At 59.2% G+C, this 57,671-nt stretch carries 43 protein-coding genes and 1 pseudogene (1 of these 44 only partly in view); 16 read left to right on the top strand and 28 right to left on the bottom strand.

What is annotated here, in order from left to right; genetic code table 11:
* The 3 genes in view from GRH90_RS17225 to pilM are tightly spaced (each overlapping or abutting the next) and all read right to left on the bottom strand, a layout consistent with a single transcriptional unit that may run on beyond the window.
* A protein-coding gene (locus tag GRH90_RS17225) for a hypothetical protein (RefSeq protein ID WP_162367191.1) crosses the window boundary here: on the bottom strand, window positions 1–676 show its 5' portion. Its footprint begins 203 nt before the window's first position; the window shows 676 of its 879 coding nt (coding positions 1–676); it begins with the start codon at window positions 674–676; its stop codon lies off the left edge, out of view.
* On the bottom strand, window positions 663–1,217 hold the full coding sequence (locus GRH90_RS17220) for a PilN domain-containing protein (protein ID WP_162367190.1): 555 nt from the start codon (window positions 1,215–1,217) through the stop codon (window positions 663–665). Before GRH90_RS17220 ends, GRH90_RS17225 begins: the two co-directional genes overlap by 14 nt.
* Window positions 1,217–2,086: a pilus assembly protein PilM gene (gene pilM / locus GRH90_RS17215; protein WP_162367189.1), complete on the bottom strand. Its 870-nt coding sequence runs from the start codon at window positions 2,084–2,086 to the stop codon at window positions 1,217–1,219. The genes GRH90_RS17220 and pilM overlap by 1 nt, the downstream gene beginning before the upstream one ends.
* A 108-nt stretch (window positions 2,087–2,194) precedes the next feature.
* On the opposite strand from pilM, the gene mrcA reads away from it, so the two are divergent.
* Window positions 2,195–4,753 carry a peptidoglycan glycosyltransferase/peptidoglycan DD-transpeptidase MrcA gene (gene mrcA / locus GRH90_RS17210; RefSeq protein WP_162367188.1) on the top strand — a complete coding sequence of 853 codons (2,559 nt, stop codon included), beginning with the start codon at window positions 2,195–2,197 and terminating at the stop codon, window positions 4,751–4,753.
* Window positions 4,754–4,895: 142 nt separating this feature from the next.
* On the opposite strand, the gene nudE is transcribed toward mrcA, so the two are convergent.
* Window positions 4,896–5,447 (bottom strand): ADP compounds hydrolase NudE, encoded by a 552-nt coding sequence (gene nudE, locus GRH90_RS17205; RefSeq protein ID WP_162367187.1) that lies wholly within the window; start codon window positions 5,445–5,447, stop codon window positions 4,896–4,898.
* Window positions 5,448–5,919: 472 nt separating this feature from the next.
* On the opposite strand from nudE, the gene GRH90_RS17200 reads away from it, so the two are divergent.
* The 4 genes from GRH90_RS17200 to pckA all read left to right on the top strand — a co-directional run bounded on the left by GRH90_RS17200 (window position 5,920) and on the right by pckA (window position 11,374).
* Complete coding sequence (locus GRH90_RS17200) at window positions 5,920–8,055, top strand: IgaA/UmoB family intracellular growth attenuator (protein WP_162367186.1); 2,136 nt, start codon at window positions 5,920–5,922, stop codon at window positions 8,053–8,055.
* A 176-nt stretch (window positions 8,056–8,231) separates the two neighbouring features.
* Window positions 8,232–8,654, top strand: coding sequence for a ribosome-associated heat shock protein Hsp15 (hslR, locus tag GRH90_RS17195; protein WP_162367185.1), 423 nt, complete (start codon window positions 8,232–8,234; stop codon window positions 8,652–8,654).
* Window positions 8,655–8,683: 29 nt separating this feature from the next.
* Window positions 8,684–9,562, top strand: a complete 879-nt coding sequence (gene hslO / locus GRH90_RS17190; RefSeq protein ID WP_162367232.1) for an Hsp33 family molecular chaperone HslO — start codon at window positions 8,684–8,686, stop codon at window positions 9,560–9,562.
* Window positions 9,563–9,754: 192 nt separating this feature from the next.
* Complete coding sequence (gene pckA / locus GRH90_RS17185) at window positions 9,755–11,374, top strand: phosphoenolpyruvate carboxykinase (ATP) (protein ID WP_162367184.1); 1,620 nt, start codon at window positions 9,755–9,757, stop codon at window positions 11,372–11,374.
* A gap of 187 nt (window positions 11,375–11,561) precedes the next feature.
* On the opposite strand, the gene envZ is transcribed toward pckA, so the two are convergent.
* The 3 genes from envZ to greB form a co-directional block, all read right to left on the bottom strand.
* Window positions 11,562–12,935, bottom strand: a complete 1,374-nt coding sequence (gene envZ, locus GRH90_RS17180) for a two-component system sensor histidine kinase EnvZ (protein ID WP_162367183.1) — start codon at window positions 12,933–12,935, stop codon at window positions 11,562–11,564.
* A complete protein-coding gene (gene ompR, locus GRH90_RS17175) occupies window positions 12,932–13,651 on the bottom strand; it encodes an osmolarity response regulator transcription factor OmpR (protein ID WP_003853014.1) in 720 nt (239 codons plus the stop codon). Before ompR ends, envZ begins: the two co-directional genes overlap by 4 nt.
* Window positions 13,652–13,944: 293 nt before the next feature.
* Complete coding sequence (gene greB, locus GRH90_RS17165) at window positions 13,945–14,430, bottom strand: transcription elongation factor GreB (protein ID WP_162367182.1); 486 nt, start codon at window positions 14,428–14,430, stop codon at window positions 13,945–13,947.
* 237 nt (window positions 14,431–14,667) lie between these two features.
* On the opposite strand from greB, the gene GRH90_RS17160 reads away from it, so the two are divergent.
* The 5 genes from GRH90_RS17160 to GRH90_RS17140 all read left to right on the top strand — a co-directional run bounded on the left by GRH90_RS17160 (window position 14,668) and on the right by GRH90_RS17140 (window position 23,116).
* On the top strand, window positions 14,668–16,992 hold the full coding sequence (locus GRH90_RS17160; RefSeq protein ID WP_178113197.1) for a Tex family protein: 2,325 nt from the start codon (window positions 14,668–14,670) through the stop codon (window positions 16,990–16,992).
* Window positions 16,993–17,389: 397 nt separating this feature from the next.
* Window positions 17,390–17,614, top strand: coding sequence for a ferrous iron transporter A (gene feoA / locus GRH90_RS17155; protein ID WP_162367180.1), 225 nt, complete (start codon window positions 17,390–17,392; stop codon window positions 17,612–17,614).
* A gap of 69 nt (window positions 17,615–17,683) precedes the next feature.
* Complete coding sequence (gene feoB, locus GRH90_RS17150) at window positions 17,684–20,041, top strand: Fe(2+) transporter permease subunit FeoB (protein ID WP_162367179.1); 2,358 nt, start codon at window positions 17,684–17,686, stop codon at window positions 20,039–20,041.
* 336 nt (window positions 20,042–20,377) lie between these two features.
* Window positions 20,378–22,063, top strand: a complete 1,686-nt coding sequence (locus GRH90_RS17145; protein ID WP_162367230.1) for an alpha-amylase family glycosyl hydrolase — start codon at window positions 20,378–20,380, stop codon at window positions 22,061–22,063.
* Between the two features lie 72 nt (window positions 22,064–22,135).
* The gene (locus GRH90_RS17140) at window positions 22,136–23,116 is read left to right on the top strand and encodes a LysR family transcriptional regulator (RefSeq protein WP_162367178.1); all 981 of its coding nucleotides are present in this window, start codon (window positions 22,136–22,138) and stop codon (window positions 23,114–23,116) included.
* Here the strand turns inward: GRH90_RS17140 and mdcH are convergent.
* The 10 genes and pseudogenes from mdcH to bioH form a co-directional block, all read right to left on the bottom strand.
* Window positions 23,082–24,011 (bottom strand): malonate decarboxylase subunit epsilon, encoded by a 930-nt coding sequence (mdcH, locus tag GRH90_RS17135; RefSeq protein WP_162367177.1) that lies wholly within the window; start codon window positions 24,009–24,011, stop codon window positions 23,082–23,084. The two genes, GRH90_RS17140 and mdcH, sit on opposite strands and share 35 nt — an antisense overlap.
* A 140-nt stretch (window positions 24,012–24,151) precedes the next feature.
* Complete coding sequence (locus GRH90_RS17130) at window positions 24,152–24,874, bottom strand: malonate decarboxylase holo-ACP synthase (RefSeq protein ID WP_162367176.1); 723 nt, start codon at window positions 24,872–24,874, stop codon at window positions 24,152–24,154.
* Window positions 24,875–24,893: 19 nt separating this feature from the next.
* A pseudogene (locus tag GRH90_RS17125) lies at window positions 24,894–25,858 on the bottom strand (AEC family transporter).
* Between the two features lie 170 nt (window positions 25,859–26,028).
* The gene (gene mdcE / locus GRH90_RS17120; RefSeq protein ID WP_162367175.1) at window positions 26,029–26,835 is read right to left on the bottom strand and encodes a biotin-independent malonate decarboxylase subunit gamma; all 807 of its coding nucleotides are present in this window, start codon (window positions 26,833–26,835) and stop codon (window positions 26,029–26,031) included.
* Window positions 26,832–27,668: a biotin-independent malonate decarboxylase subunit beta gene (locus GRH90_RS17115; protein ID WP_162367174.1), complete on the bottom strand. Its 837-nt coding sequence runs from the start codon at window positions 27,666–27,668 to the stop codon at window positions 26,832–26,834. The genes mdcE and GRH90_RS17115 overlap by 4 nt, the downstream gene beginning before the upstream one ends.
* Window positions 27,661–27,960: a malonate decarboxylase acyl carrier protein gene (mdcC, locus tag GRH90_RS17110; RefSeq protein WP_162367173.1), complete on the bottom strand. Its 300-nt coding sequence runs from the start codon at window positions 27,958–27,960 to the stop codon at window positions 27,661–27,663. The genes GRH90_RS17115 and mdcC overlap by 8 nt, the downstream gene beginning before the upstream one ends.
* The gene (locus GRH90_RS17105) at window positions 27,947–28,837 is read right to left on the bottom strand and encodes a triphosphoribosyl-dephospho-CoA synthase (RefSeq protein ID WP_162367172.1); all 891 of its coding nucleotides are present in this window, start codon (window positions 28,835–28,837) and stop codon (window positions 27,947–27,949) included. The genes mdcC and GRH90_RS17105 overlap by 14 nt, the downstream gene beginning before the upstream one ends.
* Window positions 28,837–30,498, bottom strand: coding sequence for a malonate decarboxylase subunit alpha (mdcA, locus tag GRH90_RS17100; protein WP_162367171.1), 1,662 nt, complete (start codon window positions 30,496–30,498; stop codon window positions 28,837–28,839). Before mdcA ends, GRH90_RS17105 begins: the two co-directional genes overlap by 1 nt.
* A gap of 259 nt (window positions 30,499–30,757) precedes the next feature.
* A complete protein-coding gene (locus GRH90_RS17095) occupies window positions 30,758–31,027 on the bottom strand; it encodes a YdgH/BhsA/McbA family protein (protein WP_162367170.1) in 270 nt (89 codons plus the stop codon).
* A gap of 135 nt (window positions 31,028–31,162) precedes the next feature.
* Entirely contained in the window at window positions 31,163–31,948 is a 786-nt protein-coding gene (bioH, locus tag GRH90_RS17090; RefSeq protein WP_162367169.1) for a pimeloyl-ACP methyl ester esterase BioH, read from the bottom strand.
* A 39-nt stretch (window positions 31,949–31,987) separates the two neighbouring features.
* On the opposite strand from bioH, the gene gntX reads away from it, so the two are divergent.
* Both gntX and nfuA read left to right on the top strand, forming a co-directional pair.
* Complete coding sequence (gntX, locus tag GRH90_RS17085) at window positions 31,988–32,674, top strand: DNA utilization protein GntX (protein ID WP_162367168.1); 687 nt, start codon at window positions 31,988–31,990, stop codon at window positions 32,672–32,674.
* 59 nt (window positions 32,675–32,733) lie between these two features.
* On the top strand, window positions 32,734–33,309 hold the full coding sequence (gene nfuA / locus GRH90_RS17080) for a Fe-S biogenesis protein NfuA (RefSeq protein ID WP_162367167.1): 576 nt from the start codon (window positions 32,734–32,736) through the stop codon (window positions 33,307–33,309).
* Window positions 33,310–33,449: 140 nt separating this feature from the next.
* On the opposite strand, the gene malQ is transcribed toward nfuA, so the two are convergent.
* The 4 genes from malQ to glpG form a co-directional block, all read right to left on the bottom strand.
* Window positions 33,450–35,555, bottom strand: a complete 2,106-nt coding sequence (gene malQ, locus GRH90_RS17075; RefSeq protein ID WP_162367166.1) for a 4-alpha-glucanotransferase — start codon at window positions 35,553–35,555, stop codon at window positions 33,450–33,452.
* A 9-nt stretch (window positions 35,556–35,564) separates the two neighbouring features.
* A complete protein-coding gene (gene malP / locus GRH90_RS17070) occupies window positions 35,565–37,970 on the bottom strand; it encodes a maltodextrin phosphorylase (protein ID WP_162367165.1) in 2,406 nt (801 codons plus the stop codon).
* Window positions 37,971–38,394: 424 nt separating this feature from the next.
* Window positions 38,395–39,153 (bottom strand): DeoR/GlpR family transcriptional regulator, encoded by a 759-nt coding sequence (locus tag GRH90_RS17065; protein ID WP_162367164.1) that lies wholly within the window; start codon window positions 39,151–39,153, stop codon window positions 38,395–38,397.
* Window positions 39,154–39,178: 25 nt separating this feature from the next.
* Complete coding sequence (gene glpG / locus GRH90_RS17060; protein WP_162367163.1) at window positions 39,179–40,024, bottom strand: rhomboid family intramembrane serine protease GlpG; 846 nt, start codon at window positions 40,022–40,024, stop codon at window positions 39,179–39,181.
* 350 nt (window positions 40,025–40,374) lie between these two features.
* Here glpG and GRH90_RS17055 point away from each other — a divergent pair, with 350 nt between their 5' ends.
* The 3 genes from GRH90_RS17055 to GRH90_RS17045 all read left to right on the top strand — a co-directional run bounded on the left by GRH90_RS17055 (window position 40,375) and on the right by GRH90_RS17045 (window position 44,041).
* A complete protein-coding gene (locus tag GRH90_RS17055) occupies window positions 40,375–41,586 on the top strand; it encodes a putative transcription factor/ribokinase fusion protein RikA (RefSeq protein ID WP_162367162.1) in 1,212 nt (403 codons plus the stop codon).
* Between the two features lie 89 nt (window positions 41,587–41,675).
* The gene (locus GRH90_RS17050; protein ID WP_162367161.1) at window positions 41,676–42,599 is read left to right on the top strand and encodes a Dap2 family DHDPS-related protein; all 924 of its coding nucleotides are present in this window, start codon (window positions 41,676–41,678) and stop codon (window positions 42,597–42,599) included.
* A 146-nt stretch (window positions 42,600–42,745) separates the two neighbouring features.
* The gene (locus GRH90_RS17045; protein WP_162367160.1) at window positions 42,746–44,041 is read left to right on the top strand and encodes an MFS transporter; all 1,296 of its coding nucleotides are present in this window, start codon (window positions 42,746–42,748) and stop codon (window positions 44,039–44,041) included.
* A gap of 124 nt (window positions 44,042–44,165) precedes the next feature.
* Here the strand turns inward: GRH90_RS17045 and glpE are convergent, their stop codons facing one another.
* Window positions 44,166–44,498 carry a thiosulfate sulfurtransferase GlpE gene (glpE, locus tag GRH90_RS17040; RefSeq protein ID WP_162367159.1) on the bottom strand — a complete coding sequence of 111 codons (333 nt, stop codon included), beginning with the start codon at window positions 44,496–44,498 and terminating at the stop codon, window positions 44,166–44,168.
* Window positions 44,499–44,677: 179 nt separating this feature from the next.
* Here glpE and glpD point away from each other — a divergent pair, with 179 nt between their 5' ends.
* Entirely contained in the window at window positions 44,678–46,189 is a 1,512-nt protein-coding gene (gene glpD / locus GRH90_RS17035; protein WP_162367158.1) for a glycerol-3-phosphate dehydrogenase, read from the top strand.
* Between the two features lie 152 nt (window positions 46,190–46,341).
* Here glpD and GRH90_RS17030 read toward each other — a convergent pair whose 3' ends face one another.
* The 6 genes from GRH90_RS17030 to glgB form a co-directional block, all read right to left on the bottom strand.
* Window positions 46,342–47,706, bottom strand: coding sequence for an ankyrin repeat domain-containing protein (locus GRH90_RS17030; RefSeq protein ID WP_162367157.1), 1,365 nt, complete (start codon window positions 47,704–47,706; stop codon window positions 46,342–46,344).
* 432 nt (window positions 47,707–48,138) lie between these two features.
* Window positions 48,139–50,586, bottom strand: coding sequence for a glycogen phosphorylase (gene glgP, locus GRH90_RS17025; RefSeq protein ID WP_162367156.1), 2,448 nt, complete (start codon window positions 50,584–50,586; stop codon window positions 48,139–48,141).
* Window positions 50,587–50,612: 26 nt separating this feature from the next.
* Complete coding sequence (gene glgA, locus GRH90_RS17020) at window positions 50,613–52,043, bottom strand: glycogen synthase GlgA (protein ID WP_162367155.1); 1,431 nt, start codon at window positions 52,041–52,043, stop codon at window positions 50,613–50,615.
* Between the two features lie 51 nt (window positions 52,044–52,094).
* Window positions 52,095–53,381: a glucose-1-phosphate adenylyltransferase gene (gene glgC / locus GRH90_RS17015; RefSeq protein WP_162367154.1), complete on the bottom strand. Its 1,287-nt coding sequence runs from the start codon at window positions 53,379–53,381 to the stop codon at window positions 52,095–52,097.
* 10 nt (window positions 53,382–53,391) lie between these two features.
* A complete protein-coding gene (glgX, locus tag GRH90_RS17010) occupies window positions 53,392–55,380 on the bottom strand; it encodes a glycogen debranching protein GlgX (protein WP_162367153.1) in 1,989 nt (662 codons plus the stop codon).
* Entirely contained in the window at window positions 55,380–57,563 is a 2,184-nt protein-coding gene (gene glgB, locus GRH90_RS17005) for a 1,4-alpha-glucan branching enzyme (RefSeq protein ID WP_162367152.1), read from the bottom strand. Before glgB ends, glgX begins: the two co-directional genes overlap by 1 nt.
* Window positions 57,564–57,671 lie beyond the last annotated feature (108 nt).

Genomic DNA, 57,671 nt, shown 5'->3' with positions numbered 1-57,671 from the left:
GCGCCGGCTGAAAAGGATCGCGTTCCGGCGCCGTCTTCGCCCTGTCGTCGCCGGCGTCGCGCGCATCGTCCGCCGCATTCCTGAGATCCCCCGCCGTGATGTCCAAATTAGCCGCGTTATCCTTCGCACCCTCTTCTGTCAAGGCGGGCACCGACAGCATCAGCTCAACCTCAAGGCGCGTGTCACGGCGGCTGACGGATAACGCGTCCAACGTTCGGGCACCGTCCTGGGAGGCCAGGTTTCGCAGTATGCGCCGCAGCCCCGCATAGTCCGTGGTGACCGCCAGCGACCAGAGATCCGAAGCATGCCCGGGGTCGCCGGGAGCGCCAAACGCCTGCCAGGCGATTTTTTCAGCCCGGCCGGGATGGATGGCGGCGATAAACGCGGCCGGATCCCGGCGCAGTTTTTCACCCGCCGCGATGCGCCGGCTTAAGCGCCCGATAGCCTCGTCCAGCCGCTCCGGGGAGAGCAAGCCGTCCTGCGCCTGCCCGTGCGACGCGTTTTCGCTCTCACAGCGCTCGATATCCTGGCGCAGCTGCGCCACCAGATCCTGTTCAGGCCGCAGCACCAGCAAGACGCCGAGGGCGATGTAGCCGCCGACCGCGACCTGTGCCAGGGCCAGCGTGCGCCAGGGACGTTCCATCCAACGCCAGAACCAGGGTTCAGCGCGCGGCATCGTCCGTCACCCCGCCAGGCCACGCCGTTTGCCAGTCAAAACTGAAACGACCCTGTTCCCGCTGGCTAATCTCCCGCCATCGTCCGGGGGCGCTCCAGGCATGCCGCGAGAGCTGGCTGTTTACCGTGCCGATGTCATCATAGCGTTCGCTGCAGCCGCTTACGCTTAACCGCCCGTCCCGCTGCCGCAGCGCGGTTAACCACAGGCCCGGCGGCAACAGGCCCGGCAATTCATCGAACAACCGCTGGTAACGCTGGTTGTGGGCTTTAGCCTGGCGCTGGAGCCGCAGCGTTCGCTCCAGCCGTTGATGCCATTCGATGCGTTGCGTCAGCCGCAGCCGCAGCTCATGCGCCCGCGTTTCCCGCTGTTGCCACTGCGCCAGCCGGACGCCAAGCCCGGGCTGTTCTTTGCGCCAGCGCAGCGCCTGCAGGCCCATCAGGCCCGAGGCCAGCAGCAGCTCCGCCGCCAGCACCAGCATCAATACCCTTGCGCGCCGCCGCCGGCGTTGCCGCCGCCACGGCAGCAGGTTGACCTGGCACATTATGCATCCCCGGGGCGCACGGCCAGCCCGCCCGCGATGGTAAACGCCGCCGGCCACGCCGGCATGGGGGGATGCGCCTGCCACAGGGCGCTAAAAGGCGACCATGGCAGGGCGTCCGCCTGCGGCGCGCGCAGGATGTCGCTGCTTAAATAGACCGGTTCGCCCGCGCCATGGCCGCGACGGTAGCGCTGGTCAATCAAACTGCGGGCCGCCGGCAGGGACGGGGCCTCGCAGACGGTGATAAAACCGAACTCCAGGGGGTGCGCCAGCGGCGAGGCCCATTGCCACCCCGCCCGCGAAGCGTGGACCAGCAGCCGGTCCGGCGCCAGCCCCGCGGCGCCGGCCATGCAGCGCAGGGCGCAGGGAGCAATATCCAGCACGTCGGGAACCAGCCCGGCGCGTTCCAGGCAGTTTAGCCATTGCTCCACGGCCGCCTGCCGGGCGGCGGTCACCAGCAGGGTATCGGGCGCCTGCGGATCGCGCCGATAATCGAGCAGCAGTTTTTCATGGCCGATGGGGAAATGACGACGGGCGTGCGCGGCGATATACCACTCGCGTTCCGGCTCGCTCAGCCGGTTGTCCGGCGCCGCCATGCGCCGGTGCATCAACTCCGCCGCCGGCAGACAAACTCGTAACGAAATGCGTCCGGGCAGTTGCCTGCGCCACGCCGACAATTGCCGCTCCAGCCCGGCCGGAGGCGAACCCCCGACGCCGTCCCGCGCCGCTTCCGGCAGGTTTTGCTGCCACCACTGGCGAAGCTGCCAGCCCTGCCGCCGACGCTGCACCGCCAGTGCGCGCGCGGTACCGTTTTCAAACGCCAAACCGACCTGCCAGGTGCAAAATCCCATGGTTGCCGAGCTCCCTCTCATCCGTTATCGTCCGTCATTAAAAGTACGTATCCAACGCGCTGGCTTACCTTTATACTAGCGCGCGGTTGTTTATAAACTGCCCAAATGACATGAAATGGGAAATCTCAGGTGAAGTTCGTAAAATATTTTCTAATCTTTGCAGTGTGTTGCATCCTGTTGGGAGCCGCCTCGATATTTGGCATGTACAAATACATCGAGCCGCAGTTGCCTGACGTCGCCACCCTGAAAGACATACGGCTACAGACCCCGATGCAGGTCTATAGCGCGGACGGCGAGCTGATAGCGCAATTCGGGGAAAAACGCCGTATTCCCCTGAAGCTTGATCAAATACCGCCGGAGCTGGTCCACGCCTTCGTGGCCACGGAAGACAGCCGGTTCTATGAGCACCATGGGGTTGACCCGGTGGGCATCATGCGCGCGGCCTCCATTGCGCTGATGTCCGGCCATGCGTCCCAGGGCGCCAGCACCATTACGCAGCAGTTGGCGCGCAACTTCTTCCTCAGCCCGGAACGCACATTGATCCGCAAAATCAAAGAGGCCTTCCTGGCGATCCGCATCGAACAGATGCTGACCAAAGATGAAATTATCGAGCTGTATCTCAACAAGATTTATCTCGGTTACCGCGCCTATGGCGTCGGCGCGGCCGCGCAGGTCTACTTCGGTAAAAACGTCGATCGGCTGACCCTGAGCGAAATGGCGGTGATTGCCGGCCTGCCGAAAGCCCCCTCGACGTTTAACCCGCTCTATTCCCACGAGCGGGCGCTGGCGCGGCGTAATTTTGTCCTGTCGCGCATGCTGGATGAGAATTTCATCACCCGCGAACAGTTCGAACAGGCCCGCGACACTGAACTGGTGGCCAACTACCACGCGCCGCAAATCGCCTTCTCGGCGCCTTATGTCTCTGAAATGGTGCGTCAGGACATGATGAAACGCTATGGGGAAAACGCCTACACCGACGGTTACAAGGTCTATACCACCATCACTAAAAAGCTCCAGCTGGCGGCGCAGGACGCCGTGCGCAACAACGTGATCGACTACGATATCCGCCATGGCTATCGCGGCCCGAGCAACGTGTTGTGGAAGGTGGGTGAAATGGCCTGGGACCAGAAACATATCGTCGATACCCTGAAAACGCTGCCGGTCTACGGCCCGTTGTTCCCGGCGGTAGCGACGCAGTCCGACGCCGAACAGGCAACCGCCGTAATGGCGGACGGCAGCACTATCGCCCTGCCGATGGCCGGCGTGCGCTGGGCGCGGTTATTTAAAACCGATACGCTGCAAGGCCCATTGCCGCGCAAGGTCTCCGACGTCGTCCAGCCCGGCCAGCAAATCTGGGTGCGCAAGGTCGGCGATATCTGGTGGCTGGCGCAGGTGCCCGACGTCAATTCAGCGCTGGTGTCGATCAATCCGCAGGACGGATCGGTCAAGGCGCTGGTGGGCGGGTTCGATTTTAATCAAAGCAAATTCAACCGCGTGACCCAATCGTTGCGCCAGGTCGGGTCGAATATCAAGCCCTTCCTGTATACCGCCGCCATGGATAAAGGGCTGACGCTGGCTACCATCCTCAACGACGTACCGATTTCCCGCTGGGATGCCGGCGCCGGTTCCGACTGGCGGCCGAAGAACTCGCCGCCGACCTATGACGGCCCGATTCGCCTGCGCCAGGGGCTGGGACAATCGAAAAACGTGATGATGGTGCGCGCCATGCGCGCCATGGGCGTCGATTACGCCGCCGAATACCTGCTGCGCTTTGGTTTCCCGGCGCAGAATATCGTGCATACCGAATCCCTGGCGCTGGGCTCGGCGGCGTTTACGCCGCTGCAGATGGTGCGGGGCTACTCGGTGTTGTCCAATGGCGGTTACCTGGTCGATCCGTACCTGATTACCAAAATCCAGGACGAAACGGGCCATACCCTGTTTGAAGCCAAGCCGAAGGTGGTCTGCGATACCTGCGACCTGCCGGTAATTTACGGCGACACCAATAAATCCGCCGTCTTGTCCGACGACAGCATGGAAAACGTCGCCGTCTCGCGCCAGCCCGATAATGCCCCGGCCGTGCCGATGCCGCGCCTGGAAACCGTTTCTCCGGCCCAGGCGGCGGCGGACGGCAGCCAACTGTATGCGCCGCACGTTATCAGCACGCCGCTGGCGTTCCTGATCCACGATGCGCTCAACAGCAATATCTTTGGCGAACCGGGCTGGATGGGCACCGGCTGGCGTGCCGGCAAGGATTTGAAGCGTCATGACATCGGCGGCAAGACCGGTACCACCAACGATTCCAAGGACGCCTGGTTCTCTGGTTACGGCCCGCAAACCGTTACCACGGTATGGATTGGCTTTGACGATCATCGCCGCAACCTGGGCCGCGCCACGGCGTCCGGCGCCATCAGCGATCAGATTTCCGGCGGCGAAGGCGGCGCCAAAAGCGCCCAGCCGGCCTGGGATGACTATATGAAGGTGGCGCTGGAAGGGATACCGGAGGAAAAAATCGCGCCTCCGCCGGGCATCGTTACCGTCAGCATCGACAAGAGCAGCGGCAAGCTCTCCGACGGCGGCGGCAACAGCCGAGAGGAATTTTTTATTGATGGCACACAGCCGAAAGACCGGGTCGTGCATGAAGTGGGCACTACCATGATGGATAACGGCGAATCTCACGAACTCTTCTGATTAGCGACCCATGGCACGCCGGGCCCCCTAACTCCGGGCTCACCCAGACATGTGATGGGAGAGCGTGCCAATAGGGTCGAAGCGGGCATGGATTTACCGCCCGACCGGACGCCGCAAGGCCCGCCAACGCCGGTGTTGTATTTTACTTGCGCACCAGCCACGCATGCGCCAAAAACAGCGCGCTGACGTTGCGCGCCTCGCGAAAATCAGGCTCGTTAAGCAAATCCATCATGCGGTCGATCGGCCAGCGCACCTGCGGCAACGGCTCGGGCTCGTCGCCCTCGCGCCGCTGCGCATACAAATCCCGCGCCACCACGATATTCATTTTGCTGGAGAAATACGACGGCGCCATGGTCAGCTTGGTTAAAATATCCATCCGCCGCGCGCCAAAACCCACCTCTTCCATCAGTTCCCGATTCGCCGCCTCCAGCACCTCTTCACCGGGGTCGATCAACCCTTTGGGGAACCCCAGCTCATAATCCTCGATACCTACCGCATACTCCCGGATCAACACCAGATGATCGTCGATGATCGGCACTATCATCACCGCCTCCCGATCCGAAGGCTGCATTCTTTCATAAATCCGCCGCGCCCCATTGCTAAATTCCAGGTCGACGGATTCAACGTTAAACAATCGGGAGCGCGCGACGGTTTCAACTTTATGTATTTTTGGTTTTTGCAGATGCTTATCCATAATGGTCCCGGGCTGACAAAATGCATATAACAGCATAACCGCCTATGCGCACAAACAACAGGATCAGGGCGCCCATGTTGATTCGCATCCCCCCGCAACGCCGTCGGTGCGTGCAGCCGGCGTCACTTTCGGGCTTGCTTACCGGGTGTATAAATGCGAATCTGCCAGCGCGCCATACGGTGTTGACTGAAGGCCGGGTTGAATGATTGGCCGGACTGAACGGATGCAAATAGTTATAGCATGGCAAGTAAAAGAAAAGAATTCGGATTAAAATAGGAAAATACCGATATGTTGATAAAGGATGCATTGCTACCCTGTCTTTAGCATTGATAGTTGTCTCGTTTTTTTTCGCGCGGCCTATCAGCCAAACAATCGAATGCTTCGTTTCTCTATGACGAGCGCCGCGCCGCTTGCCGGGTGCGTATCATATTCTCGATGTGTCGTAACTTTTTCGTGTATCGATGGGGATGGCATGAGCACAATAGTAATTGTATTGGCCTTACTGTTGACCTGTGCGATCGCGTTTTACGGTTACCGGGCCTACCGCCGGCGCTCTATCCCGGCGTCGATTAAACGCCTGCCGTTGCTGCAGCCGCTGCCGCGCAAGCTATCCCCCAGCGAGCGCGAGGCCATCGAGCACTATTTCCAGCTTAATAAACACCTGCAATACAGCTCGCCGTTGGCGTCTCCGCCTTCGCCGTTCTCAGATTCGCTGGCTTTAACCCCCCAGAGCGAGAATATCTACGCGGTAACCCACGCCATCACCCGTTACGGACTGGCCACCGACGCACCGCATAAATGGCGCTATTTCCTCGACAGCACCGAAGTGCACCTGCCCCCGCTCTGGGAGCAATATATTGCCGAAGACAATCATGTCGAGCTGATTAAGACCGCCGGCATCCCCCTGGTCATCTCGCTCAACGGGCATTCACTGCTGGATTACATGTCCGCCGCCCCGTCCACCGCCGGTCCACCGCCGGTGGTGCCGAATTCGTCCATGCGCGAGCAGGAAACCGAGCAGGTCGAATTGCTTAATATCCGCAAGGAAACCCCCGAGGAATATGCGCTCAACCGACCGACGGGTATCTATGAGGCGGCGCTGTTAAGCGTGGCGTTATTATTGCTGTTCGTCAGCCTGCTGGCGCCGGTATTGACCGTGCCCTGGCTGATCGCGGTCGCCGGGGCGCTTATCGGCTGGGGCGGCTGGCGGTTGTTCCGCCGGCCGTCCGAAGGCGCGCGACGGGACGTGCACTGCCTGCGCGGCACGCCCAAGCGCTGGGGCCTGTTCGGGGAATCGGACCAAAACCGCATCAGCGCCATTTCGCTCGGCATTATCGACCTGAGCTATCCGCCCCATTGGTTGCCCTTTATCGGCCACGATATGGGCAAAAAGACCGATGTCGATATCTACGTCAACCGCCAGGTGGTGCGACAAGGAAGATACCTGTCCCTCCATGATGAAATGCGGCATTTCCCGGTCCAGCGCTTTGGCAAGAATTTGGTGCTGCTGTGCGGCTCGGCCCTGGTCCTTTGCCTGCTGCTGGTCTATGTGCCCCTGAGCCTGCCGCTAACGCTGAGCACGGCGTGGCTCAAAGGGGCGCAGGATATCCAGGCGGTGGATGTCAATATGCTGGCGGGCGCCCAGCTGCGCATCGGCGATACGCTGCGCGCCCAGGGATCGGGCATGTGTTATGTCAATACCGCCATGGCCCCGGACGCCCGGGATCCCTTTATTCCCTTCGATTGTTCCAGCATCTATTGGAACAATGCCGAGCCACTGCCCCTGCCGGAGTCCGACACGGTGGACAAAGCGGTGGCGCTGCTCAATTCCGTCAATGCCCAACTGCACCCTGAGCTGAATAACGACCCAAAAATCAATCCCGGCCTGGCGACCGCCATCCAGAAATCAGGCATGATACTGCTGGATGACTTTGCCGATATCGTGTTGAAAACCCAGGATTTGTGCCATGACGACAGCGCCTGTACGCGGTTAAAGACCGCGCTGATCAACCTGGCCAACGCCAAGGACTGGCCGTCGCTGGTTAAGCGCGCGCGCAGCGGCGCCTTGAAAGGCGTCAATGTCCTGCTGCGCCCGGTCAGCGCGGAAACGCTGCAAAACCTGGTGGCCACCGCCACCTCGTCGTTTTTCACCAGCGAGACCCGCGAGGCCACTAATGCGCTCAACAGTCCTTCGCCGGGCGGATTCCTGATCCAGAGCGATGAGGGTAAATTGCTGGTGGACCACCCGTTACCGGTCAGCTCCTTGTATGATTATACCGGGCTGGCGCAATGGAACGAGCTGCAGCGCCTCTCCGCCATGCTGTTGCATACCCCTTTCCGGGCTCAGGGGGTGATTACCAGCCTTAGCGTCGACGCCAACGGCACCCGCCATATCTCCCTGCACAGCGAACCCGATGCAATCACCGTCTGGCGCTACCTGGGCACCAGCGTGCTGCTGTTCCTGGTGATTATCATCGCGGCGGCCAACGCCGTCCTGCTGGTCCGGCGCCTGGGCAAAAACCGTCACCGCGCCCAGGATATCCAGCGTTATTATGAAAGCTGTTTCAACCCCAACCTGCCCACCGTCTCGTTAAAATCACTGAGTTAACCCACCGCGTCCCGGTATTCCCGACGCGGTCCGCGCACGGAATTTGCCTGTCATCCGCGAACGACTGGTATAATACCAAGACGTATCCTGATACCGGCGGCACAGTATCGCGGCATCTGCAGGGCAAACCCGCTGATAAACGGGTAAACCGTCCCTGCCAGCACACAGGAGGCACCATGAAACACCAGGATAAGGACCAGGACGGGCGGGATGAGGCCATCCGACTCGATAAATGGCTCTGGGCGGCCCGGTTCTACAAAACCCGCGCCATTGCCCGGGAAATGGTGGAAGGCGGCAAGGTCCACTACAATGGGCAGCGCACCAAACCCGGCAAGGTCATGGAGAGCGGCGCGGAGATTACGCTGCGCCAGGGCGATGACGAACGCACCGTGGTGGCGCTGACGCTAACGGCACAGCGCCGGCCCGCCGGCGAAGCGCAACAGCTTTACCAGGAAACGGCGCAAAGCGTGGCCAAACGCGAAAAGCTGGCCGCCGCGCGTAAAATAAACGCACAGAACATGACCCATCCGGACCGGCGACCGGACAAAAAAGAACGCCGCAACCTGATTAAATTTAAATATGGTGAACCGGGAGAGTAAGCCCGCCGCCACCGGCAAGAGAGATGATGATGGCAATTCATGACCAGCTGCACCGTTATTTATTTGAAAACTATGCCGTACGCGGTGAACTGGTTTCATTGCATGATACCTACCGGCAGGTCCTGGGCCGGCACGATTACCCGCCGAGCGTAAAAAACCTGCTCGGCGAAATGCTGGTGGCCACCAGCCTGCTGACTGCCACGCTGAAATTCAGCGGCGAGATCACCGTCCAGCTGCAGGGCGACGGACCGCTGCGCCTGGCGGTGATTAACGGCGACCACCAGCAGAACATGCGCGGCGTGGCGCGCATAGACGGCGCCATCGCCGAAAACAGCACGCTCAGGCAAATGGTCGGCAACGGCTACCTGGTCATTACGCTGACTCCGGACGAAGGCGAACGTTACCAGGGCGTGGTGGGATTGGAAGGCGAGCATCTCACCGACTGCCTGGAAAACTACTTCCTGCAGTCGGAGCAGTTGCTGACCCGGCTGTTTATCCGCACCGGGGAAGCTGACGGCAAGGTCGCCGCCGCCGGCATGCTGATCCAGGTATTGCCCGCGCGCGACGCCAGCACCGACGATTTTGACCACCTGGCGCAGCTGACCGCCACTGTCAAGGCGGAAGAGCTGTTTACCCTGCCGGCCGATGAGGTGTTATATCGCCTGTACCATCAGGACGAAGTGACGATTTATCCCCCGCAGGATGTGCAGTTTCTCTGCACCTGCTCGCGGCAGCGCTGTGCTGACGCGTTGCTGACGCTGCCGGGGCATGAGCTTGACGAGATGCTCGTTCAGGATGAAATCATCGATATGCATTGTGATTTCTGCGGCAGTCATTATGTGTTCACGGCCACGGACGTGGCGGGGATAAAGGCGGGCCGCGCGGGCCCGGAGACGCTATTGCACTGATATAACCGCCGGCAGGCACTCGACAGATATACTTGCCGATAGTAGCCTATGCTGAAGCTTTATTTATGCGTCAGCTCCCATATTGGTGTAAAACTTGCTGACGTAGGTTATTTCATGACCCACCTCTCGGTGAACCCATGGGTAAACCTTACAATCGCTACAGGTAATAATTTAAAGCTAAGGAGTCGTCTTATGGCAAGTCATGGTATCAACACGCAAGACCTGGTCGGCTATGGCATTACTAACTGTAGCGAAGTTGTTTACAACCCGGACTTTGCATTATTGTTCGAGGAAGAGACCGCGGATTCACTGCAAGGATTCGAGCGCGGCACGGTCACCAGTTCCGGGGCCGTGGCCGTGGATACCGGTATCTTTACGGGCCGCTCGCCGAAGGACAAATATCTGGTGCGCGACGGCGTGACGCGCGATACCGTCTGGTGGTCCGATCAGGGTAAAGGTAACAACGACAATCATCCGCTCAGCCAGGAAACCTGGAGCCAGCTTAAGCAATTAGTCGGTAACCAGCTTTCGGGAAAACGTCTGTTTATCGTTGATGCTTTTTGCGGCGCCAATGAAAACAGCCGGTTAAAAGTTCGCTTTATTACCGAAGTGGCTTGGCAAGCGCACTTCGTCAAGAACATGTTTATCCGCCCTTCCGACGAAGAACTGCAGGGCTTCAAACCCGATTTTGTGGTGATGAACGGCGCCAAGTGCACCAATCCGGACTGGCAAAAACAGGGGCTGCACTCGGAAAACTTTATCGCCTTTAACCTGACGGAGCGGGTGCAGCTGATCGGCGGCACCTGGTACGGCGGCGAAATGAAAAAAGGCATGTTCTCGATCATGAACTACCTGTTGCCGTTGAAGGGCATCGCCTCGATGCACTGTTCGGCCAACGTCGGCGCCGACGACGATGTGGCCGTATTCTTCGGTCTCTCGGGCACCGGGAAAACCACGCTCTCCACCGATCCGCAGCGCCGGCTTATCGGCGACGATGAACACGGTTGGGACGACGACGGGGTGTTTAACTTCGAGGGTGGCTGCTATGCCAAGACCATCCATCTGTCCGAGGAAGCCGAGCCGGAAATCTACCACGCCATCCGCCGCGACGCCCTGCTGGAAAACGTGGTGGTCAGGGCCGACGGCAGCGTCGACTTTGACGACGGCAGCAAAACCGAAAATACCCGGGTATCCTACCCGATCTATCATATCGACAATATTGTCAAACCGGTATCGAAAGCGGGCCATGCGTCCAGGGTGATATTCCTGACCGCCGACGCGTTCGGGGTACTGCCGCCGGTAGCGCGCCTGACCGTTGAACAGGCGCAGTATCACTTCCTGTCCGGGTTTACCGCCAAGCTCGCCGGCACCGAACGCGGCATCACCGCGCCGACGCCGACCTTTTCTGCCTGCTTTGGCGCGGCGTTTCTGTCGCTGCACCCGACCCAGTATGCCGAGGTGCTGGCTAAACGAATGAACGCCGCCGGCGCCAAGGCCTATCTGGTTAACACCGGCTGGAACGGCACCGGCAAACGCATTTCCATCAAGAATACCCGCGCCATTATCAACGCCATCCTGAGCGGCGATATCGACGACGCGGAAACCATCACGCTGCCGGTATTCAACCTGGCGGTGCCGATGACGCTGGCCGGCGTCGACAGCCATATCCTCGACCCGCGCAAGACCTATGCCGAACCCAGGCTGTGGCAGGAAAAGGCCGACGACCTGGCCAAGCGCTTTATCACCAACTTTGATAAATATACCGACACGCCGGCAGGCCAGGCGCTGGTTAAAGCGGGACCGAAACTGTAAGCGCGCCTACGCCGGAGTTACACCCGGCGTGTTAAAGGGAGAGCGTGCCGATGTGGGGTTGAAGCGGCCTTCTCAGGCCGCAGGAGTGCCCCATGGCGCGGTAGGCCCGCTAGCGCCAGCCCCAATCAATGCCCCCGCGCAACGGGGGCGTCTTTTTGGCTGCAGCGCGGGCGTTAGCAGGGTGCGGCTACGCGGTTTTACGTACCGAGACCGAGGCCCCCGCCGCGCCGTCATAAGGGGTGGCGGGCAACGGCAGGTAAGCACGGATGCGCAGGCCGCCGCGCTCGCTGCTGCCGATATCCAGGGTGCCGTCATGGGCATCCACGATACGCTGCACGATAGCCAGCCCCAGGCCGGTGCCGCTGGTGCTGCGCGCGCTGTCGCCGCGCACGAACGGCTGGAACAGATATTTCAATTGGGAAGGCTCGATACCCGGCCCGTCGTCTTCCACCTCAAACCATACCCGATGCTCATCCCGGCCGCTGTTAACCCGGATCCAGCCGTTGCCGTAGCGGGCGGCGTTAACCACCATATTTACCGCCGCCCGTTTAATCGACAGCGGATTAACGTTAACCGTCAGCTCATCGTGGAACAGCGCGGTTTCGATAATACGCTCGTAACCGCTTTCCGCCGCCACCACTTCCGCCAGGATGCCGTTGAGATCGGCCAGTTCGGTCTGCATCTCCTGGCCGGTGCGCAGGTAATCGATAAACTGCTCGATGATAGCGTTACACTCTTCGATATCTTTATTGATCGACTCGGCGAGATAACCGTCCTCGGCGTTCATCATCTCGGTCGCCAGGCGGATGCGCGTCAGCGGCGTGCGCAGATCGTGGCTGACGCCCGCCATCAGCAGGGTACGATCGTCGGCCAGCATCTTGACGCCGGAGGTCATCTGGTTAAAGGCCCGCGTCACCGATCGCACCTCGGAGGCGCCGTACTCGCGCAGCGGCGGCGGAATAATGCCTTTGCCCACCTGCAGCGCGGCGTGCTCCAGATCCACCAGCGGCCGGTTTTGCATGCGGATAAACAGCCACGCGCCGCCTATCGCCAGCAACATGATGGCCAGGGTATAACGGAATAAAGGGGAAAAATCACCCTGATGGATTTCAGTTAGCGGAATGCGCACCCAGATATCCGGCGACAGCCAGGTCTTCAGCCAAACCACCGGGGAATTCTTGGTGACTTCCACCCGCACATCGGTAGGGCCGCCGAGCTGCTGGGCCATCTGCTGGCTCAGGAACTCATAATGCTGCGCCCAGCGCAGGCCGCTGTCCTCGGCCGCCGCATTGGTATACAGGGAAATGCCCAGCTCACGGTAAATCTCGCGCCGGAACGCCGGCGGGACCTCCAGCAAGGTGCCGTCCTCAAGCTGCAAACGGTCGGTCATCAGCATGCGCACTTCGTACGCCAGCACTTTATTGAACTGCTGCAGGCTGGGTAATATCGCGAAATTCAGCACCACAAGGTAGGTCGTCACCAGGCTGACGAACAGCAGGGTAACGATTAACAACAAACTCCGTGCAAAAGAACTGCGCGGAGAGAAGCGCCATCGCCTCATGCTTTACTGCCGTCCGGCACAAATACGTAACCCAAACCCCAAACGGTCTGGATATAGCGTGGGTGGGCGGGATCTTCCTCGACCATGCGGCGCAGGCGGGAAATCTGCACGTCGATCGAACGCTCCATGGCGCTGTATTCACGGCCGCGGGCCAGGTTCATCAACTTATCGCGCGATAACGGCTCGCGGGGATGGCTGACCAGCGCCTTAAGCACCGCAAATTCACCGCTGGTCAGCGGCATGGGCTCGTCCTCGCGGAACATCTCGCGGGTGCCGAGATTCAGCTTAAACTTACCGAAGGCGATAATCGCCTCTTCCTGGGAAGGCGCGCCGGGCAGCTCATTGGCCTGGCGCCTGAGCACCGCGCGGATGCGCGCCAGCAGTTCGCGCGGATTGAAGGGCTTGGGAATATAGTCGTCAGCGCCGATTTCCAGCCCGACGATGCGATCCACTTCCTCGCCTTTGGCGGTGACCATGATAATGGGCATCGGATTGCTCTGGCTGCGCAGCCGGCGGCAAATCGACAGTCCGTCCTCGCCCGGCAACATCAGGTCCAGCACCATCAGGTGAAATGACTCGCGCGTCAGCAAACGGTCCATCTGCTCGGCGTTGGCGACGCTGCGCACCTGGAACCCCTGCTCGGTTAAATAACGCTCCAGCAGTGCCCTTAAACGCATGTCATCGTCCACGACCAGGATCTTGTAATTCTCTTGCATTGTTCTCTCTCCCAAAGGCGATACGCCCGTAAGCGTATTGTTCAGAAACCTGTAAGGCACCGACAGCGGTTTCAGGTGTATATTCTAAGCAAAATTGTTACAAAGCATATGGAAATACGTAGTTATCCACACTTTAGGCAAAAAAACGCGCTTTATGACGATTATCGCCAGCCTTAACCGGTATTTATCCACAATTGCCGGGGTGACGATAATGGAACCATCCGGGTAGGATGATTGTTCCCCTTACCCCCGCTAAAGTAAACCACAGCGGGCTGATATTTCGCCTATTTCAGCTATTCGTCCAACGGCGCCTGATAGGAAATTTTATTGACGTACCAGGTTTTCAGGCCGGTGGGCGTAGTCACCGCCGCCTCGTCGTCCACCGCTTTTTTTAGCAAGGCGCGCGCCATCGGCGAATCAATGGAAATATAGGTTTTATGCTTAAAAATCTCATCCGGCCCGACAATACGAAAACACAGCCGTTCGCCCTGTTCGTTTTCCACCTCCACCCAGGCGCCGAAAAATACCCGGCCTTCCTGCTGCGGCGAATAATCCACCACCCGCGCTTCCTTCAACACCCGGCGCAGATAGCGTACCCGGCGATCGATTTCACGCAGGATCTTTTTGTTGTAGTGATAATCGGCGTTTTCGCTGCGATCGCCGAGGCTTGCCGCCCAGGAGACCTTTTCCGTGATCTCGGGACGATAGCGCTTCCAGAGATGATCTAACTCTTCCTGGAGCTCCTGGTAGCCCTGACGGGTAATTATGTTGGTTTTCATCGTGACCGTTTAGCAAATGAAAGAAGCCGTACCGGTGAAATATACCATAGACCGCCGGCTCGCGGCGCGGCGGTAACGCCCATAACCCTACTCCGGCCGCGGGACCTTGAACAATGCCGCAACTTTAACCGTTAACACCCCCCGCGACGGTCAGATAACTGGCATTTTGACGGCGCAATACGTATAACTGTCCACTGCATAAGTAACCCATAACGTGATGACGACCATAACAGAATGATGAATGAACCTTTGAATCGCCTTATTGCCGCAGAGCTGAAAGCCCGTCCCGAGCAGGTTGACGCCGCCATTCGCCTGCTGGACGAAGGGAATACCGTTCCTTTTATCTCGCGCTATCGTAAAGAGGTCACCGGCGGCCTGGACGATACCCAACTGCGCCAGCTGGAAACCCGTCTCGGCTACCTGCGCGAGCTTGAGGAACGGCGCCAGGCTATCCTGAAAGCCATCGGCGATCAGGGCAAGCTGACCGAGCAGCTGGCGGGCGCCATCAACGGCACGCTGAGCAAAACCGAGCTCGAAGATCTTTACCTGCCCTATAAACTGAAACGCCGCACGCGCGGGCAAATCGCCCTGGAAGCCGGCCTCGAACCGCTGGCCGAGGCCTTATGGCGGGATGCCAGCCGGCAGCCGGAAGAGGTGGCGGCGGCTTACGTCGACGCCGACAAAGGCGTGGCCGACGTCAAGGCGGCGCTGGACGGCGCGCGTTATATCCTGATGGAACGTTTTGCCGAGGACGCCGCGCTGCTGGCAAAAATCCGCCATTACCTTTGGAAAAACGCCCATCTGGTGGCCAGCGTCATCGCCGGTAAAGAAGACGAAGGCGCAAAGTTCCGCGATTATTTTGCCCATCATGAGCCGCTGGCGCAGGTGCCCTCCCACCGCGCCCTGGCCATGTTCCGCGGCCGCAACGAGGGTATTTTGCAAATCTCGCTGAATGCCGATCCGCATACCGACGAGCCGCCGCGCGAAAGCCACTGCGAACAGATGATCATCGATCACCTGCAGGTGCGCCTCAACCAGGCGCCGGGCGATGCCTGGCGCCGGGCGGTGATTAACTGGACCTGGCGCATCAAGATCCTGCTGCACCTGGAAACCGAACTGATGGGCAGCATCCGGGAAAAGGCCGAGGAAGAGGCCATCCAGGTATTTGCCCGCAATATGCACGACCTGATGATGGCCGCGCCGGCGGGCCTGCGTCCGACCATGGGACTGGACCCGGGGCTGCGCACCGGCGTCAAGGTGGCGGTAGTGGACGCCACCGGCAAGCTGGTGGCCACCGATACCATCTATCCCCATACCGGCCAGACGGCAAAAGCGGTGGCGGCGGTGGCGGCCCTGTGCCTGAAGCATCAGGTGGAGCTGGTGGCCATCGGCAACGGCACCGCATCACGGGAAACCGAACGCTTTTTTGCCCTGGTAAAAGAGCAGTTCCCCAAGGTGACCGCCCAGAAGGTGATCGTCAGCGAGGCCGGCGCGTCGGTTTACTCCGCCTCGGAGCTGGCGGCGCTGGAATTCCCCGACCTGGACGTTTCGCTGCGCGGCGCGGTGTCCATTGCCCGCCGCTTACAGGATCCGCTGGCGGAGCTGGTCAAGATCGACCCCAAATCCATCGGTGTCGGCCAGTATCAGCACGACGTCAGCCAAAGCCTGCTGGCGAAAAAGCTCGATACCGTGGTGGAGGACTGCGTTAACGCCGTCGGCGTTGATTTGAATACCGCGTCGGTGCCGCTGCTGACCCGGGTAGCGGGACTGACCCGCATGATGGCGCAGAATATCGTCAGCTGGCGCGACGAAAACGGCCGGTTCCGCGATCGCAATCAATTGCTGAAAGTGGGCCGGCTCGGGCCCAAAGCCTTTGAACAGTGCGCCGGGTTCCTGCGCATCAATCATGGCGACAACCCGCTGGACGCTTCCACAGTGCATCCGGAAAGCTATCCGGTGGTCGAGCGCATTCTCAAGGCCACCGAGCTGTCGCTGGACGTCCTGCTGGGCAACGCCGGCGCGCTACGCGCCATTGACCCGGTCCGTTTTACCGACGATCGCGTCGGTTTGCCCACCGTGACCGACATTATCCGTGAACTGGAAAAACCGGGGCGCGACCCGCGGCCGGAATTCAAGACCGCCACCTTTGCCGACGGCGTGGAAACCCTGCAAGATTTAACCCTGGGCATGATACTGGAAGGCACCGTGACCAACGTGACCAACTTCGGCGCGTTCGTGGATATCGGCGTCCACCAGGACGGCCTGGTGCATATCTCCTCCCTGTCGGCGAGTTTTGTCGAGGATCCGCATAAAGTGGTCAAGGCCGGGGATATCGTCAAGGTGAAGGTGATGGACGTCGATTTGCCGCGCAAGCGTATCGCCCTGACCATGCGCCTGGATGAACAGCCGGGCGAAACCCTGAGCCGTCGCGACGGCGGCGGCGAGAAACGGCGCGACGCGCCGGCCCGCCCGGCGGCCAAATCACGGCCCGGCAGCCAGTCCGGCGCCGGCAACAGCGTATTGGGCGATGCCTTGGCCGCCGCGCTCGGTAAAAAACGCTGATGTGATATCACCCTTGGCCCGGGCGGCAAATCTTTCGTCCGGGACCAAGGGTGATTTATTTAACCGCCTTATTCATTACGCCAATATTTATTATCTTTCTCATTCTTGATCGCAGTCTAATTTATTCATTAATTATTTAACTAAAATATTATATTAATATTAGTTTAAAATAATAGTTGCCATTAATTTTCATTCAGGCCGCCGAGGTAAATCTATTTACGAATAAGTTTCATTTGCCAATGAGAGCTATTGATGTTAAAACAGGGCTATAACATATATAGCACCACAAACACGACAAATCGTCCCGTAAACGCGTGCCTGTCATTAAACGCATTAACTATTATTCAAGCTCAGGACTTATTCAGTAAGTAGCGCGAGAATTATTAAAGAAGGTTATATGCATTTTGTACCGCATCACCATTATAAAATTATCGGTTACGCCGAAAAGATAAACCCGGCATACCGGCAAAAATTATTGTCGTTAGGCATGCTGCCCGGCTCCTCATTCCAGGTCATCCGCGTGGCGCCGCTGGGCGATCCGATCCAAATAGAAACACGCCGGGCGCAGTTGGCATTACGCAAAAAGGATTTATCACAGCTGATGCTGACCAGCCAGGGCTGACCCGACGCCCCAGCGTTGACGCAAACCCCGGCTCGCCCGCGGTCACTTATATATGGATATTCGCAGGTTATGAAAGAGCTCACCATTGGTTTAATCGGCAACCCGAATGCCGGCAAAACCACCTTATTTAACCGGTTAACCGGCGCGCGCCAGCGGGTCGGCAATTGGGCCGGCGTCACGGTTGAACGTAAAGAAGGCTTTTTTACCGCCGGGAACCATCAGGTTACGGTGATTGATTTACCGGGCACTTACTCTTTGACCACCCTGTCACGGCAAACCTCACTGGATGAGCAGATCGCCTGCCGCTTTATATTCAGCCGGGAAGCCGATGTGCTGGTAAACGTCATCGACGCCGCCAACCTGGAACGCAATCTTTACCTGACCATGCAACTCATGGAGTCCGGTATCCCCTGTATCGTGGCGCTTAATATGCTCGATATCGCCGCACGCCAGCGGGTGGTGATCGATATCCCCGCCCTATCCCGGCGGCTCGGTTGCCCGGTGGTGCCGTTGGTCTCCACCCGCGGCAGGGGAATCGGCACGTTAAAACGGGTGATAACCCAAGCGGCGGCGACAACGCCCATCCCACTGCCCTATCCGGCGGATATCCTGCAAGCCGCGCGCCGGTTAATCCCCCTGCTGCCGTCCGGCCTGCCCGAGGTCCAGCGCCGCGGGCTGGCGCTGCAGCTGCTGGAAGGGGATATCTACGGCCGGTCCAATTTCACCGCCGCCGCCGAAGAGTTAAGCCGGGCCACTGCCGCCCTCGGTGATGATCCGGCGCTGATGATTGCCGATGCCCGCTATCGCGTGATTACCGAGGTGTGCCAAGCGGTCAGCAACGGTCACCTGACGCTGGCCAATGCCATGACCGGCAGGCTTGACGCGCTGGTGCTCAATCGCTGGCTGGGCGTGCCTATCTTCTTTTTTGTCATGTACCTTATGTTCTTGCTGGCCATCAACGTCGGAGGGGCGCTGCAGCCCCTGTTTGATATCGGATCCACGGCCCTGTTTATCGACGGAATCCGGTGGCTCGGGCATACGCTGGATTTCCCGCGCTGGCTGACGGTGTTCCTGGCCCAGGGGGTTGGCGGAGGCATCAACACGGTGCTGCCGTTGATTCCGCAAATCGGCATGATGTACCTGTTTCTCTCGTTTCTGGAAGATTCGGGGTATATGGCGCGCGCGGCGTTTGTCATGGACCGGATGATGCAGGCGCTCGGGCTGCCGGGCAAATCCTTTGTGCCGCTGATTGTCGGCTTCGGCTGCAACGTGCCCTCGGTAATGGGGGCGCGCACGCTGGATGCCCATCGCGAACGCCTGATCACCATCATGATGGCGCCCTTTATGTCCTGCGGCGCCCGGCTGGCGATTTTTGCGGTGTTTGCCGCGGCCTTTTTCGGCCAGCGGGGAGCGTCGGCGGTATTTTCGCTTTATCTGCTCGGCATCATCGTCGCGGTGCTGACCGGGCTGATGCTCAAACACACCATTATGCGCGGCGAGGCGGCGCCGTTTATCCTGGAACTGCCGGTTTATCACGTGCCGCGTCTTAATAACCTGCTGCTGCAAGCCTGGCAAAAGTTAACAGGGTTTGTACTGCGCGCGGGCAAGGTGATCATCGTCGCCAGTATGTTTATCGGCGCGCTCAACAGCTTTTCGCTGCGCGGCGCGGCGGTGGATGATATCAACGATTCGGCGCTGGCGTCGGTCAGCAAACGGTTGACGCCGCTGCTGGCGCCGATGGGCGTCCACGCCGACAACTGGCAGGCGACGGTCGGCCTGGTGACCGGCGCCATGGCCAAGGAAGTGGTGGTCGGCACCTTGAATACCCTGTACACCGCCGAACATATCGCCGCCACGCCCTTCGACGCGGAGGGTTTTAACCTGGCGGGTGCGCTTGGCGGCGCGATCGGCGAAACCTGGCGGAGCCTGAAGGACACCTTCAGCCTGGGCGTACTGGCCAACCCGGTTGAGGCCAGCAAAGGCGACGGCGATATGAACGGCCGCTCCATGGGCGTCATGGCCGGCAAATTCGGCACCGCCGTTGCCGCCTACAGCTACCTGATCTTTGTGCTGCTGTATGTGCCCTGCGTGTCGGTGATGGGCGCCATTGCCCGGGAAAGCAGCCGGGGCTGGATGGCCCTGTCCATCGTCTGGGGCGTCGACGTCGCCTACTCCCTGGCAACCCTGTTTTACCAAGGCGCGACCTTTGCCGCCCATCCGGCCGACAGCGCTATCTGCATCGCGCTGGTCCTGCTGTTCAACATACTGTTTGTGCTGGCGCTTTACCTGATGCGCCATCGTTTTGACGTTTCGCCGCCGCCGGACAGGGAGCGCGCCGGCTGCGGCGCCGCGGCCGGCGCCAGTCTTCCCGCCGGATGCCGGCACTGCCCACGGGCGGCGCTGGTCAAGCCCCCGTTTATCGGCTGACGACGCTGCCGGCCGCGCACGCTGATTAGCACAGGCTCAGCAGGCCGCGCGCGCCGTTAGCCGTGGCACGCCAGCGCAGTGTGGCCCAGTCGCGGCCTATCGGACTGCTCCGCAAATTACATTTCCCCTCACGCGGCCCTCACGGGCCGCCTGGCCGTTAACCCGCTGTTAATTTAACCTTTTATCGGCCGGGCGTTGCCACATCGCCCGCCACAGGCATCTGCCGGATAAGTAAGAAGGTTTGCGATTTCCTTGCTAATGGCTACATTGACAACATGGCGTCAACGCCGCGGTCATGCAGTTTCAGGACGTCGTCACTCCTAACAAGGTGCAATGATGGAAGCCATTACCCATTTACTTGAAGAGATTTACACCTCATCACTTACCCAGGCGCAGCTGGACACCATCAAAAGTAAAATCAGCTTTGCCAAATCGACGCAACAGCAACCGCGCAAATTACACTGGGATGAGCAGGACATCGTACTGATAACCTATGCCGATCAGTTTATGGCCGCCGAACAGCCCACCCTCGCCACCCTGACCACCTTTTTTGAACAACGGCTCCAGGCCACCTTCAACCTGGTCCACCTACTGCCGTTTTATCCCTATTCGTCGGACGATGGCTTTTCGGTCATCGATTATCATCAGGTGAACCCCATCGTCGGCAGTTGGCAACATATCAGCCGGCTCAACCAATCCACCCGGCTGATGTTCGATTTCGTCTGTAATCACATTTCCGCGCACAGCAAATGGCTGGCGGGCTACCAGGAACAGCAAACGGGCTTCGAGAACTTTTTTATCAATGTCCCCCCCGCCACCGACCTGAGCACCGTGACCCGCCCACGCACCTCGCCGCTGTTGACGCCCTTCACCATGAAAAATGGTGAAACCCGTTATTTATGGACCACCTTCAGCGCCGATCAGGTTGATCTTAATTTTGCCGATCCCCACGTGCTGATAAGTATTATTGGGGTATTGCTGCATTACCTGACGCAGGGCGCGGATTATATCCGCCTCGACGCGGTGGGGTATTTATGGAAAGAGATAGGCACGCGCTGCATCCACCTGCCCAAGACCCATCTGCTGGTTAAACTGATGCGCGCCATCGTTGATGAAGTTGCTCCCGGCACGGTGATCATCACCGAAACCAACGTGCCGCATAAGGACAACATCAGCTACTTCGGCAACGGCCGGGACGAAGCGCAGATGGTGTACCAGTTCCCCCTGCCGCCCCTGGTGCTGCACGCCATCCATAACGGCAGCAGCCGCGCCTTGCGCCAGTGGGCGGCAACGCTGGACACCGGCAACCATAACATTACGTATTTTAATTTTCTCGCCTCCCACGACGGCGTCGGCATGAACCCGCTGCGCGGCATCCTGCCGGAGGTGGAGATCAACAGCCTGGTGCGCGACCTGGAGTCCGAGGGCGCGCTGGTGTCGTATAAACAAAATACCGACGGCACCACCAGCCCTTATGAAATCAACGTCACCTTTCTCGACGCCCTTAACCGCCGCCGGGACACCGACGATACGCGCCTGGGGCGTTTTATGCTGGCGCACGCTATCCTGCTGGCGTTTCCCGGCGTGCCGGCGGTCTATATCCAAAGCATCCTCGGATCGCGCAATGACTATGAAGGGGTAAAGGCCGCCGGGTACAACCGCGCGGTCAACCGGGAAAAATATCCGCTGAAGGCCATCGAGGCGGCCCTGCAGGATGAAACCTCGCTGCGCGCGCGGGTGTTCCATCACTTAAGCGATCTCATACAACGGCGACGCGGGCAGCCGGCCTTTCATCCGGATGCCGCCATGGAAGTGCTGGAATGGGATAATGCGCTGTTTGCCTTTCACCGGCGCTCCCCCCGGCAAAACATATTGTGCGTTTTTAATTTAAGCGCCAAAACCATGGCCTGTACTTTACCTGCGGGACGCTACCGGGACGTGGTAAGTTATCGGCAATGGGCGGGCGGCACGCCGCTGAACCTTGAGCCGTATCAATTCTTCTGGCTGGAAACCGTGGCCTGATTAACGCGGTGGGTTATCCGGACCGGGCCGCACGCGCGATACTTATTTACCCGCCGGGATGGAATCCGTTCTATGATCGATAACGACATCACCTTCCGTAAGCTGGAGATTTTCCTGGCATTTATGGATAAGCGCAATATCAGCCGCACCGCAGAACTGTTGGGATTAAGCACGGTCAGCGTCCATCGCGCCCTGCATACCCTGGAGGAGGGCGTGCGCTGCCCGCTGTTTATCCATCAGGGGCGTAATCTTTCGCCGCTGCCCGCCGCCGAGACCCTGGCCGAGTATGCCCGCGAGGTGTCGGACCTGATGCGGCGGGGTATCGAGGAAACCCGTAAGTGCGGCGGCATCGGCCAGGGCCGGCTCAAACTGGGCACCATGTACTCGCTGACCCTCGATACCGTCCCGCGGCTGATTATGGGCTTAAAACTGCGGCGACCGGATCTGGAGCTGGAACTGCTGATGGGGTCCAACCAGGACCTGCTGGTTAAGCTTGAGGACCAGCAGTTGGACGCTATCCTGATTTCGGTCAGCGACACCCAGATCGACCCGGCCCGTTTTGAGACCCTGCCGCTGTTCAAGGATGACATCTACCTGGCCGCGCCGGCGTCGTCCCCACTTTATGTCACCGGACCGGCGGATCTGCGCGATTTCAAGGACGAAAAATTTGTCTCGCTGACCGAAGGGTTCGCCACCTATCACGGTTTCCAGGAGGCGTTCCACGTCGCCGGGTTTGAGCCGCATATCGTCACCCGGGTCAATGATATTTTTTCGATGATCAACCTGGTGCAGGCGGGGGTCGGTTATACCCTGCTGCCGGGCCGCATGAAGCGCATCTACGAGCATTCGGTGCGGCTGATGACGCTGGCCGCCCCGTACCAGATGCGCCAGACCATCGCCCTGGTGTTCGCCCGTAACCGCGAGCATGACCCCGATATGCTGGCGCTGGTGGCGGAAGGCCGGATGTACGCACTTGAACACCGGGATATCGGCACCGCCCCCTCCGACGGCGGGACGCTTAACGCCGCGTCAACCGCCCGGCCAGCGTCGTAATCAACGACAGAGGGTTTTGGCTGAAGGCGATGGCCTCCCCCTGCTCCATTACCCGTTTGGTCAGGCCGGTGAGCACCGCGCCCGGCGGCATCTCGATCGCCAGGCGCACGTCGCGCTCATAGGCGCTGACCATGGCGTCGCGCCAGTGTACCGGGCGCGCCATATTCAGCGCCAGATCCTCGGCAATGCCTTCAGGCCGCCATAATACGCGCCCGGTGCTGCCGCTCAGATATGCAATATCCGGGCGCCTGAGCGTAACCCCGGCCATGGCGTCGGCCAGTTTTCGCGCCGGCTCGCTGAGCAGTTCGCAATGCGACGGCACGCTGACCGCCAGGCGCTGGGTACGCGCCGCGCCCTGCTCCCGGCACAGCGCGCAGGTTTGTTCCATGGCCGCCTCGCTGCCGGCGATAACGAACCGATCCTCGGCGTTAAGATTGGCCAGGTAGACCGGATTATCCGGGCGATGCACCTGGGCAATAATGCGCTCAAGCCGCGGCTGCAGCAGGCCGCTGATGGCCGACAGGCCGTAGCCGTGGGGATAAGCCCGCTCCATCAGCTCGCCGCGCAGGGCCACCAGCCGTAGTCCCGCCCCGAATTCCAGCGCCCCGGCGCTGACCGCCGCCGGAAAGGCGCCGATGGACAGCCCGCTGGTAAAATCCACCTGCACGCCGGCGCGCAGGATCTGCCGGGCATAAACCACGCCCGCGATAAACAGGCATATCTGTACGGCGCGCGTGGCTTGCAGCGCGTCGGCGCTGTCGAGATTAAGCACCGGCTCGCCCAGGATGGCCGAAGCCTGATCCAACAGGCGGCGGGAATCGTCATCGCCGGGGAGGTGATGCAGCATGCCGGGGACCTGCGGCCCCTGGCCGGGAAATGTCAGTAAAATTTTCATAGGACGTTATTTTCCAGTACGGCGCGGATGGCCGGCGCTCCGGCAGAATTGCGCCTTGATTGCATACCCATGGTTGTGTATCCGTAGCCGTGGTTGCGTGTCCGTTGCAAAGTTATACGGCCCAATGGATCTCTATGGCTTTATCCGGCGTCCGGGCCGACATCCCAAGGGTTATCCGTCAGTTCGGGACCGTGGGCGGTCTTGACCAGCACCTTGCCGCCGCGCAGCCACTCCAGCAGCGCGCAGCCTCCGCGCGGGGTTTCCAGCTGAATATCCACCCGGCAGGGTAACGCCGGCAAGACCGCCAGCAACGCGTCGAAGTCCCCGGGCGCCACCGGACGCGGGCAACGAATCAACAGGTCCAGATCGCTGTCCGGACGGCTGGCGGGTAAACCGGTGGCCAGCATATAACCGCAACTGCCGGTAACGCCCCACGGCCAGGGCCAGTCCGTTGCCGCCAGCCGGCGCAGCGCCCGCATCACCGGCAGTGCCTCCGCGCCGCAGATCAGGCCGGGGGATTGATGAGGCGCCAGTCCGTAAGGCTGCAGGCCATCGGGCGCGCCGGATGATAACCGGCTTTCCTCCCGGCCGTTAAGGGCACCGGAAGATAAGCGCGCGATCGGCTCCTCTGGCGTAACGATGCGGGTGATGGCCCCTGCCGGCGCCCAGGCCGCGGCGCGCTGTGAACGCAGCGTCCCGCGCAGGCCGACCGGGACCAGCCCGGACGGATCGCTGTCGCGGCGCACCACCAGCGGCAGCGCCGCCGACCATTGCGTTGCCGCCCAGTCGGGCATCGCCTGGCGCCAGATAAGCCGTTGCGGGTTATCCAGCCATAACAGGTCGTGCGGTCGGGGCATCGGCATGGTTATCCGCTCCTGCCGGCTACAGGCCGGCGGTCAATGAGATAAACAGCGGCAGGGTCAGGATGCAGAGGATGGAGCTGATCAATAGCGTCGCCTCGGCGTCCGGCGACTGCACGCCAAAACGGTTACCGAATACGATACCAAAGAAGCCCGCCGACAGCGCCACCATCAGCACCGCGGTAATCGCCACCGTGCCGGTAATGCCGAACAGGTACAGCAATCCCAAGGTAATAAACGGCTGTATCAGGTTCTTGGTCACGCACGAGAGCAGTACCGGCGCGTTAATCTTTAATTGGCGCGCGGACAGGATGACGCCGGTCAGGAACAGCGCCGAGGCGGTGGCGGCCAGGCCCAGGGGCTTGATCGACGCCAGCACGATATCCGGCATTTTTAGCCCGACGGCCGAGACGAGAACAACACGCCCAGCAGCGGTCCCCAGACGATAGGTTTGGTCACCGAGCGCCACATCAGCACCGGCAACAGCATTAGCGTGGATCCCTGGGTTTCACCGCTGGCCCGCGCCTTTTCGCGCTCCAGGATCAACAGGCAGAACGGCGTCATCAATACCGAGCCGCAGGCGATGGAGACCGCCACCGACAGCGAGGTCCCGGGGGTTTCACCCAGCACGCTGCCTAAAATCGGCAGGCCCAGCGCGGCGTAGTTCGGCAGGGCCACCGTCAGGGTTAATACCGCGGCATCCTGCGGCGATTTCTTAAAGCCCAGCGTGCAGATAAAATACAGCGCGGCATAGGCAATCCACATGGACAGCACCAGCAGCAGGATCAACGGCGACTGCGAAATAATGCCATGCCAGGACGTTTGCACCGTGGCGCTAAACAGCGCGGCGGGTAAAGCAAAGTCCATGACAAACACGTTAAGCAATGAAACGTTGGAATTGACCACCATTTTTGCCTTGCCGGCATAATAACCCAACAGCATAATCACAAAGATCGGCGCCAGGGCATGTATAATAATATATGTCATATAACATCCTGAAATTAAATTATAAATTTTTTATAAGCACCGGCGCGATGTGGTTTTTATTGTACGTTCCCCGCAGGCGGCCCGAGACCGGCCTGGCCATCGCCGGGGCGATAGCCGGAGGGTTCAGGCCATAACGGGGAACGGCAGGTGTTACCGGTGCCGGATACCGACTACCACTCCTGACGCATGCGTTCCCTGACAAGCGCAGAGCTGTGCCGGTTCTGGGCGCCCAACCGGTTGGCCAGGCCCGTGCCCTGCCCCTGCGCCTTGGCGATGGCGTCGGAGAGCGCGGTACGCACCCGGGCAAGATCGTCGTCGCCGGCCCGATCGGGATTAGGGATATCCATCAGTTGCGCCAGCAGGCCGAGAGTAGCGTAGTTCTCAATGTCATAGGCCATCGGCGGAATGGTCTTGGCCAGTTTTTCCAGCGCCTCCACCGAGCGCAGGGTGATGCGGGCGGCGGACTCCTTGCCCATGGCATGGACCATCACCGCCGGATCGTTAAAGGCGATCAGTTCATTGGCCTGGTAACCATGGGCCAGGAAGGCCCCTGACATGGCTTTGCCGACGATCAGCGCAATCACCGGGTGACCGGCCAGCCGGGCTTTCGCGTAGGCCGCGGCGGCCCCCGCCAGCGCCTGGTGGATGCCAAAGGCTTCCTCACGGCGGCCGTAGGCCTGGCTCGGCACATCCACCACCGCCACGATAGCGCGCTTAACGGCGTTATCCTTATCCTGCCCGATGGCCTCTTCAACCACTTCACCCAGCGTCCAGCCTTCCAGTAATCCGACTTCACCGCGCGCGGCGCGCGGGAAATGATTGCCGGCATCGGGCACCACGGCAACGTAGCGCACCGGCCGATCGTTAAGCAGGCCGTCGGCCGCCTTGATCGAGGCGCATTGCCCCTGACGCTGCCGCGCGCCGTCGGTCAGCAGGGAGAACCAATAATCTCCCCGGCTTAGGTAAGTACTGTTCATACCAGATCCTCCCGGGTAAACAGCGCCAATACCTGCTGTTTATCCACTTGTTTACGGGTATCGAATCGATTGAGCCGATCCAGGTAGGCGCGGTATTCATCGGTACGCAGCCGCGCGGGAACGCCCTGGCGCAGGAAATCCAGCGTGGCCTGTTTTACATCGGCCAGCGAATCCGCCACCAGCGCGTCGACAAAACCGGCCTGGTAGCGCACTTCGCCGCCGGTAAGGCTCCAGATAAACGGACGATCGCGCGAGTCGTATTCCCCGATGCCCGCTTCCTGCTCAATCACCTGCGGGCCGTTCAGCCCCAGGCGGGCTTCCCGGGTCACAATCAGCCGGCTGCACAGCGCGGCGGCAATCGACATGCCGCCGAAGCAGCCCACGGTGCCCGCCACGATGCCGATAACCGGCGTGTAGCGGCGCAAATCCACGATGGCGGCATGAATATCGGCGATAGCGGCCAGGCCAAGGTTGGCCTCCTGCAGGCGCACCCCGCCGGTTTCCAGCATCAATACCGCCTGGGTGGGGATACCCTTGCGCTGATCCTGCGCCGCCAGCTCAAGCGCCGCGGCCATTTTGGCGCCGGATACCTCTCCCATGCTGCCGCCCTGGAAAGCGCCCTCGATAGCCACCACCACGGTGGGCTTGCCTTCGATGGTCCCCTTGGCCACCACCATGCCGTCGTCCGCCTGCGGGACAATGCCCTGCGGCTCAAGCCACGGCGAGGTGAGGTGTTCATAGGGCCCCAGCAGCTCGCGAAAGCTGCCCTCATCCAGCATGGCGCGAGCACGCTGCCGGGCGCCCAGCTCGATAAAACTAATGCGTTCAGACATGACTTGCCTCCTCGAAAACCTGTTCGATCCTAAGCCGGGCCACGCCCGGCGTGGCGCCGAAATCATTGATATCCAGTCGTCCGGCCGGCAGGTCGCGCGCGCTGTTGACCCGCTCGAACAGGTGCTGCCAGCGTTGCCCGCCGCCGTCCACCGACGAGGTAATAATCACGTGTAGGGACCGGTCCGGGGCCGGCTGGTATATCGCCTCCAGATCGCCTGAGCCCACCACGCCGGCCAGTGCCTTAGCGGGTAAGGCGTCGCCGGCTGGAAAATGCAGTTCAATTCGTTCCATAACATCCTCTTGATGATGTAGACGGTCGGGCGCTAGCCCAATCGAGGAAAAAGGTGGCCGCCAGTAAATCGGCCGCGCCGCCCGGCGAGGCGTTATCCGCCAGCATGCGCAGCTCAAGGGCGGCCAGCGCCGCGCGTCCGGCCGGGCAGCCGGTGCCGCCCGCCGTCAATACCGCCGCCGCGCCGTGATGCATGGCGGTAAGCGCCGCCATGCCGCCCCGGTTCAGCACGCAGGTATCGGTCAGGGTGGCCATGATGGCCATCAACGCATCCAGCCTGGCCTCGGATTCGCCGGCGCCCGCCAGCCGGCTGCGCCGCAGCTGCGGCAACGCCCGTAAGGTCACATGGGGAAACCCGCCGATGGCTTCCTCCCGCGCGCCGGGCACCTGATAGCGCTGGGTGGCCCGTTGGCCTTTGCTGAAGATTTTCGGCTGCGACGGATCGGGCAGGACGGCCAGCCGCGCCGCGTGGGCGGCAATGGCCGCCACCGTGCCCCTGCCGCCCAACATGGCGCTGGCGCTGGCCAATAACCCCAGCGCCCAGATAGCGCCGCGGTGGGTATTGACGCCGCCGGTGGCGTTCATCATGTGCTGTTCGCCCTGCCGCCCCAGCCTGCCGATCTCCTGGCGCAACGCCATATCGGGCGGACGTTGCCAGCTGTGCAGCGCCAGACGATAAAACGTCGGCCGCAGGCTGCGCGCCGATCGTTCCATCAGCGCCAGGCTCAAGTCCTGATGCGCCCCGGGACCACGGCTGTCCACCAGGCCCGGCTTAGGGCTGAGCCGGGCTTCCTCGATGAGCGACGATACGGCGAGCGTCGAGAGGTTGTCCGCCCATGCTTCGGCGTCGTTCGGCAGGGTTAAGGACTGGGCTTTCATTACCAGCTCCGGAATTTAGCCGGGGGTTGATATAAGCCGCCGGACCACTCGACCAGATCGGCAATGTTGCCGGCGGCCAATAAGGAACGGCTGGCGTCGGAACGCCGGATGCCCATATCTTCCGGATAAACCACCAGTTCGCGACGGCGCAGATCGGCTACCCGTTTGGCGTCGACCCCCAGGCCGATATCGGTAATACCGGCCACCGCCGCCACCATGGCGCGGCGTTCCTCCATCGAGCGCGCCCGGTAGAGATAGGCAATGCCTTCCTCGGTCAGCACATGGGTTACGTCCTGGCCGTAAATCATCACCGGCGCCAGCGGCATGCCCGCGCCTTTGCCGACGTCCACCGCCTCGAGTTTTTCCACAAAGGACGGTTTGGCGCCGGCCTGGTAGGTTTCCACCATCTGCACCACCAGCTTGCGTCCGGGCAGCATCGGATCCGGTTCTTCAATCATATCCAGCCAGGCCGGGGTGGCATGGCGGCGGCCGTGGGGATCGTGCCCCATATTCGGCGCGCCGCCGAAGCCGGACAGCCGCCCACGGGTGACGGTGGAGGAGTTGGCCAGGCCGTCGATTTGCAGGGTGGAGCCGATAAACATATCCACCGCGTATTGACCGGCCAGTTGGCAGAAAGCACGGTTGGAACGCATCGAACCATCGGCGCCGGTGAAAAAGATGTCCGGACGGGCGCGAATATATTCTTCCATGCCCAGTTCACCGCCAAAGCAGTGCACCGTTTCCACCCAGCCGCTTTCAATGGCCGGGATCAGGGTCGGGTGGGGATTCAGGGTCCAGTGCCGGCAGATTTTGCCCTTCAGGCCCAGCCGCTCGCCGTAGGTCGGCAACAGCAGCTCAATGGCCGCGGTATTAAAACCGATGCCGTGGTTAAGCGATTGCACCTGGTGTTTGGCATAGATGCCTTTAATCGCCATCATCGCCATCAGCACGTGCACCGGCTTGATTAAGCGGGGATCGCGGGTAAACAGCGGTTCGATAAAGAACGGCCGGTCCGCCACCACCACAAAATCAACCCAGGAGCCGGGGATATCGACGCGCGGCAAATCGGTTTCGTCATCCACCAGTTCATTGACCTGGGCGATAACGATGCCGTCCTTAAACGCCGTCGCTTCCACCAGCGCCGGCGTATCCTCGGTGCTGGCGCCGGTATAAAGGTTGCCTTTGCGGTCGGCCTTGAAACCGGCGATCAACGCGACATTCGGCACTAAATCGACGAACAGGCGGGCATATAGCTCGATATAGGTATGAATAGCGCCAATTTCCAGTTGCCCGTCTTCCAGCAGCTGGGAAATGCGCAGGCTTTGCGAGCCGGAAAAAGCGAAATCCAGTTTGCGCGCAATGCCCTGCTCAAACAGATCCAAATGCTCAGGCAGGCTGACGCTGGGCATGATCATATGCAAATCGTGTATTTTTTGCGGGCTGACCTTCGCCAGCATGCGGGACAGAAAATCCGCCTGCTTCTGGTTATTGCCTTCCAGTACCACCCGGTCGCCGGGCAGGATCAGCGCTTCCAGGATGGCGGTAATCTTGTCGGTGGGCAGAACCTTGCCGTCCGCCACGGCGCGGACCTGCTCGAGCCGGCGTTTTTTTTCAGTGCGGCGCGTATCCCAGACTCTGGTGGACGCTTGATGAAGCGGCATTATAGACCTCCTAGGTTCATAGACTGTCGCGACATGGGACAGTCGTAATAAACGGTGCAGGGAGTGTAAGACGGGGGGGGAGGAGGCATCAATTAACCCCGCCGGCCAACCGTTAGCTTAAAGGTAATGAATACCTCGAGCTGGCCCGGCCTGTGCGACGAGGGCGTCGATGCCATAAAAAAATCCGGTATAAGCATGAAAACTTATATCGGATTGATGAGGGATGTATTTCGTCGGGCCAGGTTTTAGGATATTACCTTTATCGATATACATCGGCGGTAGCGCTGAACCTGCCATGCTGTCGACCGGCAATGATCACATAATATTTACCGCCTTTTTTATCCGCCCTTTCGGACAGAATGGCCTTGGCGTCCATCGGCGAGGTGGTCTTGGCGGTGGTATGCACGGTGCCTATTTTTTCATAGCCCTTGTCCTTGGCTTCCTGGGGCGTAATTTCTTCCGCCGCCATGGCGTTCAGGGTAAATATCACCCCAGCCAATGTCGTTGCCATAAAAGTAACGTGCTTCATAGGTATTCCTTAATCAATTTATTTACGGTTGGACGTGCCAGTAACTATAGGGGGGTTTTGTTGATTTTCCGTTTACCCTCGGGCAGGAACTGTTTTACCGCCGGGGCGCGGCGGTAGTTGAACAAGCGATGATAGTCAGACTGTTATGGGGTTGGGCGCGCCGGCAAAATCGATTATATATTGGCAAAACAGGTCGGGATGGGAAATAAAGGGTGCGTGGGCGGCCTTCGGCATGACGACGCCGCGGCTCCGGGGCCAGCGCGCGTCCAGCAGCGCGGCCGCCTTGCGCGGCACCAGCCCGTCCAGGTAACCGTACAGGCGCAATAGCGGCCGGTCGAATGCGTCGAGCGGCTCACGCAAATCCGCGGTGCGCAGGATATCCAGCCCGCCGGTTAACACCGCCACCGGCGGCAGCGGCTGTTCCAGCACCACCTGTTTTAACCGGCGGGCATCCTGGCGGGCGGTCTCGGTGCCCAGGGTCTGCAGGGCCAGGAAACGCTCCACCGTACGATGAAAATCCTGGCTCAACTGCTGGCCGAACCCGGCCAGCGCCTCGGGCTTGATGCCCGGCCAGTCGCCGCCGGCGCTGAACCTGGGCGAAGAGGCGACGGTAATCAGGCCGTCGACCCGCGCAGGCCGCGCCAGCGCCGCCTGCGCCGCCACCAGCCCGCCCAGCGACCAACCCAGCCACCACGCATGCTCCGGCGCCCTGGCGGCCACTTCTTCCGCCATCTGCGGCAGCGACAACACCCCGTAGCCCCGGCTGCGGCCATAGCCCGGCAAATCCACCAGATGCAGGCGAAAATGCGGCGACAGCCGCGCCTCGATGCAAGACCAGACGCCGGCGTTCAGTCCCCAGCCGTGCAGCAGCACAAGATCGTTAGAACCGCTGCCGATGGTGCGCCAATAGAGTGATGTCATCAGTTATAGTTCCCGCTACCCAGGTTATGGAAAACGCCCATGCTAACAATCAACGCCCTCTGTTGGCTATGCCAACAGCCATTATGGTTCAGCCGCCAGGGGATCTGCCGGTGCTGCGCCGATTACCTGCTTAACCGGCGCGAGACCTGCTGCCCGCGCTGCGGCCTGCCTGCGGGCAGCCGTAGGTTATGCTGCGGACGCTGCCTGTTGAAGACGCCACCATGGGAATCATTGCTCTATGTCACCGATTACCGGCCGCCGCTGAGCGGGCTGGTAAAAAAACTTAAATACCAGGGCGGCACCGGGCTGGCGCGCGTGCTGGCCCGCCTGCTGCTGCTGCGCTGGCTGGAAGAGCGCCACCTGCACCGATGCGATAAGCCCGATCTTGTACTAAACGTGCCTTTGCATACTTACCGGCACTGGCGCAGGGGCTATAATCAAACGGATCTGCTTGCCCGCCCCCTGGCGCGCTGGCTGGGCGTGGAATACCTCAGCCTTGGACTGGAGCGCATCCGCGCCGTGGTGCCGCAGCAAACGCTGCATGCCGGCGACCGCCGGCGCAACCTGCACGGCGCCTTTGCCTGCCATGCCGATGTCGCGGGCAAGACCGTGGCGCTGGTGGATGATGTCATCACCACCGGCAGCACCATGGACGAAATTACCCATATCCTGTTGGCCCAACGGGCCAGGGCGGTGCAGGTTTGGTCTGTTTGCCGAACCTTGTAGTGCCCGGGTTATTGGGGGTATTATAACCGACTAGATTAGTCAACTATTGAGTGAATGATATGATCCGGATTACCGATGCTGCCCAGGAACACTTTGCTAAATTACTGGCCAATCAGGAAGCTGGCACCCAGATTCGTGTATTTGTCATTAATCCCGGCACGCCGAATGCGGAATGCGGCGTGTCATATTGTCCTCCCGATGCGGTGGAAGCGACCGATACCGAGCTGAAGTTCGACAAAATCAACGCCTATGTCGATGAGCTCAGCTCACCTTACCTGGTAGATGCCGAAATCGATTTTGTTACCGACAAACTGGGTTCGCAACTGACGCTGAAAGCGCCGAACGCCAAGATGCGCAAAGTCTCCGACGATGCGCCGCTGGTAGAGCGCGTGGAATATGTGCTGCAATCGCAAATCAACCCTCAGCTGGCAGGCCACGGCGGTCAGGTTTCCCTGATGGAGATTACCGATGATAACCTGGCGATCCTGCAGTTCGGCGGCGGCTGCAACGGCTGTTCCATGGTCGATTACACCCTGAAGGAAGGCATTGAAAAAGAGCTGCTGGAGAAATTCCCCGAGCTGAAAGGCGTGCGCGATCTGACCGAGCACCAGCGCGGCGAGCATTCTTTCTATTAACAGCGGCGCGGCCGTCGGCCTTGCCGTGAATTACCGGCCAGCGCCGACGGGCCGGCGGATCCTTGTCCAGGCCCCCTTCACCACCAGCGTCCCGGCGCCTGGCCCCTGCGCGCCCCCGTATTACCGCCCTTTGCCCGCGCTTACCGCACCGGTGTTTTTCCCGTATGGCTAATGGCCGATTTACGCAGGCGATCCACCTCCTTTAGCAGGCGCATCACCGCGGGATCGTCAAACATCTCCGCCACCTCGCGCGTCACCTTGCGCCGCCAGTTCGGGTATTGATCGGTGGTGCCCGGCACGTTGACCGGCAGCGCCATATCCAGCCAGTCCTCCGGCTGCAGCCCCAACAGGGCGGAACTGCTGCGCGCCACATAGCGATGCAGGCCCCGGTTCAATAACGGCGACATCATCACCCTATCCGCGTTGGCGCTCATTTTCGCCGGTACGCATTTCCAGGCGTGCAGGGCTGCCAGCAGCGCCTGGCGCGCCTGGCGCCGATCGTCCAGCAGGTGCCGGTACACCTCCTGCGACGGATAGATTTTAAGCTCCCGGCCCAGCCGCAGATCTTCCTGCTGCCAGAATCCGCGCAGGGTGGCCAGGTCATGGGTGGTCAGGGTGGCCATCGCCTGCGCCATGTACTCATCCGGCGGGCGGAAATGACCGCCGTCGGTGCGCTCGAACAGCAGCACCTTGTAGGAGTACACGCCGGCGGCCTGCAGTTTACCGGTAATCTCGCGGGGCACGGTCCCCAGATCCTCGCCGATAATCATGCACTGCTGCCGGTGGCTCTCCAGCGCCAGCACCGCCAGCAAATCGTCCACCGGATAATTCACGTACGCGCCATCCCGCGCGGTATGTTCGCGCGGTATCCACCACAGCCGCAGCAGCGACATCACGTGATCGATACGCAACGCGCCGCAGTGGCGCATATTGGCGCGCAGCATCTCGATAAACGGCTCGTAGGCGCGCGCAGTCAGCACGTTTGGATCCTGCGGCGGCAGGCACCAGTTCTGGCCCTGCGGCCCCAGCTTGTCCGGCGGCGCGCCGACCGAGGCCGCCAGACAGTAAAGCGTGCGATCGCTCCAGGTCTCCATTCCCCCTTCGCTCACCCCGACCGCCAGATCGCGATACAGGCCGATGGGCATATCCAGGCGCCTGCTCAGGCGGAAACACGCGTCAAACTGGCGCGCGGCCTGCCATTGCAGGTAGCTGAAAAACAGGATTTCATTGTCGTGCCGTTGGCAAAACTCACGCACCGCGGCGCTATCGGCCCGCTGATACTCCGGCGGCCACTGTCGCCAGCCCGCCGAGGGATGCCCCTCGCGGGTCAGGTAGCGATGCAGCGCATCGAAGGTGGCCTGGTGGCGCAGGCTTTCGCCGCCATAGCTGATAAAGTCGGCAAACTCCCGCCGCTCCGGCTCGTCGGCGCCACGGGTACAAAATTGGTCATACGCATAGGTCAGGGCGGCCAGCTTGCACTCCGCCACCTGGGGATAATCCACCAGTGCATCGTCGCGCAAGGCGGCCAGCTTCTGCTGCGTCTGCGGTGATGCCCACCATTCCTGGGCCGCCCGGCTTTGCCGGAAATCCTCCAGCGCGCCGACGTCAATATAAAGAATGTTGAGCCAGCGCCGGGAAGAGGGGCTGTAGGGGCTGGCCCAGCCGGGGGCGGAGGGATAGAGCGCATGAATCGGATTGAGGCCGACAAACGCGCCGCCATGGCGCGCGGTGCCCTCGATCATCAGGGCTAAATCGCCAAAATCGCCGATGCCCCAGTTATGCCGCGAACGCAGGGTATAAAGCTGTACGCAGGCGCCCCACAGCCTATCCCCCGCCAGCAGCGCCGGCGGTTCATAACAGCGCGGCGGCGCCACGATGACCTGGCAGGACCAGTGCCGCTCCCCCGCATGCAGGGTGAGCCGGTGATAGCCGGGCGGCAGCGCCGCGGGCAGCGTCACGGCGTGATTGACCGTTTTTCCCTGGTGACGCAAGCCCGATTCCTCGGTGAGCGTCCAATCCCCCGGCGCCGCCAGCGTCACCGGCAGCGGCGCCGCCTGCCCGGTCCTGACCACCCATACCGGCGGCACCGGCGCCGCCTGGTCGGGATCGTCGATTAACCCCGCCATGGCGGCCATCAGCTGACGTTTGGTCTCCCGACTGATGATTTTGCGCTGTCCCCAGGCATCAATATATTCCGGAATAATTCCCGCCCGCTCGGCGGCCCGATCCAGTACCTTGGGATCCATCAGGACTCCTTAACGTTTTGCTTGCCAGATGCGTTGCTGGTAATCCCGAACCGAGCGATCCGAGCTGAAAAAACCCACCCGGGCGGTATTCAGCACCGCGCTGCGCGTCCAGTCGTCCGGACGACGGAACAGGGCATCCACCCGCCGCTGCGCCTCGCAGTACGCGGCAAAATCCGCCAGCACCAGATAGGGATCGCCGCCCGCCTGCAGGCTGTGCAGCAACGGCTCGAACGCATGCTTATGTTTATTGCTGTAGGCACCGCCGCCTAGTTCGGTCAACAGGCCTTTCAGCGCTTTATCTTGTTTCAGGATCCGGGCCGGCTTGTAGCCTTCGGCCAGCAGGGCCTTGACCTCCGGATCGGTCAGGCCGAAGATAAAGATATGCTCTTCGCCGACCTGTTCGGCAATTTCCACATTGGCGCCGTCCAGGGTGCCGATGGTCAGCGCGCCGTTGAGCGCCAGCTTCATATTGCCGGTGCCGGACGCCTCTTTGCCGGCGGTGGAAATCTGCTCCGACAAATCCGCCGCCGGGATCATCCACTCGGCCACCGATACGCGGTAATCGGGCAAGAAGATCACCTTAAGCCTGTCGTTAATCTTACGATCGTTATTGATCTTCTCCGCCAGTTGATTGATGGCATAGATAATATTTTTTGCCAACGCATATCCCGGAGCCGCCTTGGCGCCAAACAGGAACACGCGCGGCACGATATCCAGAGACGGATTATCCCGCAGCTGGCGATAAAGCGACATGATATGCAGCAGGTTCAGGTGCTGGCGTTTATATTCGTGCAGCCGCTTGATTTGTACGTCGAACAGCGCTTCCGGATTCACGGTGACATTGGTCAACTGCTTGATTTTTGACGCCAGCTGTTGTTTATTGTCGCGCTTGATTTGCTGGAATCGCTGGCGGAAATCCGCCTGGCCGGCATAAGGCTCCAGCTCTTTGAGCTTTTCCAGCCGGGTAACCCAGCCTTTGCCGATGGTGTCGTCAATCAGCTTCGCCAGGGCGGGGTTGCACTCCTTCAGCCAGCGGCGCGGCGTAATGCCGTTGGTGACGTTATGGAATTTTTCCGGCCACAGTTCATAATATTCGGGGAACAGATCGGTTTTCACCAGATCGGAATGCAGGGCGGCAACGCCGTTGACCGCAAAACCACACACCACGCACAGGTTGGCCATGCGCACCTGTTTGTCATGGCGCACCGCCACCTTCGCCCACACCTCATCGTTATCCGGCCAGCGCCGTTGCACCACTTTCTTAAATTCACGATCTATGCGCCTGATAATGTCAAAGTGGCGCGGCAGCAGGGTGCGCACCAGTTTTTCGTCCCAGCGCTCCAGCGCCTCCGGCATCAGGGTGTGATTGGTATAGGCAAAGGTACGCGAGGCGATCGCCCAGGCGTCCTGCCAGGCAAGCTGGTGCTCGTCAAGCAGCACCCGCAGCATTTCCGGGATGGCGATGGTCGGATGGGTATCGTTGAGCTGGATCACTTCGTAATCCGGCAGGCTGTGGATCGACCGGCCCGCCAGGTGATGGCGGCGCAGGATATCCGCCACTGAACAGGCGCACTGGAAATATTGCTGCATCAGGCGCAGCTGCTTGCCTTCCAGATGGTTATCATTGGGATAGAGCACCTTGGTCAGCTTGGCGGCATCGATACCGGCCTGCTCTGCCTTGAGGAATTTGCCATCGTTGAACAGCTCAAGGTCAAACGGGTGGGGATGGGTTGCCTGCCACAGGCGCAGCGGCAGGGTGACGCCGTTTTCATAACCCGCCACCGGCAGATCCCAGGCCTCGCCGTTAAGGGTGAATGCCGGTTCCCAATTCACCTGCCCCTGTTGACTCTTCACCAGTTTTCCGCCCAGCCCTACCCGCACGGTCAGCGCCGGGTTATGCCTGAACCAGGGATAGCTTTCCCGGTGCCAGTCGTCCGGCGTTTCACGCTGTTTACCGTCGGCAAAATGTTGGCGGAACAGACCGTACTGATAGTTAAGTCCATAGCCGGTGGCGTCCTGTCCCACCGTGGCCATGGAGTCCAGGTAGCAGGCCGCCAGACGTCCCAGGCCGCCGTTGCCCAACGCCGGGTCGGTCTCCTGCTCCAGCAGGTCGGTTAAATCGATATCATACCCGGCCAGCACTTTTTTTACCGTATCGTACCAACCCAGGTTAATCAGGTTATTGCCGGTCAACCGGCCGATGAGGAATTCCATGGAGAGATAGTTAACATGACGCTGATTTTTCTTATCCCGCCTGCCGGACGGCTGTTGGGCAATCAGTTCATTTGCCGCCGCGCTGACCGCGTGCCACCACTGATAGGGTGTCATCTCCCGTGCGTCATGCAGGCCGAAACGTTGCCACTGACGATCCAGGGCAGATTGAAATGCGGCTTTATCAAGCTTGATTTTTGGCATAAAAGCGTCTCTATCCTGTTGGTTAAATGGTTCAACGCCGGAAACGGCCCGACAGCCTGCGCGGCATGCCATGTTCACGGAATATCTTTACCGGGCGATCGCCGCTGGGAGCGGCAGGCCCGTGTTATAAGTTATCGTAAAACAACGGGGTTTATTCAGTGATGATCAAAGAATAGTCAAGGGTGTTAAAAAGAGGAGCGCCGGCAAAAAATTTTGCCCGATCAACGGAAAAACAGCCTGAAAGACAGTGCGTAAGGTCCGGCGGTGGGCGTAACGGCGCTTAACAACGTATATGGCCGACAGATCGGGGCCTATCGGACCCGGCACGCCGGGGGCTGCTGCGGCAGGGCGGCCGGAAAGAGGCCGCGTCGATGCGGGTGCCCTGCCGATGGCGGGTGCGGCGGAACGAATCCAGCCGGCCCGCTCAGCAGAGTTCCAGCTTGACCTCGGACTGCTCGATAATGCTCATCACGCTCGGCGGGGGCATCTGGTCGGTGAACAGGAAATCCACCAGCGACATTTTACCCAGGTTCACCATGGCGTTACGGCCGAATTTGGAATGGTCGGTAACCAGCATGACGCAGCGGGAGTTGTCGATAATCGCCCGTTTAGTGCGCATTTCATGATAATCGAACTCCAGCAGAGATCCGTCCATATCGATACCGCTGATGCCGAGAATGCCGAAATCCAGGCGGAACTGGGAAATAAAATCCAGCGTGGCCTCGCCCATGATGCCGCCGTCGCGGGTACGCACTTCGCCGCCGGCCAGGATCAGGCGAAAATCCTCCTTGGCGGTCAGCAGCGTGGCGACATTCAGATTGTTGGTCACCACCCGCAGGTTTTTATGGTTCATCAGGGCGTGGGCCACCGCCTCGGGGGTGGTGCCGATATCGATAAACAGCGTGGCGCCGTCCGGGATCTGGCTCGCCACCCGCTGGGCGATGCGCGCTTTTTCCGCCGACCACATGATCTTGCGATCCTGGTACGCCGTATTGACCGAACTGGACGGCAGCGCCGCGCCGCCATGGTGACGATGAATTTTATTATGCTCGGCCAAATCATTCAGGTCGCGCCGGATAGTTTGCGGACTGACCGAAAAATGCTCCACTAGCTCTTCGGTACTGACATAACCCTGCCGCCGTACCAATTCAATAATGGCATCATGCCGCTGCGTTTGCTTCACGTTAGATCCTCTGCTGCCCCAACCCCTACCGCCGGCGACCGGTCCCGGTCGCGTGGCGCGTATCCCAGAAAGCCATTAATAACCCGATGACCAGCCCCGCCACATGGGCAGCATTGGCAACGGCAATGCCGAAAACATCGAAATAACCGGCGATAAGCCACAGCAGGGCAAATACGATTACGCCGCGCGGCATCATCAGCGGGCTGGCGGGATGCTTCTCGCCATACCACCATACGTAGCCCATCAAGGCATACACCACGCCGGAAAGACCGCCGAACAGGGCGCCGCTGAAATGGGATTGCACCAGGCCGCTGACCACCGCCGACAGCAGGGTCAACACCGCCAGGGTCGTCACGCCGCGATACTTTTCCACGGCGCTGGCGAGATACCACCACCACACTATATTGAACAATAAATGCAGCAGCGAAAAATGCAACAGAATATGGCTCACCCACCGCCATACCTGCAGGTAACGGGACGGGCCGGACGGGAACGCCAGCCAGTACATGACGACATCGTCACCGAAGATGTTCATTAAAACAAACACCAGCACGCAGCATAAAAATACGCTGAGGGTCAAGGGCCCCGCCTGGCTACGCAACGCCGGCAGCCAGGACGCGCGCTGGTAATGGAACCGGCCCCGGTCGGCGCTGCCCGTCCGCCAGCTGGCGGCCTGGTAGCGCGGGTGCATCGGGTCCAGCAGGAACGTCTCCAGCGCCGCCTCGACGCGCGGCAACTCCTCGTCATTTTCCAGCCATAGCTCGGCTGCCCTGCCCTGCTGCTGCATTTCTATCGTCACGCCCTCGGTTTTCATATAGTCGATAAAAGCCTGGGCCAGGCGGGCATTTGACAAGGTCGTTACACGAATCATAGCGTTGGGGCGAGTCCTTTAATCATGTTATCCGGTCGCCGGCGATGGCGGGCAACGTTGTGCCTGCATAATGGCGGCATAGTAACGGCATAGTAACGGCATGGTACCGGTAGTACTGGCATAGTGCCCGGCGGTAGTGCCCGGCGGTAGCGCCCGGCACTAAGCATAATCGGCTGATTACTATCATAACATGATCCCCGCGCCATCCCCCACTATGGCATAAAAAGCCACTCGCCGATTTTTTGTTTACTTTTGTTTAAGGCCATAACCTATGATTCCGATCACTTTCTGCGACATAGCTCTCAATTACTTTTGAATAAACCGGGGTTTCCATGCCAATGGAACAAAAAATGTTTTTAGAAGAAAGACGAAATCACATCCTCGCGTACCTGGATAAACATGAGCGCGCCACGGTGGAGACACTGGCGCAAACCTTTGCCGTGACCAGGGAAACCGTGCGCAGTGATTTAAACGCCCTGGCAAGGATGGGGCTGCTGCGGCGTTGCCACGGCGGCGCGCTGGTGCTCAGGCGCTGCCTGCAGTCGGCGCTGATCCAGGATACCGGCGTCAGCGTGGAGGTCTTGTTAAAACGGCTGGTTAGCCAAAACAAAAAAACTCAGCCAAAGGACAAAGGAAAAAGCGTGGAAGGTAAAGTCTGTATTTTGGGTTCATTCAACGTGGATATCGTCGCGCGGGTCGAGCGTTTCCCCAAAGGGGGCGAAACGCTGCTGGCCACCGGCAGCACCCTGGGACCCGGCGGCAAAGGCGCCAACCAGGCCATGGCGGCCAGCCGCGCCGGCGCCAATGTGCATTTTGTCTCCAAAGTGGGTAAAGACCAGTTCAGTCAATTTGCCTACGACCACCTGTCGGCATCGGATATCCACTCGTTTACCTTATATCAATCCGACACCGAGCCGACCGGCAATGCCATTATTTATGTTTCCCAACAGGATGGCGAAAATATGATCGCCATCCATCCGGGCGCCAATAAATTTATTACCGATGATGAAGTGGCGGCCATGTCCGACGATCTTGCCGATGCCGGGGTACTACTGGTGCAGATGGAAAATAATCTGCCAGCCACCTTAAAAGTCATGAAGCTGGCGAAAGAATTAGGCGTCACGGTGATATTAAATCCCGCGCCTTATTCGCCAGAGGTATTTGAATGCCTGGAATATGTGGACGTGATTACGCCTAATGAAACGGAAGCCAGCTTATTATCCGGCATTGAGGTGATAGATATGGCCAGCGCCAAACGGGCCGCGCAAAAAATTACCGATCTGGGCGCCCGCAAAGTGATTATAACCATGGGCGCGCGCGGGGCACTGCTGCAGGACGGCAACCATTTTCATCATATACCGGTATTTCCGGCGTTAAGCGTCGATACCACCGGTGCGGGGGATGCCTTTAACGGCGCCTTCGCCGCCGCCACCGCCATGGGACAAAGCATGGTCCAGGCTGCGAACTACGCCTCGGCGTTCGCCTCGCTGGCGGTGGAGCTGGAGGGCGCGGCCAATATGCCGACCGCCGAGCAGGTGCATACCCGGATGGCGTCGCGTTAACAGCAGGAAGAATCTGGCGATGCCGGCGTTTGAGCCGTATTGCCGTTAAAAAAAAGCGGGGCGCCCGGCGCTTCGCACAGGAGATCGCAATGAAAGAAATTAGCGGCATCGTGCCCGTCATGTTAACGCCGTTTACGGCGCAAAATGAGATTGATTATCCAGGCCTCGGCCGCCTGATTGAATGGTATCTGGCGCAGGGCGTGGATGCGCTGTTCGCGGTATGCCAGTCAAGCGAAATGCAGTTCCTCAGCCTGAACGAGCGCGTGGACCTGGCCAAATATGTGGTGCGCAAGGTCGACGGACGCGTGCCGGTCATCGCCTCCGGCCATATCAGCGACGAGCTGGGCCAGCAGAAGGAAGAACTGCTGGCGATGGCGCAAACCGGTATCAGCGCGCTGGTGCTGGTCACCAATCATCTCGATCCCCGTCAACAGGGCAGCGAAACCTTTTACGACCATCTTAACCGGCTGCTGGACGTGTTGCCAAAGGAACTGCCGCTGGGATTATATGAATGCCCGGCCCCTTATCGCCGCCTGCTGAGCGATGAGGAACTGCGTTATTGCGCCGACTCCGGCCGGTTCGTGGTGCTCAAGGATGTCAGCTGCGACCTGGACACCGTCACCCGTAGGGTCAAACTGGTGGCCGGCACGCCGCTGGCCATTATCAACGCCAATGCGGCCATCGCCTATCAGGCCATGCTGGCCGGCTCCAAAGGATTCAGCGGCGTCTTTACCAACTTCCACCCCGAACTGTATCATTGGCTGTACCACCAGGGCGGCAAACACCCTGAACTGGCCGGGGAACTGGCGGTATTCCTGTCGCTGTCGGCGGTCACCGAAACCCTGGGCTATCCGAAAAACGCCAAAATATACCATCAACGCATGGGCACTTTCGACAGTGAATATTGCCGGGTCAATAAAGATAACGTGCTGGAGAAATTTTGGGGACTGACCGTTATCCTCGATCAAATCCGTACCGGCACCGAGTTTTATCAACAAAAAATTAAAGCATAACGCCTTATTATTTTTATTCCCCGTCGCTTGCCGATGGGGAGTTTTTAAGAAAACGTTTTAACCACCATGGCATTGATTATCCATCTGGATGGTTTTTCCAGGATAGTTAAAATTTATCTCAGCCTGTTTACAGACGAGACTTTATTATGAAAGAAACACTCTCCGTTCCCGCGCAAGCCGAGGCGATTGCCCCGGCCAAACCTTATTCCCGCCTGCGTTGGGGGTTCGTAACCTTGTTATTATTGGCGGCTATCGTTAATTATCTCGATCGCGCCAACCTGAGCGTAGCCAATACCACTATTGCCCGGGAGTTTGGCTTCTCCTCCACCGAAATGGGCATGCTGCTGTCGGCGTTTTTATGGCCCTATGCGCTGGCCAACCTGCCGGCCGGCTGGCTGGTGGATAAGCTGGGCGCCAAAAAGATGTTCGCCGGCGCGCTTGGCCTGTGGTCAATGTTTACCGCGCTGACCGCTTTTGTTAACAGCTATAGTTTTTTTTATGGCATGAGAATGCTGATGGGCATCAGCGAATCGCCGTTCTTTACCTCGGGAATAAAAATCACCCACCGCTGGTTTGCCCAGCGCGAGCGCGGGCTGCCGACCTCGATTATCAATACCGGTTCACAAATCGCCAATGCCATCGCGCCGCCTATCCTGACCGCATTGATGCTGACCATCGGCTGGCGCGGTATGTTTATCGTTATCGGCGTGGCCGGCCTGCCGTTGCTGCTGGCCTGGATCAAGTTTTACCGCGATCCGGCGGCGCGCGAGGAAGCCATGATCCATGGACAGGCGGGCGCCGTGGTTGCGCGCGATGAAACCCAGCCTAAAGCCAATTGGGGCAGTCTGTTCAAGAGCAGGACCACCTGGTTTATGATCCTCGGTAACTTTTCGATCATGTTTACCATTTGGGTTTACCTGACCTGGTTGCCCAGTTACCTGGAAAAATCGCTGGGCTTTAGCCTGAAGCAGACCGGCTGGATTGCCGCCATTCCCTTTTTTGCCGGCATCCTGGGCGTACTGTGCGGCGGCGCCATCTCCGACAGGTTTATCCGCCGGGGCATGAACACCGTCACCGCGCGTAAAATCCCCATTGTGTGCGGCGCGGCGCTGGCGGCCTGTTTCGTGGCGCCCATTCCTTTTGTCCAGAGCACGCCGGTGGCGATACTGCTGCTGACCCTGGGGTACTTCGCCTCGCAAATGCCGTCCGGCGTCATCTGGACGCTGGCGACGGATATCGCGCCGAAACAGCAGGTGGCCTCGCTGGGCGCCATCCAGAACTTTGGCGGATTCCTGGGAGCGGCGATTGCGCCGATAGCCACCGGCGTTATCCTGGATAAAACCGGCGCCTTTACCAACGTATTCCTGCTGGGAGCAGGGCTGCTGATGCTGGGAGCGTTAAGCTACGGACTGTTCGTCAAGGAACCGGTAAAAATCGCGTAAGCCGTTATTTAAACACCAAGCGACGGGCCTGACGCGCCATGGACCTCTCTGGCGACTTGCAAAGGTCGCTTCGGCCCCATGGTACGTTATCCCTGCAATAAGCCGGGTTTAAGCCCGGCGCCGGTCAACCGGCCGCCGGGGAGTCCACTTCGGAGGGAAAGGCCTTCTGCCAGGCGTCAAACCCGCCGTCAATGCTATACGCGGCATTAAAACCCTGTTGCAATAGATATTGCGCCGCGCCTTTACTGCTGTTGCCGTGATAGCACATCACCATTACCGGGCTGGACAGGTCGGCTTGTTGCATAAATGTGCCCAAAGTTTCGTTGGTCAGATGAAAAGCCCCGGTGGCATGGCCGACGGCAAAACTTTGCGGATCGCGGATATCCACCAGTATTGCCCCACCCTGCCGCCAGCGCTCACGCGCCTGCTCTACGCTTATCGCCTCAAACTGTTCCATCGCCCGTGCCGCCTCGTTTGTTAACGTCTTTTCCACATATAGTAAACATAAATTGATACCTGCGTCACGCATAGACGTTTTTTTCAGCACAGGCCTTGGCGCTGATGTTGGTTTTCGATTACAATTATGAGCGAAAACGAAAATAAAAGAACCGTAACGAACATCCGGAGGAAGGTAACGTGGAAACCAAAGACTTGATCGTGATCGGCGGCGGCATCAACGGTGCCGGTATCGCGGCAGACGCGGCGGGGCGCGGCCTGTCCGTGCTGCTGCTGGAGGCGGAGGACCTGGCCTGCGCGACCTCTTCCGCCAGTTCAAAACTGATTCACGGCGGCCTGCGCTATCTCGAACATTATGAGTTTCGTTTGGTCAGCGAAGCGCTGGCGGAACGCGAGGTGCTATTAAAGATGGCGCCGCATATCGCCTTCCCGATGCGCTTTCGCCTGCCGCATCGCCCGCATCTGCGCCCGGCCTGGATGATCCGCATCGGGCTGTTTATGTACGATCATCTAGGCAAACGCACCAGCCTGCCGGCCAGTAAAGGGTTGCGTTTTGGCCCGGATTCGGTGCTCAAGCCTTCCATCGTGCGCGGTTTTGAATACTCCGACTGCTGGGTGGACGACGCCCGGCTGGTGGTGCTGAACGCGCAGGAAGTCGTGGCCAAGGGCGGCGAGGTGCGCACCCGCACCAAAGTGACCCGCGCCTGGCGCGAGAACGGGCTGTGGACGGTGGAAGCGCAGGACGTGATTACCGGCCAGACCCTGGCCTGGCAGGCCAAAGGCCTGGCCAACGCCACCGGCCCGTGGGTAAAGGAATTTATCGACGACAGCCTGAAGCTGCCCTCCCAGTACGGCATCCGTTTAATCAAAGGCAGCCATATCGTGGTGCCGCGCGTGCACAACGGCCAGTACGCCTTTATCCTGCAAAACGAAGACCATCGCATTGTGTTTGTTATTCCGTGGCTGGATGAGTTTTCCATTATCGGCACCACCGACGTGGAATATCACGGCGACCCGAAAACGGTGCATATCGACGACAGCGAAACCGACTATCTGCTTAACGTCTATAACGCCCATTTCAAGCAACCGCTCAGCCGCGCGGATATCGTCTGGTCCTATTCCGGCGTGCGTCCGCTGTGCGATGACGAGTCCGACTCGCCGCAGGCGGTTACCCGCGACTATACGCTCTCGGTCACCGACGATCACGGCAGGGCCCCGCTGCTGTCGGTATTTGGCGGCAAGCTGACCACCTACCGCAAACTGGCCGAGCACGCGTTGGAAAAACTGCATAAATACTACCCCAACGCCAAACACGCCTGGACCAAAGGCGCCGTATTGCCCGGGGGCGATTTTAACGGCTCGCGCGACGATTATGCCGCCGAACTGCGGCGCAAATACGCCTTCCTGCCGGAAAGCCTGGCGCGGCGCTACAGCCGCACCTACGGCACGCAAAGCGAGCACATCATCAAGGGCGCGTCCACGCTCGCGGATTTGGGCGAACATTTCGGCCACGAACTGTACGAAGCGGAGCTGCATTACCTGGTGGAAAAAGAATGGGTGGTCACCCTCGACGACGCCATCTGGCGCCGCACCAAGCTCGGCATGTGGCTGGATGACGCCGAAAAACAGCAGGTGGGCGAATGGCTCGCCCATCATGCCAGGGGCGGAAGAAAGCTGTCGCTGGCTTCTTGAGGATTGGAGGCGATATATAGACCGGGGACGATAAATGCAGGGTTCATCATGCTCTCGTCAAAGATTATCACCACTACCTGGATTCGACAGTGCCGCGATTTAACCGGCACATGTCGAATTATGAACCTGCTGCGTGCAATTTCTTGTGCGGTTTAACTCTTGCCTGCGAATAAACGGGCTATTTTATGTTCAACGCCATAGGAGGCATCAGCAAGCTCTTTTGCCGTTTGCCCCTCCTGGTTACGGGCTGTGATATCGATGTCAGGATATTTAAGCAATGCTTCAACACTGTTCACGTACCCTTCTTCCACCGCAATATGCAAGGGAGTATTACCCGCACTGTCTTTAGCATTTACCTGGATGTCGGGAAGACTGCGCAATGCTTCAATAACGTTGTCAAAACGCTGTCTTGCCAAGCGGTGTAGTGGGAATTCAAATACAAACGGACTATATAGTTTCTCACTAAAATCAACACCTATTTTTATTAACGCATTTATAATCCTTGGCTGATTCCGCATTGCAGCCAATTCAATTACCCGGGATCCATTTTTAGAGGAAACATCCCAATTCTTTTGTCCATGCAATATCAGCAGTTCAATTATTGCGAAATAGTGACGTTGCGCGGCTAATTCTACAATTGATTCTGACATGTGATCATTGTTATTAGGAAGTCCATCTGCAAGGTTACGTTGCACTTCATTATTTACCTTTTGGCCTTCTTGCTCCAGTAAAAACCTAACTCTATTTGGCTCGCCAAAGTTAACCGCATGATAGAGGGCGGTATGCCCGTACTCATCCCGCTGATTTGTATCACATTGCCCGGAATCGATTATTTTTTTGATAGTAGCAATTTCAGCCCCCGTGGCAAAGAGATGGCACAAAATCGGCGAATGGTTAAATATTTCTCTATGAAGTCCTATATTTACACCAGGATAATTTAATATATTATCAATAGCAGAAATATTATTTTTACGGATGGCACTTCCAAAGGCGAATGACAAATCGTGGGAAAAATTATACGGTAAAGCAGTAGCTTTATTATTAGAATTTTTAACAGGTTCATTCATTTCAAGGAGGATATTTAAAATATCACCCCTATCATGCCTCACCGCCGCCTGAATCATCGGAGGATACCCACCTTTATCATAGATATTAAAAATGCCTCCTTCCATTCTAATAAGATTTTTCAGCGCATGGGTATGATTGTTTTGAATGCGAATAATATGATCAGCAATATGGTATTTTTCCTTTTTATCAATTTTGAAAAAAATATGACTGGCCGCCTTCCAAGTTTGTTTGTTGAGATCGGCTATCCTCAGCATATCCTCGGATTTCAATTTTCCAAGAATTAGCTCAATCATTTCTTGTGGTAAGGAAGTGTAGCCAATAGTAGAAGCACTTTGTCCCACATAGCTTAATGCGTCGATAAAAGAAGGTTGGTTTTTATCTATGCGCCCATTGGAGGCATGGAGAGAATCCGGTGCCCTGGTACTGCCTGCAATTGTTTCACCAATCATTTTTTCCTGATATATCTATTAGTTTATATAGCGATTGAATTAGGTATGTTTTGGGGGTATTACAAAAAAAAGAGTAATAACTTATAAAGATTCTTTCAAGAATTTATTAATATATGTTTTTTTATTTTAGTATTGATGAGCCCCCGTTTACTTGGAGACATTTTTTCTTTCGGCCATGAAAGTACGAATCGGATCTGCACATTTTGTTAAAAGAAAGGGGTCACTCAACGACCACATTTGGCGCCGCATCAAACCTGGCATGCGGCTTGTTGATGCCGGAAAAAAACGTGGACCGATGGAGGGGCGCAAGCTAGCGCTGGCATCATAAGGGTGATTGGGCTAAATCACCGGGAAGGGGCATCACCTTACCCAGGATTTTCTTTTTTATATATAGGGACCGGCGCGACGGCCGGGCCCATTCATCGTTTACCCCTACAGCCTGATCGGCTTCACATGCCAAATCTCATCCGCGTATTCCTGGATGGTCCGGTCCGACGAAAAATACCCCATGCTGGCAATATTCATCACCGCCCGCCGCGTCCACTCCTCCGGCTGCTGATAGAGATGGTCCACCCGATCCTGGGTATCGACATAACTGCGGTAATCCGCCAGCAGTTGGTAATAATCGCCGAAATTCACCAGCGTATCGAACAGGTTACGGTAGCGATTGGCATCGCCCGGGCTGAACACGCCGGTGGCGATTTGGGTCAGGGCCTGGTTAAGCTCGGCGTCCTGCTCGTAAAACCGGCGCGGGTTATATCCGTCGCGGCGCAGCGCCTCCACCTGCCCGGCGGTATTGCCGAAGATAAAGATATTCTCCTCGCCCATGCGGCTGCCCATCTCGATATTGGCGCCGTCCAGGGTGCCGATGGTCAGCGCGCCGTTAAGCGCAAATTTCATGTTACTGGTGCCGGAAGCCTCGGTGCCCGCCAGGGAAATCTGCTCGGACAGATCCGCCGCCGGAATAATCAGCTGCGCCAGGCTGACGCTATAGTTGGGGATAAACACCACTTTCAGCCGGTTTTTCACCAGCGGATCGCTATTGATCACCGACGCCACATCGTTGATTAAATGAATAATCTGCTTGGCCATATGGTAGGCCGAGGCGGCCTTGCCGGCAAAGATATTCACCCGCGGCACCCAGTCGGCGTCCGGATCCTGCTTAATCCGGTTATAGCGGGTGATGATATGCAGCACGTTCATCAGCTGACGCTTGTACTCATGGATGCGCTTGATTTGCACATCAAACAGCGCCGCCGGGTCGACCACCACGTTAAGCTCTTTGGCCATATAAATGGCCAGCGCTTTTTTATTTTCCAGCTTGGCCTTTTGCACATCCTGGATAAAGGTGGGGAAATCAATATGGGATTTGATCTCTTCCAGCTGGCTTAAATCGGTACGCCACATCTGGCCGATGGTGTCGTCCAGCACCGCCGACAGCGGCCGGTTCGCCAGCGCCAGCCAGCGCCTAGGCGTGACGCCGTTGGTTTTATTGCAAAACCTGTCCGGGAAAATATGGGCAAAATCGGCAAACAGCGATTGCACCATCAGATCCGAATGCAGTTCCGACACGCCGTTGACCTTGTGGCTGGCAATCACCGCCAGCCAGGCCATGCGCACCATGCGCCCATTATGCTCGTCGATAATGGACACGCGCGCCAGCAGGTCGGGGTCGTCAGGAAACCGCTCCTGCACGCCATTGAGGAAATGATCGTTGATCTCAAAAATAATCTGCAGCTGACGCGGCAGGATCTTGCCCAGCATATCCACCGGCCAGGTTTCCAGCGCTTCGCTCATCAGGGTATGGTTGGTATAGGAAAACACCTTGCCGACCACGTCCCAGGCCTGTTGCCAGGTAAATTTATGTTCGTCGATCAGCAGGCGCATCAGTTCAGGGATCGACAGCACCGGATGGGTATCGTTAAGGTGAATCGCTATTTTGTCCACCAGGTTGTCGAAGGTCTGGTGCATCATCCAGTGACGATTCAGGATATCCTGCATGGTGGCGGAGACTAGAAAATATTCCTGGCGCAGGCGCAATTCGCGGCCTGAATAGGTGGAATCATCCGGATACAGCACCCGGGAAACGTTTTCAGAATAGTTTTTATCTTCTACCGCGGCGAAATAATCGCCCTGGTTGAATTTGCCCAGGTTGATTTCGTTACTGGCCTGGGCGCTCCACAGCCTTAAGGTGTTGGTGGCGTCGGTATCGAAACCGGGAATAATCTGGTCGTAGGCGCAGGCCAGCACTTCCTCGGTCTCCACCCAGCGGGTTTTGGCCCCCTCCTGCTGCACCCGGCCGCCAAAACGCACTTTATAGCGGGTCGAGTGGCGCGGAAACTCCCAGGGATTGCCGTATTCCAGCCAGTAGTCGGGCGATTCCGCCTGCTGCCCGTTGATAATATTCTGCTTGAACATGCCGTATTCATAGCGTATGCCATAGCCCCGCCCCGGCAACGCCAGCGTCGCCATGGAATCGAGGAAACAGGCCGCCAGCCGCCCCAGACCGCCGTTGCCAAGCCCGGGATCGTTCTCCTCCTGCAGCAGGTCGTCCAGCTCAAACCCCATATCCTCCAGGGCGGCCTTGGTGTCGTCATAAATGCCCATGGCCAGCAGCGCGTTGGACAGCGTCCGGCCAAGCAAGAACTCCATCGACAGGTAATACACCTGGCGCACATCCTGCGACAGCTGCGCGCGATTGGAGCGCAGCCAGCGCTCCACCATCCGGTCCCGCACCGCCAGCAACGTGGCGTTCAGCCACTCATGCTTGTTGGCAACGGAAGGGTCCTTGCCGATGGTAAACATCAGCTTATACGCGATCGAATGTTTCAGCGCTTCGACGCTAAGCGTGGGTGACGCATAAATAAACGGAGAGTTCATGGCATTCGTTCCCAATCAGTGGATATCTACAACCGTTGATAAAGAGACTGATAAGCCCGTGCGGCGACATGCCAACTGAAATCCAAACCCATCGCCTGACGCTGGACATAACGCCACAGGGCAGGCCTTGACCATAACACAAAAGCGCGGCGAATTGCCCGCTGCAACGCGCCGGCGGTGGCATCCTCGAAGACAAAACCGCTGGCGATGCCGTCGGACAGATTTTCCAGCGAACTGTCGGTCACCGTGTCCGCCAACCCGCCGGTGCGCCGTACCAGCGGCAGGGTGCCGTATTTCAGGCCGTACAGCTGCGTCAGGCCGCAGGGCTCGAACCGGCTCGGCACCATGATCACGTCAGCGCCGCCGATAATGCGGTGGGAAAACGCCTCGTGATACCCCAACTGGACACCCACCTGGCTGGGATATTCCGCCGCCGCCGCCAGGAAACCCTGCTGCAAGGTGGCGTCGCCGGCGCCCAGCAGCGTCAGCTGGCCGCCCTGCTCCAGCAGGTCCGGCAGCACCTCCAGCACCAGGTCCAGTCCCTTCTGGCTGGTCAGCCGGCTGACCACGGCGAACAGCGGCACCTTCTCATCCACCGTCAATCCCATGGCGGTCTGCAGGTGGCGCTTGTTGTTCACTTTCGCCTCCAGCACATCGCGGTTATAACGCGTGGACAGCATGGCGTCGTGGGTCGGGTTCCAGATGGCGTCGTCCACCCCGTTCAGGATGCCGGTAAGCCGCCCCTGGGACTCCAGCGACGCCAGCAGCCCCTCCATACCGTAACCGTAGGCCGGCTGGGTGATTTCCCGGGCGTAGGTGGGGCTGACGGTGGTAACGTGATCGGCATAAAACAGCCCGGCCTTCAGATAGGAGATCTGGCCAAAAAACTCCATGCCATAGGTCTGGAAATAATCGTCCGGCAGGCCCAGTTCAGGCAGATGTCGGGCGTTAAACAGTCCCTGGTAGGCCAGGTTATGCACGGTGAACACCGATTTTGCCGGCCGTCCCTTGGCCGCCAGGTAGGCGCAGGTCAGGCCGGCGTGCCAGTCATGGGCCTGCACGATATCCGGTTGCCATGCCCTGTCCAGCCCGCTGCCCATTTCAGCGCCGACCCAGCCCAATAGCGCAAACCGCAGGTAGTTATCCATGTAGGCATACTGATCCTGGTCATGGTACGGGCTGCCGGGACGATCGTAGAGATCGGGCGCATCGATAAGATAGATGCCGACGCCGTTGAAACGGCCATATAATAACGTGACGCGGCGCGAGAACGCCTCGAATTCATTGACCACGCGGGTACCCGGGATACCTTTGCGCAAATCCGGAAACGCCGGCAACAACACCCGGACGTCATCCCCTTCCACAATCTGAGCCGCGGGTAACGCCCCGACCACATCTGCCAGTCCCCCGGTTTTCAAGAGGGGAAACAGTTCAGAACAAACATGTAAAACCTGCATTATCGCTCCCGTTAAGGCTTATTATTTTTGACTGTATGGCTACAGGCCTTCCTAATTGACGTTGGCCAACATCTTTCGTGTTACCAGTACGATTCCTTCCTCAGAGCGATAGAATCGTCGTTCATCGTCCGCGGCGTTTTCACCGATCACCATGCCTTCGGGTATTTCGCAGGCGCGATCGATAATGCAGCGCCGCAACCGGCAAGAGCGTCCCACGATCACATCCGGTAAAATTACCGCGCCGTCCAGCGTGCAGAATGAATTAACGCGCACGCGGGGAAACAGCACCGAATGCGTGATATGCGCACCGGAAAGAATGCAACCGCCGGAAACCAGTGAGTTCAGGGTCACGCCATGATTACCGGCCCGATCCTGGACAAATTTGGCCGGCGGCAGCGGTTCCATATGCGTGCGTATCGGCCAGTTTTGATCGTACATATCCAGCTCCGGGGTTATCGAAGCCAGGTCTAGATTCGCCCGCCAGTACGCGTCCAGCGTACCCACGTCGCGCCAGTAGGGCGGCGTCGCGTCATCTTCGGCGGAAGAAACGCAGGAAAGGGTAAAGGGATGCGCCCAGGCTTCGCCCAGGGCGGTAATTTTCGGGATAATGTCCTTGCCGAAGTCGTGATTGGATCCTTCGGTTTGCATATCCTCTTCCAGCAGCTCGAACAGATAGTCGGCGTCAAATACATAGATGCCCATGCTGGCCAGCGCCAAATCCGGGAAGCCGGGCATCGCCGGCGGTTCCGGCGGTTTTTCGACAAATTCCAGCACGCGGTATTCATCGTCGACCGCCATGACGCCGAAGTCCCTGCCCTCCAGGCGGGGAACCGGCAGGCAGGCCACGGTGCATTTGGCGCCCTTTTCCACATGGTCGATCAGCAGGCGGGAGTAATCCATTTTATAGATGTGATCGCCGGCCAGGATCACGATGTATTTGGCGCGATAGCGCCGGATAATATCCAGGTTTTGCGATACCGCATCCGCCGTGCCGCGATACCAGTGTTCGGTGGCGAAACGCTGCTGCGCGGGCAGCAGATCGACAAATTCGTTCATCTCCTCGTTGAGGAAAGACCAGCCGCGCTGGATATGCTGCACCAGGGTATGGGACTGATACTGGGTGATCACGCCGATCCTGCGGATGCCGGAGTTCAGGCAGTTGGACAGCGCAAAATCGATAATACGGAACTTACCGCCGAAATGGACCGCCGGTTTGGCGCGCTTGGCCGTCAGGTCTTTTAACCGCGAGCCGCGCCCGCCCGCCAGGATCAGCGCAACGGACTGGGTCGGCAATTGTCTGGCCAGCATCACCGGGTCACTACCTTCATACCTAACCATCGCCGTCTCCTTATCGTTGCTTTACCAGCACATTGACCGTCTGGGCCGCCACCGGTAAGCGGCGCGCCGATCCCGATTGCCATGGCTGCTGGAACGGTGCCGCCAGCGTCCACCTCCCCTCAGGTAAGGTCATTTCACAGGCTTTTGTAGTGGCGTTGATCACAAACAGGTAATCTTGTGACAGGCGGATCTGCAATCGATGCTCGCCCTGTTCCCACTCCCGCGCGCCCAACGCCTTGCCGTATTCGTCCAGCCACTCCACCGTGTGCGGGTCGTTTTCCGGCCACCAGCGGTTTTCCACCAGGGCGGGGATGCGCTGGCGCAGACGGATCAGCCCGGCGGTAAAACGCGTCAGTTCGGCATCCGCGCGTTGCCAGTCAAGCCAGGTCAGTTCGTTGTCCTGGCAATAGGCGTTGTTATTGCCCTGCTGGCTATGGCCGAACTCATCCCCGGCCAGCAGCATCGGCGTGCCCTGGGATAACAACAGCGTCGCCAGCAGCGCGCGCTGGCTGGCGCTGCGCCTTTCCCGGACGTCCCGCCCGGCGTCAAGGCCTTCATGGCCGTGGTTATCGCTATGGTTATCCCAGGCGCCGTCGCGGTTGTCCTCGCCGTTGTCCAGGTTATGTTTTTCCCCGAAGCTCACCACATCCTGTAAGGTAAAACCGTCGTGCGCGGTCAGCATATTGACCGTGGCGCACGGCAACCGCCCCTCGTGGTGAAACAGATCGCTGGAGGCGGCAAAACGGCGGGCGAATACCCCCGGCGCCAGGTCGCGCTTAAGCCAGAAACGGCGCATGTCGTCGCGAAAGCGGTCGTTCCATTCCGCAAACGGCGGCGGGAACCGGCCGACCTGGTAGCCGCCGGGGCCAATATCCCAAGGCTCGGCGATCAGTTTGCAGCCGTTGAGCGACGGATGGTCGTTGAGCGCGGCGAACAACCGCGCGGCGGCGGTGAATTCCGGCGTGCGCCCCAGCACCGTGCCCAGATCGAAACGAAAGCCGTCGACATGGCACGCCTCGCGCCAGAAACGCAGGCAATCCAGCACCCAGGCGGCCACATCGGGATTGTCGAGCCGCAGCGTATTGCCGCAGCCGGTCCAGTTTTGGTAATCCCCGCGCTCGTCCAGCCAGTACCAGCCGGGGTTGTCGATACCGCGCATCGAGAGCACGGGCCCGGTCAGGTCCAGCTCCGCGCTGTGGTTAAACACCACGTCCAGGATGACTTCAATCCCGGCCAGATGCAGGGCCATGACCATGGCGCGAAACTCGTCCAGCGCCGACAGGCCCCCATGGCCGCTGGCATATCCCGGCTCCACCGCATAGGGCGCCAGCACGTTGTAGCCCCAGTAATTACGCAGTCCCAGACGTTGCAAACGCGGTTCGTCCACGTGCTGCTGCACCGGCAGCAGCTCGACGGCGGTAATACCCAGTTCCCGCAGATACGCAATCATCACCGGATGGGCCAGGGCGGCGTAGCTGCCGCGAAGCCCGGCCGGGATCCCCGGATGCAGGCGGGTCAGGCCGCGCACATGGGCTTCGTAAATCACCGTCTTGCCCCAGGACGTCGCCGGCGGCCTATCGCCGCGCCAGTCATAGCGCTCATCGACCACCAGGCTTTTCGGCGCCGCCGGGGCGCTGTCGGCGCAGTCCGGGGCCTGGCCCGGGTCGTACAGCGACGGATGGTCGCCGACCGCGCCCTCGAGCGCGCGGGCGCACGGATCGATCAGCAGCTTGGCCGGATTAAACCGCAGTCCCCGCGCCGGCTCGAACGGGCCGTGGATCCGATAGCCGTAACGCTGGCCGGGTTTGGCGCCCGGCAGGTAGCCATGGCGGATATTACCGGTCCGCCCGGCCAGTTGGAGTTGCCGCTCATGGCCTTTCTCGTCAAACAGGCATAACACCACGCGTTCGGCATGGGCGGAGAGCAGGCTGAAGTTGACGCCTTTGCCGTCAAAACTGGCCCCCATCGGGTCGGCTGAACCACCGGACAGCGTCTCCATTAATTCTCCCGTACCAGGAAAATCGTCGCCAGAGGCGGTACGGTCAGCAGGAGCGAATGCTCCCGGTGATGGCTGGGAATGTGTTCGCTGTGCAGTTCGCCGCTGTTGCCCAGGTTGCCGCCGTTGTAATAATGGGAATCGGTATTAAGCGCCTCGCGCCAGCGGCCAGGGGACGGGATGCCGATGCGATAGCCGGGACGGGGCACCGGGGTAAAGTTGCTGACCACGATCATCTCGCCGCCGCTGGCGTCGCGGCGCAGGAACGCGAAGACCGAGTTTTCGCTGTCGTCCGCCACCAGCCATTCAAAACCGTTATAGCGGTAATCCACCTCATATAACGGCGCATGGGTGCGGTAGCACTGGTTTAAATCGCGTACCAGCCGCTGCACGCCGCTGTGCATGCCGTCCGGGTCGTCGAGCAGATGCCAGTCGAGGCTGAAGTCATGATTCCATTCCCGCAGCTGGGCGAACTCGTTACCCATAAACAGGAGCTTTTTACCGGGATGTCCCCACATAAAGCCGTAATAGGCGCGGACATTGGCGAACTTCTGCCACATGTCGCCGGGCATACGGTTGAGGATGGAATGCTTGCCGTGCACCACCTCGTCATGGGACAGCGGCAGCACGAAGTTCTCGCTGTAGGCATACACCATGCTGAAGGTCATCTGGTGATGATGGTATTTGCGATGCACCGGATCGAGCTGCATATATTTCAGCGTGTCATTCATCCAGCCCATGTTCCATTTATAATGGAACCCGAGGCCGCCATTTTCCGGCGGCGCGGTGACGCCGGAAAACGAGGTGGATTCCTCGGCCACGGTGATGGCGCCGTCGCGCTGGGTGCCCAGGTTATGGTTGGTATAGCGCAGGAAGGCTATCGCCTCGAGGTTTTCGTTGCCGCCATAATGGTTAGGCACCCATTCCCCGGCCGGCCGGCTGTAATCGCGGTAGATCATCGAAGCCACCGCATCGACGCGTAAACCGTCGATACCGTATCTTTCCAGCCAGAACAGCGCGTTGCCCGCCAGGAAATTACGCACCTCGTTACGGCCGTAGTTATAGATCAGCGTATTCCAGTCCTGATGCAGCCCTTCGCGCGGATCGGCGTATTCATATAATGAGGTGCCGTCGAATTTCGCCAGGCCGAACTCGTCGCCGGGGAAATGGCCCGGCACCCAGTCGAGCAGCACGTTGATGCCCGCCCGGTGGGCGGCGTCAATCAATACCCGGAAGTCCTCGGGCGTGCCGAAACGACGGGTGGGCGCATAGATACCCAGCGGCTGGTAACCCCAGCTACCGTCAAAGGGATGTTCGTTAATCGGCAGCAGTTCGATATGGGTAAACCCCATATATTTGACATAACCGACCAGCTGCTCCGCCAGTTCCAGGTAGCTGAGCCAGAAATTATTGTCGGCGTGGCGTCGCCAGGATCCCAAGTGGACTTCATAAATGGAGATCGGCTGGTTAAAGGTATTGGCCGCGCTTCTGGCTGCATCCGGCTCGACTATCGGCGGCAACCCCCTGGTCAGGGAGGCGGTCTCGGGGCGCATCTGCGCCTCGAAAGCGTAGGGGTCGGCTTTCAGGCGCGTTTGGCCGTGGCAATCGATAATCTCGTATTTATACAGCTGCCCGAGGGTAACGGCGGGCAAGAACAGTTCCCAAATACCGTTTTCGCGCCGCTGACGCATCGGATGCCGGCGGCCGTCCCAATAATTAAACTCGCCGACCACCGATACCCGCTGGGCATTGGGCGCCCAGACGGCAAAACGCATGCCCGCCACCCCGTCCAGCTCGTCCGGATGGGCGCCGAGGCGTTCATAAGGGCGTAAATGCGTGCCTTCCGCCAGCAGCCAGCTATCGATATCCTGCAAAAGCGGCCCGAAACGGTACGGGTCTTCGATGATATGGGTATGCTCATGCCAGGTGACGGCTAATTGATAGGTAAAAGGTTTTTTACGCCGGCCTAATTGCGCCATAAACAAACCACGGGCATCCTCACAGGTTAATTCTGTGATCTTGCGCCCATTTTTTTTATCAATAAGTGCTACCGCGCTGGCGTCCGGTAATAAAGCGCGCACCACCAATCCTTCGCCAGTGATATGCATGCCTAATAATGAAAACGGATCGGCATAACGGCCGGATACCAATGCTGTAATGACCTCATGGTCGGGAAATCCTGACATGGTGTTATTCCTTTGATTACTCCATGAAATACAAGAATATTTCCAAAAAAATTACCAGATGTTTAAAAAACCCCTTGGTTTCCCTAATGCACGTCCCCCTCGCCGGAG

This window comes from Acerihabitans arboris, from assembly GCF_010131535.1.
GTDB lineage: Bacteria > Pseudomonadota > Gammaproteobacteria > Enterobacterales > Enterobacteriaceae > Acerihabitans > Acerihabitans arboris.
This window is presented reverse-complemented; position numbering and strand designations above follow the sequence as displayed.

Bases quoted from the DNA above. Each gene is read 5' to 3' on its own strand.
- bioH (WP_162367169.1), bottom strand. From the start codon at position 31,948: ATGACATCACTCTATTGGCGCACCATCGGCAGCGGTTCTAACGATCTT.
- GRH90_RS17095 (WP_162367170.1), bottom strand. From the start codon at position 31,027: ATGAAGCACGTTACTTTTATGGCAACGACATTGGCTGGGGTGATATTT.
- GRH90_RS17220 (WP_162367190.1), bottom strand. From the start codon at position 1,217: ATGTGCCAGGTCAACCTGCTGCCGTGGCGGCGGCAACGCCGGCGGCGG.
- malP (WP_162367165.1), bottom strand. From the start codon at position 37,970: ATGCCAAAAATCAAGCTTGATAAAGCCGCATTTCAATCTGCCCTGGAT.
- ompR (WP_003853014.1), bottom strand. From the start codon at position 13,651: ATGCAAGAGAATTACAAGATCCTGGTCGTGGACGATGACATGCGTTTA.
- mdcA (WP_162367171.1), bottom strand. From the start codon at position 30,498: ATGCCGCTTCATCAAGCGTCCACCAGAGTCTGGGATACGCGCCGCACT.
- glgA (WP_162367155.1), bottom strand. From the start codon at position 52,043: ATGCAGGTTTTACATGTTTGTTCTGAACTGTTTCCCCTCTTGAAAACC.
- malQ (WP_162367166.1), bottom strand. From the start codon at position 35,555: ATGGATCCCAAGGTACTGGATCGGGCCGCCGAGCGGGCGGGAATTATT.
- mdcC (WP_162367173.1), bottom strand. From the start codon at position 27,960: ATGGAACGAATTGAACTGCATTTTCCAGCCGGCGACGCCTTACCCGCT.
- pilM (WP_162367189.1), bottom strand. From the start codon at position 2,086: ATGAGAGGGAGCTCGGCAACCATGGGATTTTGCACCTGGCAGGTCGGT.
- envZ (WP_162367183.1), bottom strand. From the start codon at position 12,935: ATGAGGCGATGGCGCTTCTCTCCGCGCAGTTCTTTTGCACGGAGTTTG.
- glpG (WP_162367163.1), bottom strand. From the start codon at position 40,024: ATGATTCGTGTAACGACCTTGTCAAATGCCCGCCTGGCCCAGGCTTTT.
- nudE (WP_162367187.1), bottom strand. From the start codon at position 5,447: ATGGATAAGCATCTGCAAAAACCAAAAATACATAAAGTTGAAACCGTC.
- feoA (WP_162367180.1), top strand. From the start codon at position 17,390: ATGCATTTTGTACCGCATCACCATTATAAAATTATCGGTTACGCCGAA.
- GRH90_RS17055 (WP_162367162.1), top strand. From the start codon at position 40,375: ATGTTTTTAGAAGAAAGACGAAATCACATCCTCGCGTACCTGGATAAA.
- GRH90_RS17130 (WP_162367176.1), bottom strand. From the start codon at position 24,874: ATGCCGATGCCCCGACCGCACGACCTGTTATGGCTGGATAACCCGCAA.
- mdcH (WP_162367177.1), bottom strand. From the start codon at position 24,011: ATGAAAATTTTACTGACATTTCCCGGCCAGGGGCCGCAGGTCCCCGGC.
- GRH90_RS17045 (WP_162367160.1), top strand. From the start codon at position 42,746: ATGAAAGAAACACTCTCCGTTCCCGCGCAAGCCGAGGCGATTGCCCCG.
- glgC (WP_162367154.1), bottom strand. From the start codon at position 53,381: ATGGTTAGGTATGAAGGTAGTGACCCGGTGATGCTGGCCAGACAATTG.
- GRH90_RS17030 (WP_162367157.1), bottom strand. From the start codon at position 47,706: ATGATTGGTGAAACAATTGCAGGCAGTACCAGGGCACCGGATTCTCTC.
- glpE (WP_162367159.1), bottom strand. From the start codon at position 44,498: ATGGAACAGTTTGAGGCGATAAGCGTAGAGCAGGCGCGTGAGCGCTGG.
- feoB (WP_162367179.1), top strand. From the start codon at position 17,684: ATGAAAGAGCTCACCATTGGTTTAATCGGCAACCCGAATGCCGGCAAA.
- hslR (WP_162367185.1), top strand. From the start codon at position 8,232: ATGAAACACCAGGATAAGGACCAGGACGGGCGGGATGAGGCCATCCGA.
- glgB (WP_162367152.1), bottom strand. From the start codon at position 57,563: ATGTCAGGATTTCCCGACCATGAGGTCATTACAGCATTGGTATCCGGC.
- mdcE (WP_162367175.1), bottom strand. From the start codon at position 26,835: ATGAACAGTACTTACCTAAGCCGGGGAGATTATTGGTTCTCCCTGCTG.
- hslO (WP_162367232.1), top strand. From the start codon at position 8,684: ATGGCAATTCATGACCAGCTGCACCGTTATTTATTTGAAAACTATGCC.
- nfuA (WP_162367167.1), top strand. From the start codon at position 32,734: ATGATCCGGATTACCGATGCTGCCCAGGAACACTTTGCTAAATTACTG.
- GRH90_RS17160 (WP_178113197.1), top strand. From the start codon at position 14,668: ATGAATGAACCTTTGAATCGCCTTATTGCCGCAGAGCTGAAAGCCCGT.
- glgX (WP_162367153.1), bottom strand. From the start codon at position 55,380: ATGGAGACGCTGTCCGGTGGTTCAGCCGACCCGATGGGGGCCAGTTTT.
- GRH90_RS17140 (WP_162367178.1), top strand. From the start codon at position 22,136: ATGATCGATAACGACATCACCTTCCGTAAGCTGGAGATTTTCCTGGCA.
- pckA (WP_162367184.1), top strand. From the start codon at position 9,755: ATGGCAAGTCATGGTATCAACACGCAAGACCTGGTCGGCTATGGCATT.
- glgP (WP_162367156.1), bottom strand. From the start codon at position 50,586: ATGAACTCTCCGTTTATTTATGCGTCACCCACGCTTAGCGTCGAAGCG.
- GRH90_RS17200 (WP_162367186.1), top strand. From the start codon at position 5,920: ATGAGCACAATAGTAATTGTATTGGCCTTACTGTTGACCTGTGCGATC.
- greB (WP_162367182.1), bottom strand. From the start codon at position 14,430: ATGAAAACCAACATAATTACCCGTCAGGGCTACCAGGAGCTCCAGGAA.
- GRH90_RS17145 (WP_162367230.1), top strand. From the start codon at position 20,378: ATGGAAGCCATTACCCATTTACTTGAAGAGATTTACACCTCATCACTT.
- GRH90_RS17105 (WP_162367172.1), bottom strand. From the start codon at position 28,837: ATGAAAGCCCAGTCCTTAACCCTGCCGAACGACGCCGAAGCATGGGCG.
- gntX (WP_162367168.1), top strand. From the start codon at position 31,988: ATGCTAACAATCAACGCCCTCTGTTGGCTATGCCAACAGCCATTATGG.
- GRH90_RS17050 (WP_162367161.1), top strand. From the start codon at position 41,676: ATGAAAGAAATTAGCGGCATCGTGCCCGTCATGTTAACGCCGTTTACG.
- GRH90_RS17115 (WP_162367174.1), bottom strand. From the start codon at position 27,668: ATGTCTGAACGCATTAGTTTTATCGAGCTGGGCGCCCGGCAGCGTGCT.